General features: G+C 72.1%; 55 protein-coding genes, 1 tRNA gene and 3 pseudogenes (1 of these 59 running past the window's edge). 33 read left to right on the plus strand and 26 right to left on the minus strand.

The window, feature by feature from the left end:
• Positions 1–185: 185 nt before the first annotated feature.
• Positions 186–2,405 carry a HelD family protein gene (locus NMK34_RS10035; protein ID WP_318336311.1) on the minus strand — a complete coding sequence of 740 codons (2,220 nt, stop codon included), beginning with the start codon at positions 2,403–2,405 and terminating at the stop codon, positions 186–188.
• Between the two features lie 241 nt (positions 2,406–2,646).
• Entirely contained in the window at positions 2,647–3,765 is a 1,119-nt protein-coding gene (locus NMK34_RS10040; RefSeq protein WP_318333140.1) for a LolA family protein, read from the minus strand.
• 95 nt (positions 3,766–3,860) lie between these two features.
• Here NMK34_RS10040 and NMK34_RS10045 point away from each other — a divergent pair, with 95 nt between their 5' ends.
• A complete protein-coding gene (locus NMK34_RS10045; RefSeq protein WP_013284915.1) occupies positions 3,861–4,517 on the plus strand; it encodes a response regulator transcription factor in 657 nt (218 codons plus the stop codon).
• Positions 4,514–5,923: a HAMP domain-containing sensor histidine kinase gene (locus tag NMK34_RS10050; protein ID WP_318333141.1), complete on the plus strand. Its 1,410-nt coding sequence runs from the start codon at positions 4,514–4,516 to the stop codon at positions 5,921–5,923. The genes NMK34_RS10045 and NMK34_RS10050 overlap by 4 nt, the downstream gene beginning before the upstream one ends.
• A 4-nt stretch (positions 5,924–5,927) precedes the next feature.
• Here the strand turns inward: NMK34_RS10050 and NMK34_RS10055 are convergent, their stop codons facing one another.
• Both NMK34_RS10055 and NMK34_RS10060 read right to left on the minus strand, forming a co-directional pair.
• Entirely contained in the window at positions 5,928–7,496 is a 1,569-nt protein-coding gene (locus NMK34_RS10055) for a tetratricopeptide repeat protein (RefSeq protein WP_318333142.1), read from the minus strand.
• Positions 7,497–7,544: 48 nt separating this feature from the next.
• Positions 7,545–8,015: a MarR family winged helix-turn-helix transcriptional regulator gene (locus NMK34_RS10060; RefSeq protein ID WP_013284918.1), complete on the minus strand. Its 471-nt coding sequence runs from the start codon at positions 8,013–8,015 to the stop codon at positions 7,545–7,547.
• Positions 8,016–8,065: 50 nt separating this feature from the next.
• Between NMK34_RS10060 and NMK34_RS10065 the strand changes: the two genes are divergently transcribed.
• Both NMK34_RS10065 and NMK34_RS10070 read left to right on the plus strand, forming a co-directional pair.
• Positions 8,066–8,587, plus strand: coding sequence for a VOC family protein (locus NMK34_RS10065; protein WP_030501751.1), 522 nt, complete (start codon positions 8,066–8,068; stop codon positions 8,585–8,587).
• 47 nt (positions 8,588–8,634) lie between these two features.
• A complete protein-coding gene (locus tag NMK34_RS10070) occupies positions 8,635–9,537 on the plus strand; it encodes a hypothetical protein (RefSeq protein ID WP_318333143.1) in 903 nt (300 codons plus the stop codon).
• On the opposite strand, the gene NMK34_RS10075 is transcribed toward NMK34_RS10070, so the two are convergent.
• Complete coding sequence (locus tag NMK34_RS10075) at positions 9,503–10,021, minus strand: potassium channel family protein (protein ID WP_318333144.1); 519 nt, start codon at positions 10,019–10,021, stop codon at positions 9,503–9,505. The two genes, NMK34_RS10070 and NMK34_RS10075, sit on opposite strands and share 35 nt — an antisense overlap.
• A gap of 113 nt (positions 10,022–10,134) precedes the next feature.
• Positions 10,135–10,308 (minus strand): DUF4236 domain-containing protein, encoded by a 174-nt coding sequence (locus NMK34_RS10080; protein ID WP_064498970.1) that lies wholly within the window; start codon positions 10,306–10,308, stop codon positions 10,135–10,137.
• A gap of 264 nt (positions 10,309–10,572) precedes the next feature.
• On the opposite strand from NMK34_RS10080, the gene NMK34_RS30900 reads away from it, so the two are divergent.
• From NMK34_RS30900 to NMK34_RS10110, 7 genes are all read left to right on the plus strand, one after another.
• A complete protein-coding gene (locus NMK34_RS30900; protein WP_349881247.1) occupies positions 10,573–10,650 on the plus strand; it encodes a putative leader peptide in 78 nt (25 codons plus the stop codon).
• A gap of 135 nt (positions 10,651–10,785) precedes the next feature.
• Positions 10,786–11,814: an ABC transporter substrate-binding protein gene (locus NMK34_RS10085; protein WP_318333145.1), complete on the plus strand. Its 1,029-nt coding sequence runs from the start codon at positions 10,786–10,788 to the stop codon at positions 11,812–11,814.
• On the plus strand, positions 11,811–12,629 hold the full coding sequence (locus NMK34_RS10090; protein WP_318333146.1) for an ABC transporter ATP-binding protein: 819 nt from the start codon (positions 11,811–11,813) through the stop codon (positions 12,627–12,629). The genes NMK34_RS10085 and NMK34_RS10090 overlap by 4 nt, the downstream gene beginning before the upstream one ends.
• The gene (locus NMK34_RS10095; protein WP_318333147.1) at positions 12,622–13,470 is read left to right on the plus strand and encodes an ABC transporter permease; all 849 of its coding nucleotides are present in this window, start codon (positions 12,622–12,624) and stop codon (positions 13,468–13,470) included. Before NMK34_RS10090 ends, NMK34_RS10095 begins: the two co-directional genes overlap by 8 nt.
• 11 nt (positions 13,471–13,481) lie before the next feature.
• Entirely contained in the window at positions 13,482–14,816 is a 1,335-nt protein-coding gene (locus NMK34_RS10100; RefSeq protein ID WP_318333148.1) for an LLM class flavin-dependent oxidoreductase, read from the plus strand.
• A complete protein-coding gene (locus tag NMK34_RS10105) occupies positions 14,813–15,376 on the plus strand; it encodes a flavin reductase family protein (RefSeq protein ID WP_120570906.1) in 564 nt (187 codons plus the stop codon). The genes NMK34_RS10100 and NMK34_RS10105 overlap by 4 nt, the downstream gene beginning before the upstream one ends.
• The gene (locus tag NMK34_RS10110) at positions 15,373–15,984 is read left to right on the plus strand and encodes a malonic semialdehyde reductase (protein ID WP_318333149.1); all 612 of its coding nucleotides are present in this window, start codon (positions 15,373–15,375) and stop codon (positions 15,982–15,984) included. Before NMK34_RS10105 ends, NMK34_RS10110 begins: the two co-directional genes overlap by 4 nt.
• Position 15,985: 1 nt before the next feature.
• Here NMK34_RS10110 and NMK34_RS10115 read toward each other — a convergent pair whose 3' ends face one another.
• Entirely contained in the window at positions 15,986–16,441 is a 456-nt protein-coding gene (locus NMK34_RS10115; protein ID WP_013284925.1) for an RrF2 family transcriptional regulator, read from the minus strand.
• Positions 16,442–16,448: 7 nt separating this feature from the next.
• Complete coding sequence (locus NMK34_RS10120; protein ID WP_318333150.1) at positions 16,449–17,366, minus strand: AraC family transcriptional regulator; 918 nt, start codon at positions 17,364–17,366, stop codon at positions 16,449–16,451.
• A 191-nt stretch (positions 17,367–17,557) separates the two neighbouring features.
• Between NMK34_RS10120 and NMK34_RS10125 the strand changes: the two genes are divergently transcribed.
• Positions 17,558–18,334 (plus strand): glucose 1-dehydrogenase, encoded by a 777-nt coding sequence (locus NMK34_RS10125; protein WP_091427952.1) that lies wholly within the window; start codon positions 17,558–17,560, stop codon positions 18,332–18,334.
• Between the two features lie 74 nt (positions 18,335–18,408).
• Here NMK34_RS10125 and NMK34_RS10130 read toward each other — a convergent pair whose 3' ends face one another.
• Complete coding sequence (locus NMK34_RS10130) at positions 18,409–18,840, minus strand: SsgA family sporulation/cell division regulator (RefSeq protein WP_007457244.1); 432 nt, start codon at positions 18,838–18,840, stop codon at positions 18,409–18,411.
• A 273-nt stretch (positions 18,841–19,113) separates the two neighbouring features.
• On the opposite strand from NMK34_RS10130, the gene NMK34_RS10135 reads away from it, so the two are divergent.
• Together NMK34_RS10135 and NMK34_RS10140 are read left to right on the plus strand one after the other, a co-directional pair.
• Positions 19,114–19,653 (plus strand): TIGR02611 family protein, encoded by a 540-nt coding sequence (locus NMK34_RS10135; RefSeq protein ID WP_269701038.1) that lies wholly within the window; start codon positions 19,114–19,116, stop codon positions 19,651–19,653.
• 50 nt (positions 19,654–19,703) lie between these two features.
• A tRNA-Val gene (locus tag NMK34_RS10140) sits at positions 19,704–19,775 on the plus strand.
• Between the two features lie 78 nt (positions 19,776–19,853).
• On the opposite strand, the gene NMK34_RS10145 is transcribed toward NMK34_RS10140, so the two are convergent.
• The 4 genes from NMK34_RS10145 to NMK34_RS10160 form a co-directional block, all read right to left on the minus strand.
• Entirely contained in the window at positions 19,854–21,074 is a 1,221-nt protein-coding gene (locus NMK34_RS10145; RefSeq protein ID WP_318333151.1) for a tyrosine-type recombinase/integrase, read from the minus strand.
• A complete protein-coding gene (locus tag NMK34_RS10150; RefSeq protein ID WP_114919824.1) occupies positions 21,074–21,271 on the minus strand; it encodes an excisionase family DNA-binding protein in 198 nt (65 codons plus the stop codon). The genes NMK34_RS10145 and NMK34_RS10150 overlap by 1 nt, the downstream gene beginning before the upstream one ends.
• On the minus strand, positions 21,268–22,818 hold the full coding sequence (locus NMK34_RS10155; RefSeq protein ID WP_318336312.1) for a replication initiator: 1,551 nt from the start codon (positions 22,816–22,818) through the stop codon (positions 21,268–21,270). The genes NMK34_RS10150 and NMK34_RS10155 overlap by 4 nt, the downstream gene beginning before the upstream one ends.
• A gap of 521 nt (positions 22,819–23,339) precedes the next feature.
• Positions 23,340–23,672 (minus strand): hypothetical protein, encoded by a 333-nt coding sequence (locus NMK34_RS10160; protein WP_318333152.1) that lies wholly within the window; start codon positions 23,670–23,672, stop codon positions 23,340–23,342.
• 751 nt (positions 23,673–24,423) lie between these two features.
• Here NMK34_RS10160 and NMK34_RS30905 point away from each other — a divergent pair.
• Positions 24,424–24,804 carry a phosphotransferase gene (locus NMK34_RS30905; protein WP_412098946.1) on the plus strand — a complete coding sequence of 127 codons (381 nt, stop codon included), beginning with the start codon at positions 24,424–24,426 and terminating at the stop codon, positions 24,802–24,804.
• 31 nt (positions 24,805–24,835) lie between these two features.
• Positions 24,836–24,970, plus strand: a pseudogene (locus NMK34_RS10165) (IS5/IS1182 family transposase); the annotation flags it as partial.
• Positions 24,971–24,977: 7 nt separating this feature from the next.
• Here the strand turns inward: NMK34_RS10165 and NMK34_RS10170 are convergent.
• Positions 24,978–25,223 carry a hypothetical protein gene (locus NMK34_RS10170; RefSeq protein ID WP_318333153.1) on the minus strand — a complete coding sequence of 82 codons (246 nt, stop codon included), beginning with the start codon at positions 25,221–25,223 and terminating at the stop codon, positions 24,978–24,980.
• 95 nt (positions 25,224–25,318) lie between these two features.
• Here NMK34_RS10170 and NMK34_RS10175 point away from each other — a divergent pair, with 95 nt between their 5' ends.
• From NMK34_RS10175 to NMK34_RS10195, 5 genes and pseudogenes are all read left to right on the plus strand, one after another.
• Entirely contained in the window at positions 25,319–26,878 is a 1,560-nt protein-coding gene (locus NMK34_RS10175; RefSeq protein WP_318333154.1) for an acetolactate synthase large subunit, read from the plus strand.
• A gap of 787 nt (positions 26,879–27,665) precedes the next feature.
• A pseudogene (locus tag NMK34_RS10180) lies at positions 27,666–27,809 on the plus strand (IS5/IS1182 family transposase); the annotation flags it as partial.
• 463 nt (positions 27,810–28,272) lie between these two features.
• Positions 28,273–29,484 carry a helix-turn-helix transcriptional regulator gene (locus tag NMK34_RS10185; protein WP_318333155.1) on the plus strand — a complete coding sequence of 404 codons (1,212 nt, stop codon included), beginning with the start codon at positions 28,273–28,275 and terminating at the stop codon, positions 29,482–29,484.
• Between the two features lie 305 nt (positions 29,485–29,789).
• Complete coding sequence (locus NMK34_RS10190) at positions 29,790–29,969, plus strand: hypothetical protein (protein WP_071096076.1); 180 nt, start codon at positions 29,790–29,792, stop codon at positions 29,967–29,969.
• Positions 29,966–30,266: pseudogene (locus NMK34_RS10195) on the plus strand (hypothetical protein). Before NMK34_RS10190 ends, NMK34_RS10195 begins: the two are co-directional and overlap by 4 nt.
• 297 nt (positions 30,267–30,563) lie before the next feature.
• On the opposite strand, the gene wrbA reads toward NMK34_RS10195, so the two are convergent.
• Complete coding sequence (gene wrbA / locus NMK34_RS10200) at positions 30,564–31,205, minus strand: NAD(P)H:quinone oxidoreductase (RefSeq protein WP_318333157.1); 642 nt, start codon at positions 31,203–31,205, stop codon at positions 30,564–30,566.
• A gap of 48 nt (positions 31,206–31,253) precedes the next feature.
• Positions 31,254–34,529 carry a BTAD domain-containing putative transcriptional regulator gene (locus NMK34_RS10205; RefSeq protein WP_318333158.1) on the minus strand — a complete coding sequence of 1,092 codons (3,276 nt, stop codon included), beginning with the start codon at positions 34,527–34,529 and terminating at the stop codon, positions 31,254–31,256.
• Between the two features lie 225 nt (positions 34,530–34,754).
• Between NMK34_RS10205 and NMK34_RS10210 the strand changes: the two genes are divergently transcribed.
• On the plus strand, positions 34,755–35,918 hold the full coding sequence (locus NMK34_RS10210) for an MFS transporter (protein WP_318333159.1): 1,164 nt from the start codon (positions 34,755–34,757) through the stop codon (positions 35,916–35,918).
• 78 nt (positions 35,919–35,996) lie between these two features.
• Here the strand turns inward: NMK34_RS10210 and NMK34_RS10215 are convergent, their stop codons facing one another.
• Both NMK34_RS10215 and NMK34_RS10220 read right to left on the minus strand, forming a co-directional pair.
• Positions 35,997–36,638 carry an alpha/beta hydrolase gene (locus NMK34_RS10215; protein ID WP_318333160.1) on the minus strand — a complete coding sequence of 214 codons (642 nt, stop codon included), beginning with the start codon at positions 36,636–36,638 and terminating at the stop codon, positions 35,997–35,999.
• Entirely contained in the window at positions 36,638–37,084 is a 447-nt protein-coding gene (locus tag NMK34_RS10220) for an epoxide hydrolase N-terminal domain-containing protein (RefSeq protein ID WP_318333161.1), read from the minus strand. Before NMK34_RS10220 ends, NMK34_RS10215 begins: the two co-directional genes overlap by 1 nt.
• A 248-nt stretch (positions 37,085–37,332) precedes the next feature.
• Between NMK34_RS10220 and ygiD the strand changes: the two genes are divergently transcribed.
• Positions 37,333–38,178, plus strand: a complete 846-nt coding sequence (gene ygiD, locus NMK34_RS10225) for a 4,5-DOPA dioxygenase extradiol (protein ID WP_318333162.1) — start codon at positions 37,333–37,335, stop codon at positions 38,176–38,178.
• Positions 38,179–38,205: 27 nt separating this feature from the next.
• Positions 38,206–39,033, plus strand: a complete 828-nt coding sequence (locus NMK34_RS10230; protein ID WP_318333163.1) for an ABC transporter permease — start codon at positions 38,206–38,208, stop codon at positions 39,031–39,033.
• Positions 39,034–39,246: 213 nt separating this feature from the next.
• Here the strand turns inward: NMK34_RS10230 and NMK34_RS10235 are convergent, their stop codons facing one another.
• Positions 39,247–39,990 (minus strand): alpha/beta hydrolase, encoded by a 744-nt coding sequence (locus tag NMK34_RS10235; protein ID WP_318333164.1) that lies wholly within the window; start codon positions 39,988–39,990, stop codon positions 39,247–39,249.
• 58 nt (positions 39,991–40,048) lie between these two features.
• Here NMK34_RS10235 and NMK34_RS10240 point away from each other — a divergent pair, with 58 nt between their 5' ends.
• A complete protein-coding gene (locus tag NMK34_RS10240) occupies positions 40,049–41,008 on the plus strand; it encodes a YafY family protein (protein WP_318333165.1) in 960 nt (319 codons plus the stop codon).
• Between the two features lie 6 nt (positions 41,009–41,014).
• On the opposite strand, the gene NMK34_RS10245 is transcribed toward NMK34_RS10240, so the two are convergent.
• On the minus strand, positions 41,015–41,392 hold the full coding sequence (locus NMK34_RS10245) for a nuclear transport factor 2 family protein (RefSeq protein ID WP_318333166.1): 378 nt from the start codon (positions 41,390–41,392) through the stop codon (positions 41,015–41,017).
• An 80-nt stretch (positions 41,393–41,472) separates the two neighbouring features.
• Here NMK34_RS10245 and NMK34_RS10250 point away from each other — a divergent pair, with 80 nt between their 5' ends.
• Positions 41,473–42,240, plus strand: a complete 768-nt coding sequence (locus tag NMK34_RS10250; protein WP_318333167.1) for a helix-turn-helix transcriptional regulator — start codon at positions 41,473–41,475, stop codon at positions 42,238–42,240.
• A 7-nt stretch (positions 42,241–42,247) separates the two neighbouring features.
• Here NMK34_RS10250 and NMK34_RS10255 read toward each other — a convergent pair whose 3' ends face one another.
• From NMK34_RS10255 to NMK34_RS10265, 3 genes are all read right to left on the minus strand, one after another.
• Positions 42,248–43,396 (minus strand): FUSC family protein, encoded by a 1,149-nt coding sequence (locus NMK34_RS10255; protein ID WP_318333168.1) that lies wholly within the window; start codon positions 43,394–43,396, stop codon positions 42,248–42,250.
• 133 nt (positions 43,397–43,529) lie between these two features.
• Entirely contained in the window at positions 43,530–44,168 is a 639-nt protein-coding gene (locus tag NMK34_RS10260; protein WP_318333169.1) for a response regulator transcription factor, read from the minus strand.
• Positions 44,165–45,385, minus strand: a complete 1,221-nt coding sequence (locus NMK34_RS10265) for a sensor histidine kinase (RefSeq protein ID WP_318333170.1) — start codon at positions 45,383–45,385, stop codon at positions 44,165–44,167. Before NMK34_RS10265 ends, NMK34_RS10260 begins: the two co-directional genes overlap by 4 nt.
• A gap of 172 nt (positions 45,386–45,557) precedes the next feature.
• Between NMK34_RS10265 and NMK34_RS10270 the strand changes: the two genes are divergently transcribed.
• From NMK34_RS10270 to NMK34_RS10280, 3 genes are all read left to right on the plus strand, one after another.
• On the plus strand, positions 45,558–46,649 hold the full coding sequence (locus NMK34_RS10270) for an ABC transporter permease (protein WP_318333171.1): 1,092 nt from the start codon (positions 45,558–45,560) through the stop codon (positions 46,647–46,649).
• Complete coding sequence (locus NMK34_RS10275; protein WP_318333172.1) at positions 46,646–47,329, plus strand: ABC transporter ATP-binding protein; 684 nt, start codon at positions 46,646–46,648, stop codon at positions 47,327–47,329. The genes NMK34_RS10270 and NMK34_RS10275 overlap by 4 nt, the downstream gene beginning before the upstream one ends.
• A gap of 193 nt (positions 47,330–47,522) precedes the next feature.
• Entirely contained in the window at positions 47,523–48,215 is a 693-nt protein-coding gene (locus tag NMK34_RS10280; RefSeq protein WP_318333173.1) for an XRE family transcriptional regulator, read from the plus strand.
• A 40-nt stretch (positions 48,216–48,255) separates the two neighbouring features.
• Here NMK34_RS10280 and NMK34_RS10285 read toward each other — a convergent pair whose 3' ends face one another.
• Positions 48,256–48,819 carry a hypothetical protein gene (locus NMK34_RS10285; RefSeq protein ID WP_318333174.1) on the minus strand — a complete coding sequence of 188 codons (564 nt, stop codon included), beginning with the start codon at positions 48,817–48,819 and terminating at the stop codon, positions 48,256–48,258.
• Positions 48,820–49,091: 272 nt separating this feature from the next.
• Here NMK34_RS10285 and NMK34_RS10290 point away from each other — a divergent pair, with 272 nt between their 5' ends.
• On the plus strand, positions 49,092–49,841 hold the full coding sequence (locus tag NMK34_RS10290) for an ABC transporter ATP-binding protein (RefSeq protein ID WP_318333175.1): 750 nt from the start codon (positions 49,092–49,094) through the stop codon (positions 49,839–49,841).
• Positions 49,838–52,309 carry an ABC transporter permease gene (locus NMK34_RS10295; RefSeq protein ID WP_318333176.1) on the plus strand — a complete coding sequence of 824 codons (2,472 nt, stop codon included), beginning with the start codon at positions 49,838–49,840 and terminating at the stop codon, positions 52,307–52,309. Before NMK34_RS10290 ends, NMK34_RS10295 begins: the two co-directional genes overlap by 4 nt.
• A gap of 6 nt (positions 52,310–52,315) precedes the next feature.
• Here the strand turns inward: NMK34_RS10295 and NMK34_RS10300 are convergent, their stop codons facing one another.
• Positions 52,316–53,080 carry an aminoglycoside adenylyltransferase domain-containing protein gene (locus tag NMK34_RS10300; RefSeq protein ID WP_318333177.1) on the minus strand — a complete coding sequence of 255 codons (765 nt, stop codon included), beginning with the start codon at positions 53,078–53,080 and terminating at the stop codon, positions 52,316–52,318.
• A 67-nt stretch (positions 53,081–53,147) separates the two neighbouring features.
• Positions 53,148–53,357 (minus strand): hypothetical protein, encoded by a 210-nt coding sequence (locus NMK34_RS10305; RefSeq protein WP_318333178.1) that lies wholly within the window; start codon positions 53,355–53,357, stop codon positions 53,148–53,150.
• A gap of 127 nt (positions 53,358–53,484) precedes the next feature.
• Here NMK34_RS10305 and mraY point away from each other — a divergent pair, with 127 nt between their 5' ends.
• Together mraY and NMK34_RS10315 are read left to right on the plus strand one after the other, a co-directional pair.
• Entirely contained in the window at positions 53,485–54,588 is a 1,104-nt protein-coding gene (gene mraY / locus NMK34_RS10310; protein WP_318333179.1) for a phospho-N-acetylmuramoyl-pentapeptide-transferase, read from the plus strand.
• Between the two features lie 110 nt (positions 54,589–54,698).
• Positions 54,699–54,981, plus strand: partial view of a PadR family transcriptional regulator gene (locus NMK34_RS10315; protein ID WP_135239087.1) — the 5' portion only. The gene runs 101 nt beyond the window's last position; the window shows 283 of its 384 coding nt (coding positions 1–283); its start codon is at positions 54,699–54,701; the stop codon falls past the right edge of the window.

The raw sequence follows: 54,981 nt of genomic DNA on the forward strand, positions 1-54,981 counted from the left end.
GGGGGCGCGAGGAGCGCGGGAGGGTGCGCCCGGCGGGATGTCGGGCAGCACGTGCCCGGGCCGGTCGATCATGAAGTTGACGGCAGTTGAGGAGATCGACATCGCCGTCAACTTCATGATCGACGGGGCAGAGGGCGGGCAGAGGGCGGGCAGAGGGCGGGCGGAGGGCGGGCGGGACAAGGGAGTCAGGGGGTGCGGAGGATGCCCAGGCGCTGGGTGGCTCTGGTCAGGGCCACGTAGAGGTCGCTGTGGCCCCTCGGGGACTCGGAGACGATGCGGGCCGGGTCGACCACCAGCACCGAGTCGAACTCCAGGCCCTTTGCCTGCTCGGTGGTCAGCACCACGATCCGGTTCGCCAGCTCCGGCTGCTCGCCCACCGTCGCCTCCGGCAGCGCCGCCACCACCGCGCCGCCCAGCTCGGCCACGCGGCCGGTCGGCACCAGCACGCCGAGCCGCCCGTCACCTAGCGACGCGGCCTCCCGGGCCGTCGCGTCGACCAGCTCCGTCACGAGGCGGTCCGCCGGTACGGTCCGGTCCCAGGGCGGTACGCCGGTGGCGCGTACCGAGCGGGGTGGCCGCAGCGCCCTGTCGATCTCGGCGAGCACGTCGGCGGCGACCGCCATGATCTCGGCCGGGGTGCGGTAGCTGACAGTCAGCTCCTCCAGCCGCCACCGGTCCGCCACGTACGGCGCCAGGGCCTCGCCCCACGACGGTGTGCCCGCGAGCGCCCCGGTCTGCGCCACGTCGCCGACGATCGTCATGGACCGGCTCGGGCAGCGGCGCATCAGCAGCCGCCACGCCATCGGCGACAGCTCCTGCGCCTCGTCGACGATCACGTGCCCGAACGCCCAGGTCCGGTCGGCGGCGGCGCGCTGTGCGGTGGTGAGCCGGTCGGACTCCTCCTGCCGCTCGGAGAGCCGGTCGGCGTCGATCAGGTCGGTGACGCCGAGGATCTCACCGCCGTCGGCCTCGTCCTCGACGTCGATGGAACGGGAGCCGCGCCAGATCTCGAGCACGCCCTCGGCGTACTCGCGTTCCAGCGCCCGGATGCGTTCGCGGCGCGCGACGGCGGCGCGCTCGTCCTCGCCGAGCAGTTCGGCGGCCTCGTCCAGCAGCGGCACGTCGGCGGGCGTCCAGCCGCCCGGCTCGCGATGCAGCGCGGCCCGCTCGGCGTCGGTGAGCATCGGCGCGGCGGTGGCGATCCGCTCCGGCGAGGCGTACAGGTCGGCGAGCAGGCGCTGCGGGGTCAGCACCGGCCACAGCTCGTCCAGGGCGGCCCGGATCTCCGGCTCCTCACGCAGCTCGCGGCGGATCTCCGCGCGGTCGGCCTCGGAGAGCAGGTTCTCCCCGCCCAGCGGGTCGGCGCCGATCCGATCGGCCACCTGGTCGGCGAGCGCGTGCACGATCTCCACGTCGAACAGGGCGCGGGCCAGGTTGTGCGGGCGTCCGGTGCGGCGTACCCGGTCGCGGGCATGCCGCACGGTCTCCGGGTCGAGCGTCAGCACCTCCCGTTGCGGCAGCTCGATGGTGACCGGCTCGTCGGGCACCCACTGCCGGTCGCGGACCGCGGCGGCGAGCACGTCGGCCAGCACCGCGCGGCCCTTCAGCGCCGCGGTGGTGGCCGGCTCCGCGCGGCGGGCGTGTACGCCGGGGAACAGGTCTGCCTGGGTACGCAGCAGCACGCCGGTCTCGGCCAGCGTGGGCAGCACCTGGGAGATGTAGCGCAGGAACGTGGCGTTCGGGCCGACCAGCAGTACGCCCCGGGTGGAGAGCTGCTGGCGGTGGGTGTAGAGCAGGTACGCGGCCCGGTGCAGCGCCACCGCGGTCTTGCCGGTGCCGGGCCCGCCCTGCACCACCATCACGCCCGGCAGGTCGGCGCGGATGATCCGGTCCTGCTCGGCCTGGATGGTCTCGACGATGTCGCGCATCCTCCCGGTGCGCCCGGCGTTGAGCGCGGCGAGCAGCGACGCCTCGCCGGTCAGCTCCTCGTGCGCGGTGGGGGAGGCGGCGGCGATGTCCAGCACCTCGTCGTTGAGCCCGGTCACCTTGCGGTCGCGGGTGCGCAGGTGGCGCCGGCGGCGGACGCCCTGCGGGTTGGCGGCGGTGGCCAGGTAGAACGGCCGGGCGGCGGGGGCGCGCCAGTCCATCAGCAGCGGGTCGTAGTCGCCGGACGAGTCGAAGATCCCGATCCGGCCGATGTAGCGGACCGCGCCGTCGTCGCCGTCGAGGCGGCCGAAGCACAGGCCGCTCTCCACCGCGGAGAACTGCTCGACCTGGTCGGCGTACATCGCGACTGTCGAGTCGCGCTGCGAGCGGGCCTGCTGCGTGCCACCGGTGTGGCGCAACTCCTCGTCGAGCCGCCGGGCGGCCTGTTCCCGCATGCCGTCCAGCCGGTCGTACAGCATCGAGACGTATTCCTGTTCCCGGCCGATCTCGTCGTCCTGGCGCAGGTCAGCCGACACGTCGGAGTGCGTTGACAATCCGGCTCCTCATTGACTAAAATTGCCTCAGGAATGGCATTCAGAAGCCATTCCTTTTTTGTGCCTGAACTGAGAAAGATAGCGCGTCGGCGGCCACCCGACCAAGCCCGGACACGACTCGGGGCCCGGCCGGCGTCAGCCGACCGAGCCCCGGGCACGGCGATTCTCAGCCCTTCGCGGCCTCGTAGAGCCGCTCCGGCGTGACCAGGCCGGCGATCACCCGGCCGTCGTCGGTCAGCAGCACGCTGAACAGCTTGCCGCTGAGCAGCCGGCCGCTGCCCCAGTCGCCGCTGACCTTCGGCAGGTCACCGAGCACGCCGGCCAGCATCTGGGCATCCGGCGCGTCCGCGCCGGGCTTCGCGCCGCCGCCGGTCGCCGCGTCGCCGATCTTGGCGACCACCACCGTGGTCCAGCCGGTGCCGACGGTACGGACATCCGGCTTCTCGGCGTCCTTCTTCTCGAACTTCTCGAACCGCTTACCCGCCGGTCCGGGCCGCTCGCCGTCGGTCGCCTCGGTGACCTTCACGCCGGGCGGCGGGTTGAACCGGAACTGGTCGGCCTCCGGCGTGCGGAAGTCGACCTGGGTGAACGCCACCTGGAACGCCGGCTCGTCCTGCCCGTCGGCGAGCACCTGCAGGCGCAGCGGCACGTGCTCCTTCGCGTCCAGCGCGATCCGGACCTGGTGGACCAGTGACGCCTTGTCGCGCGGCGTGAGCACCAGCTCGTACGCGTCCCGCCCGGCGACGGTGGCGGTGCGGCCGACGGTGACCGCGGTGGTCGGGTCGATCGCCTCCAGCGCCCGGTCCGCGGCGTCGGCCGGGGTGGCCGGCACGGTGGCCCGGTCCGGTGCGTCGGCCGGCAACGTCCGGTGCGTGGCGGTGTTCTCCCGGCTGTTCCAGGTCCAGACGTCGCGGCCGTTGCGCAGGATGTCCTGCTCGCCGAGCGTGTCGACGAGCGCGAGCCGCTGCCGGTCCTCGCCGCCGTACCAGACGCGCAGCGTGTGCGTACCGGAGACCAGGCCGGCCAGGTCGTTGCCGGTGGCCTGGCCGGCGAGCGCGGCGATCGGCGGCAGGCCCAGGTCGGCGCGCTGCACCACGGTGCCGGAGAGCCCGTCCAGGCGGGACGTGCGCAGGTCTTCCAGGAGCTGGGCGGCGCTGCGCGGCGGTAGTGCCGGGTCGGCGCCGGCGGCGAACGTGCCGACGGCGGCGCCACCGCCGATCACGGCGACCCCCGCGGTCACCGGGACCAGCCAGCGCAGCACGGCGCGGTTCTTCATCACTGACATAGTGTGCACCTCCTGCGCTCCATGCTGCGCGAGCGTCGCTGTGACCACGCTGAGGAGATCCCCTACGGGTGAGCCCGTGGTGGCACCCTGGACCGGTGCGGTTGCTGGTGGTGGAGGACGAGACGCGGCTCGCGGCGGCGCTGCGCCGGGGCCTGTCGGCGGAGGGTTTCGTGGTCGACGTGGCTGCTACCGGCCCGGACGGGCTGGACGCGGCCCGGCACGGCGAGTACGACGCGATGATCCTCGACGTGATGCTGCCCGGCCTGTCCGGGTATGAGGTGGTGCGCCGGCTGCGCGCCGAGCAGCGCTGGCTGCCGGTGCTGATGCTGTCGGCCAAGGACGGCGAGTACGACCAGGCCGACGGCCTGGACTGTGGCGCCGACGACTACCTGACCAAGCCCTTCTCGTACGTGGTGCTGCTGGCCCGCCTGCGGGCGTTGCTGCGCCGCGGCGCGCCCCGGCGGCCGACCGTGCTCACCGTCGGCGACCTGCGCCTGGACCCGGCCCGCCGCCGGGTCACCCGCGCCGACACCGAGGTGGTGCTGACCAGCCGCGAGTACGCGCTGCTGGACTACCTGATGCGCCGCCCCGGCGAGGTGGTCTCCAAGACCGAGCTGCTGGACCACGTCTGGGACGCCTCGGTCGACACCGCACCGAACGCGGTGGAGGTCTACGTCGGCTACCTGCGCCGCAAGATCGGCCGGGAGCGGCTGGAGACGGTACGCGGCGCCGGTTACCGGCTGGCCACATGAGCCGGTGGATACGCGGCCCGCTGCCGCGACTGGGCCTGCGGGCCCGGCTGCTCGCGCTGGGCGTGCTGGGGCTGGCGGTCGGGTTCGCGTTCGGCGGGACGCTGCTGCTGGGCGCGCTGGGCTGGACGCTGCAACGCTCGGTCGACGAGGAGGCGCTGCGTACCGCCGACGCGGTCGCGTTGCTGACCGCCGAGGACGCGCTGCCGGACCCGCTGCCTGTCGCGGGCGGTCAGTTGCGGGTGCAGGTGGTCGACGCGCAGGGCCGGATCCGGGCCGCCTCGATCGACGCGGACCGCCTGGTGCCGATGCTCGGCCCGGACGAGTTGCGTCCCGGGCAGCGGCAGCGGCAGCGGCTGGTGGTGGACGGGCGGCGTGTCGGCATGCCCGGCCCGGTCCGGGTGGTCACGGTGCCGGCCGGCACCGCGCAGGAGCCGCGGACGGTGCTTGTGGCCAAGTCGCTCACCGACGTGCGGCACAGCCTGCACGTGGTCCGCAACCTGCTGCTCGTCGGCTTCCCGCTGCTGGTGGCGGGGCTCGGCGTGGTGGCCTGGCGGGTGGTGGGCGCGACGCTGCGGCCGGTCGAGCAGTTGCGCGGCGGCGCCGCCGAGATCACCGGGCGGGCCGGGGCGGAACGGCTGCCGGTACCGGCCGGGCAGGACGAGATCCACCGGCTCGCGGTCACGCTCAACGACATGCTGGACCGGCTCGCCGCGTCCCGGGACCGGCAGCGGGCGTTCGTCGCCGACGCCGCGCACGAGCTGCGCAGCCCGCTGACGAACATGCGGACCGAGCTGGAGGTGGCCCGGCGTCTCGGTGACGACACCGACTGGCCGGCGGTCGCCGACGACCTGCTCGCCGACACCGAGCGGCTGAGCCGCCTGGTGGACGACCTGCTGCTGCTTGCCCGCCTCGACGAGCAGGACGCCCGGCCGTCCCCGGTCGGCCCGGTGGAGCTGGGGGAGCTGCTGCGGACGGTGGCTGCCCGCTATCCGTCGCCGCCGGTGCGGCTGACGCCGCCGGACGCGCCCCGGTGGGTCGAGGGGGACGCGGGGGAGCTGCGCCGGGTGCTGGTGAACCTGGTGGACAACGCGCTGCGGCACGCGTCCTCGGCCGTGGACCTGGCGGTGAGCGGGCCGGACGGGGCGTACCACCTGGTCACGGTGACCGACGACGGGCCGGGCGTCCCGGCGGCGGACCGGGAGCGGGTGTTCGCCCGGTTCACCCGGCTCGACGACGCGCGGGCCCGCGACGCGGGCGGCGCGGGCCTGGGCCTGGCCATCGTGCGCGAGCTGGTGCGCCGGGCCGGCGGCACGGTGGAGCTGGCCGACGCGACGCCCGGCGCCGCCGCGCCGGGGCTGCGGGCGACGGTACGGCTGCCCGCGCTGGCCGAGCCCGAGCCGGAGTGAGCGGTCAGCGGCGTTTCGTGCAGACCGGCCCGGTGCGGGCGACGCTGTCGGTGGACCAGACGAGCGCCACGGTGAAGCAGTAGTCGGTGGTGCGGTCGAGCCCGTAGGCGATGTAGTCGGCCGACCCGGCGGGCAGCGTCGCGAACGTGCCCTGCGGCTGCCCGGCCCGGCCCCCGGCGACCACCACCGGCCCTTCCGCGCCGGCCGGGTACGTCCAGCTCAGCACGATGCTGTCGCGCCGGTCGGTGAGGGTGAGCTTCCCGGGCGGCGTGCCGGGCTTGGCGGCGGCGGGAGTGGACGGCGCGGGAGCGGCGGAGGTCGCCGGCGGCGCGCTGGTGGCCGGCGGCGGGGTGCCGCGGCCGTCGTCGACCCGGGACACGCCGGCGATCACCGCGATGGTGCCGAGCAGCAGCGCCACCGTCACGCCGAGCACCACGAGCGGCAGCCAGGGCCGGGCGCGCCGCTCGGCCGCGGGTGGCCGGGGCACGTGCACCGGCAGGTAGCGCGACGGCGGCTCGGGCGGGGGCGGCGGCACGCGGCGTACCCCGTCGGGCTGGTCGTCGGCGAGCCCGACCACAGTGGGCGGCAGCGGGTCCGCGCCCGGTCGCCACGGCTGTTCGGCCGGGTCGTCGGGCGGCCACGGGTAGTCGTCGAACCCGTCGGCCTCCGGCGCGGTGCGCGGCGTGGGCACGTGCGCGGTCTCGGCGGCCCGTCCGGGCGGGTGGTAGAGCGGCGTCTCGACCGGTTCGTCGAGCGCGGGCGGACTGTAGGGCGGCAGGTCGTGCGGCCCTTCGGCCTGCGGGGGAACCCGGGCGGCGGGCACCACCGGCGTGGTCCGCGCGGGCGGCGGCTCGGGAGCGGGGGCGGGCGCGGGCGCGGGGCAGACGTGGTCCGGGTCGGCGGCGGCGCGGGCCAGCGCCGCCACCTGGGCGGCGAGCGGGTCGTCGAAGTCCAGGTGCAGCCGGCACAGCTCCTCGGCGAGCGTCAGGTGCTCGTGCGAGTCGGCGTACCGGCCGCAGTCGCGTTCCATCGCGCCGAGTTTCGCCAGCATCTTGATGCCGCTGGGGTGGCCGTCGCCGTACACCTCCCGGTGCAGCTCCCAGGCGTCCTGCAACCGGTCGCGGGCCACCTCGCACTGGCCGCGCGCGTACTCCACGGTGGCCAGGTCGGCGTGTGCGGCCAGCACCTGCTGCGACTCCGGGCCGTCGCGGGCGGTCAGCTCGATGATGACGTCGGAGTAGAGCCGAGCGGCCCGGGCGTCGCTGCCGACCCGGTGCAGCACCGCGGCCAGCGTCGCGGCGGCGGTGACGGTGCGCTCGTCGGAGCGGCCGTACAGCCGGGTGGCGGCCGCGTACGCGAACGCGGCCCAGCCGCGGGCGGAGTGCGGCTCGCCGAGCGCGACGAGCACCTTGGCCTGGAGCCCGGCCGCCTCGGCCAGCTCGGGGGAGGCGTTGCCGGGGCGGGGATCGGCGTCGCTGAGCGCGTCGGCGAGCAGCCGGTGCGCGCCGTCGAGGTCGCCTTCGGACACCAGATGGTGCGCCTGGACGGTCAGGTCAGCGAAGCCGGAGGACACGCCCCATCGTGCTCGTCCGGCGACGGTATGTACAAGACCCGGAGTGGATCAGTTTGGTCCCGAATCCGTCAGGTGGTCGGCGAGCGTCTCGCTGATCCGGCGGAGCTGGTCGACCTGGGCCGGGCTGAGCGCGTCGAACAGGTGCCGGCGTACCCCCTCGACGTGGCCGGGCGCGGCGGCGGCCAGGGTGGCGAAGCCCTCGTCGGTGAGTACGGCGACCTGCCCGCGCCGGTCGGTGGGGCAGTCCTCCCGGCGGATCCAGCCGGACGCCTCCAGCCGGGCGGCGGCGTGCGACAGCCGGCTGCGCGAGGAGCCGGTCAGCTCGGCCAGCTCGCTCATCCGCAGCCGCCGGCCGGGGGCCTCGGAGAGGCGGACAAGGATCTCGTAGTACGCGTGCGGCATGCCCGCGTCGTGTTGCAGCTCGCGGTCGAGTGTCTCCATCAGCGCCCGGGAGGCGGTCAGGAAGGCCCGCCAGGTCCGCTGCTCGTCGGGGTCCAGCCACCGGGTCATGACGCCCATCATAGCGCCGATAGTTGAACGCTCAACAAAACCGGGGTACGGTCGGTGGCATGGGCATCCACCGACTCAACCACGCCGTCCTCTACGTCAGTGACCTGGAGCGCAGCGTCGCCTTCTACCGCGACGTGCTGGGCTTCCGCCGGGTCCCGATGACGCCCGAGGGCTTCCGCGGCGCCGCCTTCCTCCAGGCGCCCGACTCCACCAACGACCACGACCTCGGGCTGTTCGAGATCGGCGCGGCGGCCGGGGCGTCCCAGGCCGGCCGGGCCACCGTCGGGCTCTACCACCTGGCCTGGGAGCTGGACACGCTCGACGAGCTGGGCGCGACCGCCGAGCGGCTCTCCGCCGCCGGAGCGCTGGTCGGCGCGTCCGACCACGGCACCACCAAGAGCCTCTACGGCCGCGACCCGGACGGCCTGGAGTTCGAGATCGTCTGGATCGTCCCGGCCGACCTGCTGGACGACGCCGCGCTCGCCGCGCGTACCCGCATCGGGCGGCTCGACCTCGACCGCGAGCGGCAGCGCTACGGCGGGCAGACGCGCGGCGGCGTGGGCATCTCCGTCCCGGTCTGAGCGGGTTCACGGCCGGGCCCGCCGCGCCGTGCGGTAGAAACGGCACCATGTCCACCGACGCCGTTCTGCGCGAGCTGCTCGTCCGCCGGCTCGACCACTGGCTCCCCGCCGCGCTGCACCGGGCGCGGCGGGCCACGCTCGCGCTCGCGTACGCCGGAGGTGACGCCGCCGGCGCGGAGGAGGCGTTGCGGGTGGTGGCCGAGTTCGCCGACCGGCTGCGCGGGCGGCGGCTGACCGTGCTGGTCGTGGCCGACGACGGCACCGACCTGCCGGTACGCCTCGGCGCCGCCGAGGCCGCGCTGCCCGCCGACGTCGCCGTGCACCTCGTGCCCGGCGGCCCGGACCGGCTGCCGGTGGCGCTCAAGGCGGCCGGTGCGGCAGGTGCGCCGCTGCTCGTCGTGGCCGACGGCGCCGACCCGGACCCGGCCCTGCTCGCCGCCGCCGCGTCCGGGCGCCCGGCCGAACTGCTGCTCGTCACCGCGCCCGGCCGGTCGCTGCGCCCGGCGCTCACCGACGCCGGGTTCCCGCTCGTCACCGAGGTCGAGCTGGTGCCCGACGGGGACGGCCCGGCGCGGCTGCTCGGCTACGGCACCGGCTCCGACCACGGGCTGGAGGCGGTCAAGGAGGCGCTCTGGGCGGTCGACGAGTACGCCGGCGTGCGCTACCGCGACCCGGCCGACCCGCAGGGCCGGCTGCTCGACATCTCGCTCGACCCCGAGCCCGGTCCGCTGCGCCGGGAACTGCTGGCCGAGCTGGCCCGCTCCGGCCCGCGTACGGTCACTGAGCTGCGCCGCTTCGCCACCACCTCGACCGTCTACCGGGCCGCCGACGTCAACCGGGCGCTGACCTCGCTGCTCGCCTCGGGCGCGGTGACCCGCGACCCGGAGCACGGCCGGCTCGGCGGGGACGTGACGATCAGCGCCGTCCCGACCGCTGGGTCATCTGCTTGACCACTATCGACGCCCCGGTGGCGACCACACCGATGCTGAACACCATCTGCGCGCACACCGCCACCCGGGCGATCTGACCCTGGGCGTGCACGTCGCCGTAGCCGACTGTGGTGAGCGTCGCGAGCGCGAAGTAGAGCGCGTCGACGCGGGTCCGCAGGCCGACGAACTCCCCGGGCCGGGTGTTCGCCACCACGTAGTCGCCGAGCGCGAAGACCAGCAGCCCGGCGATCAGCGCGACCGCGAGCCGGGTCAGCGCCCGGTCCTCGTCCCGGCCGGTCGGCTGGTCCCGGACGAGCTGGCGGCGGACCTGGCCGGTGACCAGGAACGCGATCACCCCCACCAGGACCGCCGTGCCGATCGAGCGCAGGGCCAGCCGCAAGCCGTTCGGATCGGCCTCGACCGGCACCAGGAAGTAGCCGACCAGCATGAGGGCGCAGGCCGCGACGGCCCGCCGTCGCAACCGCCGCAGGAACACGTCCGCCATGCCGCGATTCTCCGGTCACCGGGACGCCGCGACGGGCGGAACCGCGATCCCGGTCCGCAAGCGACGAGCGGGGTACCGGCGAATCGCCGGCACCCCGCTCGTCGCCTGGAAGGTCAGGCCTTGTCCTGCTTCCACGACAGCGGCCCCGGAAGGTCCACGCGGTGGGCGCGGGTGTTCGAGTTCCAGGACCAGCGGCCGATCTTGATGCTCCACGACGAGAAGCCGTTCTGGGTGAAGTGGAGGATCAGCGGCCCGTACTTCTTACGCTTGCGGAACTGGACGCCCATCGGGGGTGCCTCCTTCGTCTCCCTGCCTCTGCAGTCGTCTGCATGCCTTCGCGGCATCGAACATGCCCGGATCGACGATTCGCGAAACCCTGCCCGGTCCGCTCTGGACGGTGGGACTGCCGCCCGGCAAAATCTCTATCCAACGGGTAGGTGTTAAGGAGTCGTAAATGCTGGTGGAGGCGGCTCGTAACAAAGCCAGCGACGAAAGTCTCACTGGATGGAAGGGCATTGACCGGCGCGGAGAACGGTCGGCAGCATGAGGGCATGTCGCAGCGGGACGAGCTTCTCCTCACCGCTCGCGTGCACGTCGACCTGGTCCGGCACGCGAGCGCGCTCTGTTGAGCCGAGCGCTCGTCGTTCCCTCTCCGCCCGTCCGTTCCCGCAGCCGGCGCACCGTGGCCCGGCGCGGTGCGGCGTGCTCCCCGGCCCCGCGCGGGCCCCCTCCACCGCATCGTGGACAGATCAGGAGACTCCGCCATGCCCTCGACCCGATCACCGCGGCGTGCCCTCACCGCCGCCGTCGCCCTGCTCGCCCTCACCACCGCCACCGCGTGCGGCGCCGACGCCGCCGGCGGCCCACAGACCAAGGAACTGCGCTACCAGGGTTCGGTGGGCCAGGTGACCCTCCCCGAACTCGCCGCCGACCTCGGCTACCTCGGTGACGTCAGGCTCAACTGGATCGGCAACGTCACCGGCGGCCCGGCCGACATCCAGGCCACCGCGACCGGCCAGAGCGACTTCGGCGGCGCGTTCAACGGCGCGATCGTCAAGCTCCAGGCCGCGAACGCCCCGATCACCGCCGTGGTCAGCTACTACGGCTCCGACGCGCAGACGTTCCAGGGCTACTACGTGCTCGACGGCAGCCCGATCCGCGGCCCGCGCGACCTGATCGGCAAGCGGGTCGGCATGAACACGCTCGGCGCGCACGCCGAGGCCGTCCTGCGTACCTGGCTGGCCCGGGGCGGCCTCACCGCCGCCGAGATCGGCAAGGTCGAGCTGGTCGCGCTGCCGCCGGTCAACACCGAGCAGTCGCTGCGCGCCCGGCAGATCGACGTCGCAGTGCTCGGCGGCGTGATCCGCGACAAGGCCGTCGCCAACGGCGGCATCCGTACGATCTTCACCGACTACGAACTGCTCGGCGCGTTCAGCGCCGGCAGCTACGTCTTCCGCGACGACTTCCTCACCCGTAACCCGGACACCGTCCGGACGTTCGTCACCGCAGTGGGCAAGGCGATCGAGTGGGCGCGCACGCAACCGCGCGAGACGGTGGTGGCCCGGCTCAAGGCGATCATCAGCAAGCGCGGGCGCAACGAGGACACCACGCTCGTCGACTACTGGAAGTCCAGCGGCGTGGCCGAACCCGGCGGCGTCATCACCGACCGGGAGTTCGCCACCTGGATCGACTGGCTGGCCGACACCGGCGAGCTGAAGGGCGAGCGGCCGAAGCCGTCCGACCTCTACACCAACAGGTTCAACGCGGCCGCGACCCCCGGCGGTGGCGCATGAGCACCGACAAGATCCTCTTCGACCGGGTGCGCAAGGTCTTCCCGGGGCGGCGTGGCGGCGGCGGCGCGGTCACCGCGCTCGACGGGCTCACCCTCGGGGTACGCCCCGGCGAGTTCCTCGTCGTCGTCGGCCCCAGCGGCTGCGGCAAGTCCACGCTGCTCGACCTGCTCGGCGGGCTGGCCACCCCGACCGGCGGGCAGGTGCTCGTCGACGGCCGCCCGGTCACCGGGCCCGGCCTGGACCGGGGCATCGTCTTCCAGCAGTACGCGCTGCTGCCCTGGCGCACCGCCGCCGGCAACGTCGCGTTCGGACTGGAGGCCAAGGGCCTGCCCCGCGCCGAACGCGCCGACCTGGTCGCGCACCACCTCGACCTGGTCGGGCTCACCGGCTTCGCCGACCGCTACCCGCACGAGCTGTCCGGCGGCATGAAGCAACGCGTCGCCATCGCCCGCAGCCTCGCGTACGACCCGGACGTGCTGCTCATGGACGAGCCGTTCGCCGCGCTCGACGCGCAGACCCGCGACTCGCTCCAGGACGAGCTGGTGCGGATCTGGCAGGCCACCGGCAAGACGGTCGTGTTCATCACCCACGGCATCGACGAGGCGGTGCACCTCGGCCAGCGGGTCGCCGTGATGACGTCGCGGCCCGGCCGGATCAAGCAGGTCATCGACATCGAGTTGGGCGACCGGGACGCCGAGGAGGACGTCCGGTCCACCGACGCGTTCCGCCACCACCGGCACCAGATCTGGACGCTGCTGCGCGACGAGGTACGCGCCGCGCAGTCCGCCGTACGCGAGGAGGCCCGCGTTGGTTGACGTCGCCGCACCGCCGGTCCGATCGGTGGCGCCTCCCGCCCCGGTGGCCGTGCCCGCTCGGCCCCGCCGCCTGCTCGGCCTCGGCGGCCGGGTGCTGCACCGCAGCGCCGCGCTGCTGGCGCTCGCCGCGATCTGGGAGACGGTGCCCCGCGCCGGGCTGGTCGACCGGGTCTTCCTGCCCCCGCTGTCCGAGGTGCTCGCCGCCTGGTGGGAGCTGCTGCGCACCGGGCAGCTCGCCGACCACGTCGGCGCCAGCCTCACCCGCTCGCTGACCGGGCTGGCCCTCGCCGTGGTCACCGCCATCCCGCTCGGCCTGCTGATCGGCTGGTACCGGCCGCTCGCGGACCTGCTCAGCCCGCTGCTGGAGGTGTTCCGCAACACCGCCGCGCTCGCGCTGCTGCCGGTCTTCGTGCTCATCCTCGGACTCGGTGAGACGTCGAAGATCGCCCTGGTGGTCTACGCCTGCTCCTGGCCGATCCTGCTCAACACCATCGCCGGCGTGAAGGGCGTCGACCCGCTGCTGATCCGCTCGGCCCGCTCGATGGGGCTGAACCACCTGCGGCTGTTCCAGAAGGTGATCCTGCCGGCGTCCGTGCCGACCGTGTTCACCGGCGTCCGGCTCGCCGGGGCGTACTCGATCCTGGTGCTCGTCGCCGCCGAGATGGTCGGCGCGAAGGCCGGGCTCGGCTACCTCGTCAACTACGCGCAGTACAACTTCGCGATCCCCGACATGTACGCCGGGATCATCACCATCTCCGCCATCGGGCTGGTGGTCAACCAGCTCCTCGTCGCCGGGGAACGTCGCTTCTCCACCTGGCGCGCCGACGTCACCACCGCCTGAGAGGAACCGCCATGTCCCGGACCCTGCACCTCAACGCCTTCCTGATGGGTGTCGGCCACCACGAGGCGGCCTGGCGGCACCCGCGCGCCGACCCGAGCCGCCTCGCCGACGTACGCCACTTCCAGGAACTGGCCCGCATCGCCGAGCGGGGCACGCTCGACTCGGTGTTCCTCGCCGACGGGCTCGCCGTCGGCCCGGCCGTGCGGCACAACATCCAGGCCGTCTTCGAACCGATCACGCTGCTCGCCGCGATCGCCACCGCGACCGAGCACATCGGCCTGATCGCCACCGCCTCCACCACGTACACCGAACCGTTCAACCTGGCCCGCGCGTTCGCCTCGCTCGACCACCTCAGCGGCGGCCGGGCCGGCTGGAACATCGTCACCTCCGCCCAGGCCCGGGAGGCCCGCAACTTCAACCTCGACGACCACCCCGCCCACGCCGACCGCTACCGGCGGGCCGCCGAGTACGTCGACGTGGCGATCAAGCTCTGGGACAGCTGGGAGGACGACGCGCTGGTCCTGGACACCGCCGCGGGTGTGTTCGCGGACACCGGCCGGGTGCACGAGATCGACCACGCCGGCGAGCGGTTCCGGGTCCGCGGGCCGCTGAACACGCCCCGCCCGCCGCAGGGCCGGCCGCTGCTGGTGCAGGCCGGCTCGTCCACCGACGGCATCGCGTTCGCCGCCCGGTACGCCGAGGCCGTGTTCACCGCCCAGCAGACGCTCGCCGACGGGCAGGCGTTCTACGCGGCGCTCAAGCGGGCCACCGCCGACGCCGGCCGCGACCCGGAACTGGTGAAGGTGCTACCCGGTATCGCGCCGGTCATCGGGGGTACCGAGAAGGAAGCCCGTGCCCTCGCCGACGAACTGGAGGCCCTGATCGTGCCCGAGCACGCGCTCGCCCAGCTCTCCGGCATGACCGGGCTCGACCTGACCGGACTGCCGCTGGACGGCCCGCTGCCCGACCTGCCGGACGCCGGCGCCGTGCAGTCCCACCAGAGCCGCTACCAGCTCGTCGTCGACCTGGCCCGGCGGGAACTGCTCACCCTGCGGCAGCTCATCGGCCGGCTCGGCGGCGGACGCGGGCACCGCGTCGTGGTCGGCACCCCGGAACAGATCGCCGACCAGATCGAGCTCTGGTTCACCCAGGGCGCCGCCGACGGCTTCAACGTCATGCCACCGCTGCTACCCGATGGACTGGAGGCCTTCGTGGACCACGTCGTACCACTGCTGCGCCGGCGCGGGCTGTTCCGTTCCGCGTACACCGGGCGCACCCTGCGCGAGCACTACGGCCTGCCCCGCCCGGCCAGCGCCTACGCGACCCGTGAGCTGGTGGCGTCGTGACCACCGTGGACCGGCCCGGCGCCGCCACCGTCGAGCTGCGCCCGGTCGACGTCGACTCGTTCCGCGGCCTGCTGCGCCGCCAGGCGTCCACCGTCACCGTGGTCACCACCCCCGGCCTGCGTGGCAACCGGATGCGGCCGGACCTGCCGCCGGCCGGCTTCACCGCCACCTCGTTTACCTCGGTGTCGCTCGACCCGCCACTGGTCTCGGTCTGCCTCGGCCGCGCCTCGTCGAGCTGGCCCACCGTCGAACAGGCCGAACACGTCGCGGTGCACCTGCTCGCCTCCGGCCAGCAGGAGATCGCGCAGATCTTCGCCACCAGCGGCATCGACCGGTTCACCGCCCACCCGGGCTGGACCACCGGGCCGTTCGGCGTGCCGCTGATCGGCGACGCGCTCGCCGTGCTGCTGTGCCGGGTGGTCCGCCGGATCGAGGCGGGCGACCACACCATCCTGCTCGGCGAGCCGCTCGCGCTCGGCGCGGGCGAGGACGGCGACCCGCTGCTGCACCACCGGGGCCGCTACACCACCACGCTCGGCGACTGGCCCGAGGCGTGGTGACCACCGCCGCCGACGAGCTGATCGCGCTCGACCGGGCCGCCCAGGACCTGCTGTTCCGGGCGGCCCGCACGGCCAACGCGTTCACCGACGAGCCGGTCACCGACGAGCACGTCCGCGCCGTCCACGACCTGGTCCGGTACGGCCCGACAGCGATGAACGCCCAGCCGCTGCGGGTGCTGCTGCTGCGCTCGGCGGCGGCCCGGGCGCGGCTGCTGCCGTACGTCAGCGCCGGCAACCGGGACAAGACGGCCTCCGCGCCGCTGACCGCGGTGCTCGCCGCCGACGTGGACTGGCACGACCGGCTGCCCGAGCTGTTCCCGCACCGCCCCGGCGCGCGGGACTGGTTCACCGGCGACCCGGCCGGCCGGGAGGCGCAGGCCCGGTTCAACGCCGCGCTCCAGATCGGCTACCTGCTGTTCGGCGTACGCGCCGCCGGGCTGGCCGCCGGACCGATGGCCGGGTTCGACGCGGCAGGCGTGGAACGCGAGTTCTTCCCCGGCGGGCGGCACCGGGTGCTGCTGCTGATGAACATCGGCCGCCCCGCGCCGGACGCCTGGCGGGAACGGCTGCCCCGCCTGCCCTACGAGGAGGTGGTCGACACCCTGTGAGTCAGCGCGGCTCCCACGCGTCCGGCTGGGCGGTCAGCTTGCGTACGTGCGCCGGCAGCCGGCCGCTGACCAGCTCGTCCAGGCTCACCTCGTCGACCACCCGGCGCACCGAGGCACGCACCGCCACCCAGAGGCGGGGCAGGTTCTCCGCCGCCCCCTCGTACCGGGTCTCCTCGGGGCGCAGCCCGCGTACCCCGGCGAGCGGACCGTCGACGGCGCGCAACACGTGCCCGATGGTGATCTCGCGCGGCGGCCGGGCCAGCGTGTAGCCGCCCTCGGCGCCACGCTGGGCCCGGACGACCCCGGCCCGGCGCAGATCGGCGAGGACCGCCTCGAGGAACTTGCGCGGCATGTCCTGCTCCGCCGCGATGGCCTGGGTGGACAGCAGGGTCGGGTACGCGGTGGCCAGGCTCAGGGCTGCCCGGACCGCGTAGTCGCCGCGCGCGGAGATCTGCACAGTGCCATCATGCCTGGCCGCCGGGCACGGGGGAGTCGGCGGGCGGCCGGGGTCGCACCAGACGGACGGGCAGCGGGCGTTCGCGCTCGGCCCGGAACGTCCCCGGGCTCACCCCGACCTCCCGGGTGAAGAAGCGGCCGAAGTTCGTCGGCTCGGGAAAACCCAGCTCCCGGCCGATCGCGGCGATCGACTCATCGGTGGCGGCGAGCAGCCGGCGCGCCTGCAACGCCACCCGCTCGTCGATCACCTGTTTGGCGCTGCGGCCGGTCACCGCCAGGCAGGCCCGGGTCAGGGTACGCACCGAGCAGCCGAGGTCGGCGGCGTAGTCCTCCACCCGGCGGGTGTGCCGGTAGCCGCGTTCCACCTCGCGGCACAGCCGCCGGAACGTCTCCGTCTCGGCCCGCGGCGTCGCGCCGTCGCCCGGATGCGGCAGCAGACTCAGCCGCAGCAGCAGGACGGCGAGCTGGTGACGCAGCAGCGCCGCCGCGGCCGGCACCAGCGCGTGCCGGTCGGCGTCCACGGCGAGCTGGCTCACCTCGCTGATCACCGCGTCCTCGTCCTCGCCGGCGAGCTGGCGGTGGGCCGGCACCGCGTCCGGGTCGACGTCGAGGCCGCGCAGCGCGTCCGGCCGCCAGCTCACCACAGTCGCGTCGAGCTGGGCGCCGACGAACCGCAGCGCCTGGCCGGGATGCGCGCGCAGCAGCGTGCCCGGACGGCAGGGGACCGGCCGGAAGTCCAGCTCGGCGGTGCCGTGGCCGTGGGTGACCAGGATCAGCAGATCACGGTCGAGCAGGACCGGGCGGGGCCAGCCGGGCTCGGTGGCGAGGTCGCCGAGCACACCGGTGACGATCTCGTCGGCGCCGGGGCGGAGCTGCGGCAGGCCGGTGCGGGTGGCCGGGGAGGGCTGACCGGTAGTGACCATCATCCCGACGGTAACCGGAGCGCCCGCACGTTGCATCTCGACGGTTTCACCCGCTCGGGCCGCACTTGTCGGCAGCCGAGCCGGACGGTTAGGTTACCGATCGGTAAGACCCCCGGGCCGGCGTGCGTTGCGCACCCCGGCCGACGCGGCCCCGGCCGACCGGCCCGCGGCCGGGCGACGGCGATGGGATGGGCATGACGGATCTGTTCTCGGTCGACGGCAAGACGGTCCTGGTCACCGGCGGCTCACGCGGGATCGGGCTGATGATCGCGCGGGGCTTCGTCCGGGCCGGCGCCAAGGTGATCATCTCGTCGCGCAAGGCGGACGTGTGCGAGTCGGTCGCCAAGGAGCTGTCCGCCGAGGGCCACTGCGAGGCGATCCCCGCCGACCTGGGCAGCGACGCGGGCGCGCTGGCGCTCGCCGAGGCCGTGCGGGAGCGCCACGACCGGCTCCACGTGCTCGTCAACAACGCCGGCGCCACCTGGGGCGCGCCGCTGGAGGAGTACCCGGAGGGCGCCTTCGACAAGCTCTGGGCCGTGAACGTCAAGGCGGTCTTCCGGCTCACCACCGCGCTGCTGCCGCAACTGCGCGCCGCGGCCGGCGCCGACGACCCGGCCCGCGTGATCAACATCGGGTCGATCGACGGCATCCGGGTGCCGTGGATGGAGGTGTACGCGTACTCCGCCACCAAGGCGGCCGTGCACATGCTCACCCGTGGCCTCGCCCACCAACTCGCCGGCGAGCAGATCACCGTCAACGCGATCGCGCCCGGACCGTTCGAGAGCAAGATGATGGCGTTCGCGCTCGACGACCCCGAGTCGCGCGCCGCCATCGAGCAGCAGGTGCCGCTGGGCCGGATCGGGCGACCCGAGGACATGGCGGGCACCGCGATCTACCTGGCGTCGCGGGCGGGCGCGTACCTGACCGGAGCGGTCATCCCGGTCGACGGCGGAATCACCACGCGCGGCTGACGCGTACCCCGGGTTGGAGACGGCCCGGGGCCGCGCGGACTCGGCAGATCCGCGCGGCCCCGGGTGTCGCCGTGTCAGCGACCGGCCAGTAGCCGGTTCACCGCGGTGTCGACGTCCAGGTGCTCGGCCTCGCGGCCGCGCGGGACGACGACGTAGGTCCGGCGCAGGAAGCGCACCAGCACGCTGCGCGGAACCTCGAACAGGGCGTTGCCGTCCGGCGACGACAGCGCCAGCGCGACGAAGTCGCCGCGCGGGGTGGCCCACGGCCAGACCCGCACATCACCGATGCCGGCCGGCTCGTCGAGCCCGGTGACCAGCAGTTCGCGAGCGAACGACCAGCTCACCGCCTCGCCGCCGGCGGACTCGGCATGGAACAGGACATGGACCGCATACGGGTCAGCAGGGTCGTAACGCAGACTGGCACGCACCGGCAAGGCGGTGGCGTCAGGCGCGACGAGCCTTAGCGACGTCTCGACCTCTACGGTCGTCGGTCGGATGACACTCATGGACGTTCTCCCCCCGGCACCGCTGCGGAACGCGCGTGTCCCGCTTTTCCCATACTCAGGTGCTGCTCCTGGCTACGCTCCGCCATACGCTGACTTCACCCAGTGGTGGGAAGGGGTTCCGAAAGCCCCCGGGACCGCGTGGCCCCGCGTAGAATTTCCGGTTCCGCCCACTCCGTCGTTCCGCCCGGCAACGGGTGGTTCAGTCGTCGACTTACTCCGGTAACGTCCAGTCGTGAGCAGGGGTGACGGTCCCGCGCGACACTGGGGGTGGAAATGGTCACGAGGGGCTCCTCGGTGACGTCGCGGACCACGGCCGAATCGCCGAAAGGTGCGGCCCGAGCAGCCGAAAGTCGGGGGTACGAGGTGCCGGTGGAAGGGCGGTCGCAAGGCGCTCTCATGGAGCAGCGCCGGCGGCGACGGGGCTGGCGCGGGCGCCTGCACACCACGCTCGACCTCATCCGCGCCAACCCCACCGGCCGCGTCGCCCTGAAGATCTTCATCGGCATCCTCGGCGCCATCGTCGTCACCGTCGGCATCGCGCTGATCCCGCTACCAGGCCCCGGCTGGCTGCTGGTCATCGCCGGCCTCGGCGTCTGGGCGGTCGAGTTCCACTGGGCGCGACGGCTGCTCGCGTTCACCCGCCGGCACGTCAACTCCTGGACGCAATGGGTGAAGAGGCAGTCGCTGGGCGTGCGGTTCGTGCTCGGGGCGGTCGGGCTCGCGTTCGTGTCCGTGGTGGTGTGGCTCTCGCTCAAGTACAGCTTCGGCATCGACGTGGTGGCGGAGGCGCTGCACTACCTCGCGACGCACTGAGGCCCGGTTTTTGGTCCGGGCGGGTGATCGGGTAGAGTCATGCGCGCTGAGGGCGATTAGCTCAGCGGGAGAGCGCTTCGTTCACACCGAAGAGGTCACTGGTTCGATCCCAGTATCGCCCACGCAGGTCAAAGGCCACTTCCCGGCTTCGGGAGGTGGCCTTTCTGCTTGCGTACAGCAGCTTTGTACAGCAGTTCTCGTCAGCGGCTCAGGGATTCGCCGAGGCGCTTGAGTGCGTCTCTCGTCTTTGTCGATGTGACCTGCGTGTAGATCTCCATCGTTACCGAGAAGCGGGCGTGCCTGAGCACCTGCATGGCGACTCTGGGGTGGACGTCGAGGTCGGCCAGCAGTGTGGCGCAGGTACGTCTGGCGTCGTGGACCGTGATCGGCTTGACGCCTGCTTTCTCGCACCTCGTCTGCCAGGAGCGTTGGAAGTTGCGCGGCTCGATCGGTGTGCCGTAGCGGGTGGTGAAGACGAGTCCGCTTTCGTGCCACGCCTTGCCGGCGGCTGCTCTCGCCTCGTCGCGTTGCTCGCTCCGCAGTTTCAGGGCCGTGAGGCAGATGTCGGGCAGGGGGAGGGTGGCGTCGGATGCCTGGGTCTTGGTGTCGCGGTGCAGGAGCTGTCCGTGTACGCGTTGGAGCTGGCGGCCGATGGTCAGTTCCCCGGCGTCGAGGTCGACGTCCTTCCAGGTGAGTCCGAGCGCTTCGCCCTTGCGGAGACCGGTGACGAGGACCAGGGCGTAGGCGGCGTAGAGCGGGTCGTCGTCGGCTTTCGCGGACTCCAGGAACTTCCGTGCCTCGTCGCTCGACCAGGACCTACCCCGCCGACGGCGGACCGTGGCCAGGGTGACCGGCACGGCGGGATTCTTGGTGATCAGGTCTTCGGCCTGGGCGTGGGTGAGGGCGGCCCGCAGCGCGGCCCGGATGTCGCTGACCGTCCGCGTCGACGGGACTGCTTGGCAGCAGCGGCCGACCGCGCAGCAGCGGCGCTTGTGCTTCGGGCGGGCGGCGTCCTTGCCTTGTGCGCAGCACTGGCAGGTGCGGGCGACCTGGTTGATCCAGGTCTGCACGTCGCGGGACTGGAGTCGGTCGAGCCGCTTCGCTCCGAGGCCGGGGGAGATGTAGAGGCGGACGAAGGTTTCGTAGGTGGCGTAGGTCAGGGGTGCCCGGTTCGGCTGGATGATCTCGGTCAGCCAGTAGGTGAGGAAGGTGCCGACCGTCGGCACGCTCGTTGCTACTGGTCCCTGCTTCGCCTGCTGGTGCAGTTTGATCCACTTGTCGTGGACGGCTTCGCGGGTCTTGCCGTAGACGTACTTGCGGGTGCGCCGGCCGTCGGCCTTGGTGACCCAGACGTACGCGGCGAAGCCGTTGCGGTACGGGAAGATCGAGCCTTCGCCGTTGGCTCGGGCGCGTCCGGGCATCAGGCGGCCTCCTGGCGTTCGACCTGTTCGCGGATGTAGTCGTCGACCCATTCGGGGAGGATGCGGCGGTACTTGCCGTCCTTGATGGAGCGCAGCTCGCCGGTGGCGATCTTCATCTTGATCTTGGAGATGCCGAAGCCGAGCAGCACGGCGACCTCAGCGGGGGAGTACCAGCGCGGGGTGAGGTCTCGGCTCATGCGGCCACCCAAGTTTCGTGGGCGAGTTCTTCCCGGCCGATGCGTCTGCTCTCGCGTCGCTGCCGCGCGGCGGTGTTGGCGAGCAGGGCGTCACCTTCGGTGAGCCAGCCGGAGCCGAGGTAGGTGAGGGTGCCGACGCTGATCGTGTCGGCCGGTTCGTCGTCCTCTTCGCGGCGGTAGGTGGTGCGGGTGGCGCGGAGCTGGCCGAAGGTGACGGAGTAGCGGCGGGCTTTGGTGAGGAAGTGGCCGCCGGAGCCGAGCATGTGCGCCCAGCGCCGCAGTCCGGTGTAAGGGTTCGGTTTGGTGTCAAGGCTGTCTTGACGGTGGTCGCCGGTTGCGGCGCCGCCGGTCATGTCGGTGGGGGTGGGCCTGCCGAGGTGCCAGCAGGCGTCGATGAGGCGGGCGACGTGGTCGCCTCCGGGGTCGGCGTAGTCGTCGATCGTGGCCGTGGTGAGTCGGGTGGAGGAGTGGCCGGTGGCTTCGGTGGCCTTGGTGGCGTACTTGGCGAGGTAGGCGGCCACCTTGGCATCGGTCAGCTCGCCGTCGCTGCTGTTGATGCGTTTGACGTCGACCTGCTCGCCCCAGGTGACCAGCCAGCCTTGCGGCTGGTCGGGGTGCGGGGGTGTGGTGACGGTGATCTGCCGGGCGGCGGCGTGGATCGCGTCTTCCAGGTCGTCGACGGTGATGCCGTCCGGTGGCGGTACGAGGGCGTCCGGGTCGTCGGGGTCAACGCCGTCCAGGCGCAGCAGGACGTGGAAGTGCACCGCTGCACGGCGTTGCATTTCGGCGACCTTGCCGTGGGACACCCGCACGGGCGGCACCCAGCGGACCTTGCCGGAGGCGGTGACGATGCCGAGCTTCGGAATGCCGCGTCGACGGCACGTTGCGCCGACGTGGCGTTCGGCGGCCTGTTTGGTGCGTCGCCACAGCTCGCCGGAGAAGTGGTTCCAGACGACCTGGTGGGCGTGGTCGTTGCAGTCGAGGCACAACGGCTGGCCGAGCCGCGGATCGTCGGCGTCGTGGCGGGCGAAGCACGCTATGGGCTGCCCGTGCGGGCAGGTTCCGGCGTTGCTGCGGGCGCGGCAGGGCGCGGGGCGGCAGTCGCAGCGCTGCCGGGTGCGGCAGGTGTGGCGCGGGACGTGGCGGTGGTGGACCGGGCTGAAGGACGGGGCGGTGAAGGTGGCGAAGACGACCGGGTGTCGGCCGACCGAGGCGGGGATGCCCTTGCCGCCGGTCGGGCCGCGACAGACGACTTGGTAGGCGTCGCCCTGGTAGACCCAGGCGCAGTCGGGGCACGCCGATTCGCGGCGGTTGCCGCACGCCTTGTAGAGCGTCCGGTCGGGCAGCTCGTCGGTGTGCTGCTCGCTCAGGACTCGGCCGGTGTTCCGGTCGACGGCGGCGATCGTGCCGCTGAGGCGGACCGGGCGAGCACAGCCGCCGGCAGGGCGGGTGTGCTCCAGCCAGCCGGAGAACTCCGGCGTAGCGGCGCGGTGCAGGACCTGGGCGTCACGACCGGCGGCAAGGCCGGGGCGGTAGGCGGTGAAGATGGCTGTCTCCTCTTGCGGGGGTGGCAGGGACGGGAGACGAAGCACCACCAGCCGTGGACGCCTGTCCGCTGGTGGTGTTCGTCGTGTCTCCTGGCACCGCCGAGAGGGCGGCTCACGCCGGAGGGCGGAATCGTGGCGATGCCACTTCCCGCCGATGGGTCATGTCCTTCCACGCTCGAGGACTCGGTGATCAAGTGCCGGCACGGGTAGGGAGCCTGGGATATCGGCATCCGGCGGGTTGCCGCAGGCTGCCCCCACCCGTGGAGGTGCGCGAATCCGGGCCATCGTGGACGGCAGGAGGACCGTGCCGGGCCGCTCAGCGGATTCGGAAAGCCGGCATAGCGCCGGTGCGATCGAGAGCCGGCGGGGGCGTGGCCCGCATCAGCGGCAGTAAGGCCGCTCGGCATCTCCGTCGTCGAGTCCAGCGATCCGGCGGGAAGGCCGCGCCAGCGTCCTCGACGAGCGCCAGAGTAGCACCGGGTACCGACACGTCAACGTAACGCGAAACTGACGTCGAGCAATCAGGTTCGGTTTGCCTGCAGAGCGATGCGGTTGACGACCGCTTGCTGAACCGGACCGGTGTACTCAGTGAGGGTGAAGCGGCGATGCCGATCCGTGGGTTGCACGGTGACGGCGAGAACGCTTCCGTCTTCGAATCGCAGCGTGAAGACCGGATCGAGTTCGCAGAGGAACGCAAACGCCTCGCGGTCCTCGTCGCTTGCGCTGACGAGGCGGCCGTCGGCCTCCCAGTCGCCGGTGACGGCGGCAATCACGATGGCCACCTTGACGCTGCCGAGGACGGTGGATGAGTTCGCCCACCAGTCCAGCCAGCACCGGCCCTCGAAGCGTTCCATGCCGTCATCTTTGCAGGGCGGCGGCGAAACGGTGGGGTGTCCTATGCGACCCGGACCCCGTTTTCGTGCGTGGCCGGGCTGACTGCCGGCTTGTGTGGGAGGACTTTCTGTACGTCTATCAAGGCGGCCCGCAACGGGCCGCACGCGCCGCCGCCTGGGCGCGCGTCCGTCGCTCCGCTGGCGCTCCGACTCCGGCCACGCAACACGCCCGGCGGCTGGCGCGGATAGCGGGAAGCCCGGAGGGGCCGCCGCATGACGACAGCAACGTTGACCGGGTGAGAGGTTGGGACGGCAGCCGGCCGGGCCGCGCGGCCACGAGCCCGCGCGGCGTAGGGGAGCGCACGCCGGCCGCGTGGGCGAGCTGTGGCGGCTGCGGGGTTGCGGTTATTGCGCCTCCGGCGGGGGCGCTCCGGCTCCAGGATGGCCGGGGCCCCATCGGCGGGTCACGGTCCGTGGGTGGTTGCGGTGGGCCATCCCGCCTGCCATCGACCCGGGCGAGCCGAGCAGGCCACCGCCCGACCCGCCAGCGTCCATCGGGCGTCAAGGTCCGCTTGACGTGGCGGGCCGGGCGGTGGCCCGCTCCCCGGAGGGCGGGTCGATGGCAGACGGGATGGCGAGGTGGGCACGCGGTGAGGTCAGAAGTTCGTAGCCAGTTGCGGTGAATGGTGTTTGACTCGTGCTGGTGATCGATAATGGGAAGCTGCGTGCGTGTCTCGCGGCCTATTGGGGACTGGCGGACGCGGCGGTTCAGGTGCACAACGGCGGAATGAACTCGGCGACGTGGTTCGTCTCCGAGGGCGGTGAACGGTGGGTAGCCAAGGCGGTTGCGCCGGGATCGCGCCGTTCCTTCATGGGCGGCCTTGAGGTCGCGGCTCACGTCGAGGCGGCAGGCGTTCCGGCGGGCACCCCGGTAGTGACGAGGCACGGAAGCGTCGTCGCCGATGTCGACGGAGTGCCACTCGGGTTGTTGAACTGGGTCGCAGGCAACGGGCTGCTTGGCAGGAGCCCGGACGAGCAACGGCTGATCGGGGCAACCCTGGCGCGAGTGCACGCAGCGCTTAGTGAGCGTTTGAGAAGCCGGTTCAGGTGCTGGTTGCCTGGGCCGGTTTCGTGTTGCGGGCCAGGCGGGTGACCATGACGTGGATCATGGCCCAGGTGACGAAGGCGAACGCGCGATCGCCACCCTCAAGACCTGGAAAATCCTGGTCAAGCTGCGCTGCTGCCCACGCCGAGCGACCGCGATCGTGCAGGCCATCCTCGTCCTGCACCGCGTCGAAGCCGACCGCCACGCAGGATGAAAATGGCTCAATAGATAAGGAAACCGTTGGGGGCGCGCTCCCGCATCAGGCTCAGCACATCGGTCCAGGGGGCACCGCGAGCCACCAAGGCGTTGAACGCAGTTGGGTCGTACGGCGGGACCGCTTCCTCGTACTGCCGCCGGAAGTCCTCGAATGGGCGGTCGACGCTGATGTCGAACCGGCGGGCCTGGTAGAGGCGTTCGGCAACGTGGTCCGGTCTCGTCGCCTCGACGTTCCTCTCTGCCTGGTTCAATGCTGCTCGAAGGTAACACCCAAAACGTCTTTTAGGGTTTTTAACTGGTTAGTCGGTTATTGTGCCGCAATGGGTTCAGGCGAGAGGGGTGCGGCGTGAACGGTGCGGAAGCACTGATGCGGACGTTGGTAGACGGCGGGGTGGAAGTGGTCTTCACGAACCCCGGCACCACTGAGTTGCACCTGGTAGGAGCGCTTGACTCGGTGCCGCAGCTACGTGGGGTGCTCGCCCTCTTCGAGGGTGTGGTGACCGGCGCGGCCGACGGTTATGCCCGCATCGCCGGCAAGCCGGCGGCAACGCTGCTGCACCTCGGCCCGGGTTTCGCCTACGGGCTGACCAACCTGCACAACAGCCGACGAGCCAACTCACCGGTGGTGAACATCGTCGGCGACCACCCGACCTACCACAACGCCGTCGACCCACCCCTGGCCTCCGACATCGCCGCCCTGGGCGGTTGGCTGCGCGGTCCCGTGCGCCGCCCGGAGAACCCCGCGGGCGCGGGGACCGACGCCGCCGCGGCCCTGGCCGACGCGGTGGAGCCACCAGGACAGATCGCGACCGTCATCATGCCGGCGGACGTCTCGTGGTCCGACGGCGCAGCGGTGGGCGTTCCTGCCGCCGCACAGCCCGCGCCCGCGGTCGCTGCCGACGTCATCAACCAGGTCGCGCAGCTCATCCGTGGCGGCGACACCGCTGCCCTGGTGATCGGAGGACCCGCGCTGCGGGAGGCCGGTCTCTGCGCGGCGAGCCGTATCGCCGCCGCCACAGGCGTGCGCGTCCTGCAGGAGCTCTACTCCAACCGGGTCGAGCATGGGGCAGGTCTACCCACGTTCCCCCGGCTGGGCTTCTATCCCGACCAGGCCCTCGAACAGCTGGCCGGGGTACACCATGTCATCACCGCAGGCGCGAAAGCGCCCGTGGCCTTCTTCGCCTACTCCGACAAGCCCAGCTGCCTCGTTCCCCCGGACGCGACGACCCATGTGCTCGCCGAGGTGGGCCAAGACGCCGAAGCCGCGCTCACGCAACTAGCCGACCTGGTCGCCCCCGAGACGACAGCCCGCGTCACCGAACCCCGACGCCCGCAACTGCCCACCGGCCCTCTCACCCTACAGAGTTGGTGCGACGTCGTCGCCGCGCTGCTACCCGAACGAGCGATCGTCATCGACGAGAGCGTCAGCTCGGGCACCGCGCTCGCCCACGCCACCGCCGGCGCTCCCCGCCACGACGTACTCATGCAGACCGGCGGCGCCATGGGCGACGGAATGCCGCTCGCCGTCGGCGCCGCCGTCGCCGCCCCCGACCGACCGGTGGTGGCCCTGATCGCCGACGGCTGCGCCATGTACACGCCCACCGCGCTCTGGACTCAGGCACGTGAGCAACTGAACGTCACCACCGTGATACTCGACAACCACTCGTACGCGATCCTGCGCCAGGAATGGAACTACTACAGCCGGCGTCCCGGCACCGGCGACCCGGACACCAACCCGCAGTTCGACCTGACCAATCCCGCGATCGACTTCGTGCGCCTGGCGGAGTCCTTCGGGGTACCCGCCACCCGCGCCACGACCGCCGAGGAACTCACCGAACAACTGGCCAACGCCCTCGCCGAACCCGGCCCACACCTCATCCAGGCTGTGATCCCGCCCGCTGCCTGACCACCGGACGAACTCTCGACCGCCGCGTCGGCGATCCAACGTTTCGCGCGCAGCCCGTACCGACTGTCCAGGCCGCCTCGAACGCGGGTCGCTGGGGTCGCGGGGCACGCGGACCGAGCGAGACGCACCGTCGCGAGAGCTCCGCACACCGTCCTGCTATGGCATTGGCGGCGTCGGGGTCACCGGCGCGGCGGTTGCTGCTCACGTGCATAGCCCTCCGGTAGGCGGCCAGCGCTCCTCTTGCCGCCATATCGCCGAGTCGATGCAGGCGTCCTGCCTGGCGCAGAACCGGGAATTCCAACACTTCCGATATCTGACGTTGCCAGCAGGCGGTGGCCTCTTCGGCGGCCCGAAGTATCAGCGCCTGCGGCTAGGGTCCGTGGCGGGGGGTTTGCGCTCAGGCCGAGGCGGATGCCGATGGACTGGCCGTCTGGTATGACATCAGAGTTGGCCCTGCACGTGCTGGCCGTCGACGGTGCCGTCGGCTGGTCATATCCACGCCGGATGAGGGACGAGGAGGCTGCGGAGCTTGTCATCGATCGCTTGCTCCGAGCGTTGGCTGCGCAACTGGACGCGTCGGGGAGTCCGGCTCTGGCGGCCGGTGCGGTCGAGGCGCTCGTCGACTTGAGCAGAGCCCAGGCCGATGTCATCTTCGGCCAGGGGGGTCATCTGGTTCACTACGGCGCGGACACCGAACCGCTGAAGACTCTTATCGGTGCGATCGCGGCCATCCAACGCGATGAGGTTCCGGCAGATGCTGTGGTCAAGCCGGGTGACAAAGTGCGACTACCGCCAACGCCACGCCGTGGAGTGCGGCATCAACCAGCTCAAACAACACCGCGCCATGGCCACCCGCTACGACAAACTCGCCGTGCGCTACGAAGCCACCCTGACCATCGCCGCCATCAACCAGTACCTCCGAGCCTTATGAAACACGGGCTAGTGGGGTGCGTGGCCGCCTTTTCTACCTGACGATGGTGGCTGGGGGCGTGGTGGCGGCCGCGGTCGGACTCATGGTCGCTCTGGGTTACGTAGAGCAGCCAGGACCCTTCAACGAGGCGTTGTTGGGGGCGATCGGCGGCGGGATGACGGGGGCGGGTTTCCGGCGCTGGAGGAAGTACCGCTCGCCGGGCCTGGGGCACACCCGGGGCACAAGACGGCGTGAAGCCTTGGCGACCAGCGACCAATGATGTGAGGCCGCGACGTGGCGCGGCCAGCGCGTCGAGCAAGCCAGCGCAGGTGAAGTGGACGCACGTCTAGGTTGGAGCCAACACGAGGGCTCCAGGCAGCGTGCCGGTGTGTTCGGGGTTATGCGGCCGCAAGCAGGTCGGTAGCGTTGGTGCCACGGCGGCCAAGAGGCCGGTGGCGCATCCCGCGCTATGAGGAGGTTCGGGATGGAATCCTTGCCGGAGCTGACCTTCGGGCAGCGGCTGAAGGTCTACCGGGAGCGGTCCGGGAAGACCCGCGCGGTGCTGGGTGGGCTGGTGGGGCGTAGCGCCGAGTGGGTCAAGGCGGTGGAGACCGATCGGATTCTGCCTCCGCGCATTCACATGCTGGATCGCATCGCGCGTGCGCTGAAGGTCGACGTTTCGGCCCTGGCCGGCGAGTTGAGCGACCGGTCCGCTGTGGTGAACGGTCCGGAGCATCCGGCGCTGGCGTCGGTGCGGGACGCCGTGAACCGTGTCGTGCTCGCCGACGATGCTGAGCCGGAGTCGTTGGCCGGTTTGCGTGAGCGGCTTGCGATGGCGTGGCGAGCGCGTCATCAGGCGTCCGATCACCGGACGGTGCTGGGTGGGCTGCTGCCGAGACTTCTGCACGACGTGCAGCGGGCCGCGCTGGTGTACGAGGGCGTCGAGCGTCGGCAGGCGCAGTCGCTGCTGGCGGAGACGTTCGGGTTGACGCAGATGTTCCTTGCGTACCAGCCGGCTGCCGAGTTGTTGTGGCGGGTTGCGGACCGGGCGATGGTGGCGGCGCAGGATTCCGGTGACCCGGAGGCGTTGGCCCTCGCGGCATGGTTCCTGTGCCAGGTGCATCGGGACGCCGGGGACTGGGACACCGCCATGGTGGTGACCCAGGATGTCCTGTCGGCTCTGGAGCCGAGGGCAGCCGACGCGGGCACGAATCTGCTGGCGTTGTGGGGTGCGCTCAACTTCGAGGCCGCCTACACCGCCGCGCGTGCCGGCGAGGAAGGCCGGGCCTGGCGGTACTGGGATCGGGCGGACCGGGTGGCGCAGCGTCTGCCCGAGGATTTCTATCAGCCGCAGACGTCGTTCTCCCGGGTCATCATGGGCGCCCACGCGGTGACGGCGGCGGTGGAGTTGCAGAAGTCCGGTGAGGCGGTACGGCAGGCGCGCCGCCACGACTCGGCGGCCATCCCGTCGAGGCCGCGCCGGGCACGCCATCTCATCGAGGTGGCGCGGGCGCACTACGGCAAGGACGACAAGGAAGCGGCCGTGACGACGCTGCGGAAGGCGTACGAGTCGGCCCCCGAGACGATCCGCTTCAACGGGTACGCCCGCCACATCACGTTGGACCTGCTCGACGGCCCACGCTCCACCCGTGACGACGCCCGTGACCTCGCGGTCAAGGTCGGGCTGCTCTCCTGATCCAGGGGTAGGAACCCTACCCGTTCCGCTCCGCGACCCACCGTAGCGTCCTGCTCACGGGATGCGGCGGGCGGTGCGGCTATCGCCTGGTCGCCGCGTCCCCCTCAGAACCGAGGGAGGGTGCGTGCGGCGCGTCTCGTATGACGAATACCTTTCTGCCACCGCGCTGACTCTTGCTCGCAGGCACCGGCCGGTGTGGTCGTGGCGGCTCTGGCGGCGCATCTGCCGCTGTGGTCCGACCTGCCCTGCCGCGCCCGGCACCGGATACCGATCAATCGGGGCCACTGGCCGTCGGAGGGTGAGCAGTGACCAGCGAGCAGGAACAGGCGATCGTCGCGGTTCACGTACGAGGGCTCGACGGCATGTGTGCCGGGTGCCGGGCGTGGTGGGCGCGGCTGACTCCGTACCCCTGTTGGCAGGTGGAATGGGCGACGAGCCGGCAGGCGCGGGCGACCACCGCGCGGTTCCTGGAGGGTGTGCGGTGACCACCCACGGCCCGGTCATGCCGGTCTGGAGCTGCGGTGGCTGCGACCTGCCCTGGCCGTGCCCGACCCGCAAGCGCGAGCTGCGCGCGGAGTACGAGGATGCTCCGGTGTCGCTGGCCCTCTACCTCGGCAGCTATCTCGTCCAGGCCACCGAGGACATGCCCTCGACGCCGGCCGGCGTGCTGCACCGCCGTTTCCTCGGCTGGACCAGGGCGGCCGACCAGCCCATGCCAGCAGTGATGTACAGCAACCGTGCCAGCCGAACCGAGCCGGGCAGCGCGTGATCAGACCGTCTGACCTCATATCAAGCTGATCCGATCGGCTCGCTGGAATGCGCTGGATCGAGTCGGGATTCCAGGGGCGCGAGGTCGGCGACCCGTGGGGTGACCGGCGAGACGAGCGGTGGTTCGTCGGGCCGGAGGAGACCGGGCCGACCTGCTGGCCGCGCTGCGCGCGCAGGGCCGGCACACGCGGGCAGGCGGCCCGACCGGCGAGTAGACAAGCCACCGGCACCCCGTTGAGCGATGTTCGACATGACCTGTCGTGCCTACCGACGAATCCGCCCGGGTGTTGTCCTGCTCCCGCCGCCGGGCCTCACCCGAGCCGGCTGTCCGCGCGGGCGGCGGCGACAGCGGCTGCCATCCGGGTCAGGCGTGCGCCCTGGAAGCAGGCCGTCTCGAGGACAGCTTTGACGTACTCGGGATCCCGGCCGGCGCGGCTCTCCACCAGGCTGACGCCGTACGGGTTTCCGCCGGCGGCGTGAGCGGTGTCGTAGTTCAGGTAGCCCGTGGGCAGGATGATCGACCCCCAGTGGTGGAAGGTCTGGTAGAGGCTGAGCAGGGTCGCCTCCTGGCCGCCGTGTTCCTCATAGGTGGCCGTGAAGCCGGTCGCCGGCTTGTCGGCCAGTTCCTCCGCCTGCCACGGGACGGTCGTGGTGTCGAGAAACTGGCGCAGCTGGGAGCAGATGTTCCCGAAACGGGTCGGCGTGCCGAAGGCGTACCCGTTGGCCCACCGGAGGTCGTCCAGGGTGGCGACCGGGATGTCGGCAGTGGCGTCGAGGTGGGCTCGCCACTGCGGCTTGGCATCGATGACGTGCTCCGGCGCCAACTCTGCCACCCGGCGCAGGCGGACCTCCGCGCCGGCGTCCGCGGCTCCGTCGACAAAAGCCTGCGCGAGCCGGTGCACGGTGCCGGTGGCGGAGTAGTAGATGACGGCGATCCTGGCATCGGTCTGCATGGTGCCTCCTGGTTCGGCTCGGTTCTCGGTCAACCGTGCCGAGCAGGCTTACCGTTCGCTGACGATCCCCTTACCGACGCCGCTGAACGGCTGTTCGTCGAGGTCGAGCTGCGCGCCGCGGCTCATCTCGGCAGTGAGTTCGTCGCTGCCGAGCGCCTCCCGGAGGCGGACGGTGATGCGCTGGACGTCGTGTTGCTCGCCGGGAGGCAGCGGCGCTCCGGCGGCCTCGCGCAGCGTCCGTGCCGCGGCGAGCAGCCGCGCGGCGGGGCGGCTGCCACCGCCGAGGCTGATCGCCCCGGCCAGGCCCTCGAGAGCCAGGGCGATCGCCCGTTGATCCCCGGTGGCGCGCGCCGCGTCGAGCGACTCACGGTGATGGCGCTCGGCGAGGACGGCATCACCGCGGTGCTCCGCGATGAACCCCAACTCGGCCAGCGCGAGCGCGCAGCCCGGCAGGAAGCCGGCGCGGCGGTTCCAGTCGAGCAGATCCCGCTGCTGGGTCTCGGCGGCGTCGAGGTCGCCCCGCCGTCGCGCGATCATTGCCAGGCCCGTGCCGGCGAAGGCGACGGCGGAGGGGCTCGACTGTTCCCGGGCCACCTGTAGCGCGCGGTCGTGACTGACGGCGGCCTCGTCGAGGTCGCCTCTCAACATGGCGAGCCGGCCGATGCATGCGAGCTGCCGGGACACCGACGTCCACAGCCGCAGGTGTTCGGCGATGCGCAGCGCCTCCCGATAGCGCGTGGCGGCGCGATCGTAGTCGCCGTGGATCTCGGCCAGGGTTCCCAACAGGCTCGTCGGATGCACCTGTCCCCAGCGGTCGCCCACCTGCTCGAACAGCGACCGGCTGGTCTCGCAGTCACGCTGCGCGGCGGGCAGGTCGCTGCGGAGTACGAGCGCGAGGTCCGCCCGGATGGCGCAGGCGGCGGCGATGCCCCACCGGTCCCCGCCGTCGCGGAACGCCGCCAGCGCCGCGTCGACCAGGACGGCGGCCTCGCCCGGATCACCGGAGCCGAGCATCATGGAGGCGAACAACCACTGCGCGAACGCCTTCTCCGGCCCCTCGGTGTCCTGGTAGCTCTCCAGGATCCGCTGCCGGGGAGCGGCCGGATCGCCGTCCCGGGTGGCGAGAGCGGCAAGCCACATCTCCGCATGTCGCCGCAGGCCGTCCGGCGCGACGTCGTCCTCGCTCCTCGGGACGATGTCCAACGCCGTTCGCAATGACCGGCTCACCTCCCCGAACCGACCCCGGAGCAGGCGGTACCAGGACAACGAGGTGGCGAGCGCCAAGCCCACGCGGGCCTGACCGTCGGTGGCGGCGACGTCGAGTGCCGCCCGGAGGTTTGCGTTCTCGGCGTCGAGCTCGCGTAGCGCGCGACTCTGATCGTGACCACGTAGCCGTCCGGCGGCCTGCTCGGCGAGACGGGCGAAACACGTGGCGTAACGGCGACGAGTCGCGGGCAGTTCGGCGGCGCGGTCGAGCTGTTCCAGACCGTAGGCAGCCACCGTCTCCGGCAGCCGAAAGCGTCGCTGACCCTCGCCGTGCCGCACCATGACCAGCGATCGGTCGATCAGGCGTGCCAGCACATCGAGGATCTCGTCCGATGCCACCTGCCCGCCCCCGCACACCTGCTCGGCGGCGGCCAGGGTGGCGCCGTCGGCGAAGACCGCAAGCCGGCGCAGCACCGCGCGTTCGGGAGGCGACAGCAACTCCCAACTCCAGTCGATCACGGCGCGAAGCCCCTGCTGACGCGGGGGCGCGGTGCGCCGGCCGGATGACAGCAGCCGGAAGCGGTCGTCGAGCCGTGCCGCCAGCTCGCCCGGGTCGAGAACGGCCAGGCGGGACGCGGCCAGTTCCAGCGCCAGCGGTACGCCGTCGAGACGCCGGCAGACGACGGCGACCGCATCCGCGTTCCGCTGATCGACGGTGAACCCCGGCTCGGTGGCGCGGGCGCGGGCTACGAAGAGCCGAACCGCCGGAGCCTCGGCGACCTGCCGCGCGCCGGCTCCGGGGTCCGGCAGGCCCAGCGGCGGCACCGGAAAGACGACTTCGCCGGGGATCCCGAGCGGCTCGCGGCTCGTCGCCAGGATGCGCAGGTCGGCCGCGGCGCCGAGAAGTTTCTCGGTCAGTTGAGCGACCGGCGCCACCACGTGTTCGCAGTTGTCGAGCAGCAACAGCATTCGCCGGCCTCGCAGCGCGGCGACCAGCCGGTCCATCGGCTCGCGCGGTGATCGATCACCGGGCGGCCCGGGCGGGCCGTCGTCCCGGATCTCGAGCGTCGCCGCCACCATGTCGACGATCTCGGCGCAGGTCGCGTGGTCGCCGCAGTACGGCTGGCCGGCCAGCTCGACGAGCCATACCCCAGCGGGGAACGTGTCACCCAGCGCACGAGCGGCCTCGATCGCCAACCTGCTCTTCCCCACCCCACCCAGACCGGTCAGGGTCACCAGCCGCTCGTTCGTCAGCCGCTCCCGCACCGCCTCGACGGCCGCGTCGCGCCCGATCAGCCCGCCGTACGGACCAGGCGACAGAGGCGCCGGCAGATTGGTCCGGGCCGGAGTCGACGCCGGTGCCGGCGGCTGGAGAGCGGGATCCTGGCGCAGGATCGCCCCGTGCAGCTCGACCAACTCCCTGCCGGGATCGATGCCGAGTTCGTCGCGCGCCTGCCGACGGAACTGCTCGTAGGCGAACAGCGCCTCATGCTGGCGTCCCGAGCCGTACAGGGCGCGCAGGTGCGCGGCCCGTAGTCGCTCACGCCACGGGTGGCGTGCGACCAGGTCGGTCAGTTCCCCGGCGAGCAGGTGGTGCTCACCGAGATCGAGCCGGGCTTCGGCCAGCTCCTCCAGCGCGGTCAGGCGCTGGTCGTTGAGCCGCTCGACCGCTTGGCGGACGAATCGCTCGTCGCTGAAGTCGGCGTACGGGGAACCGCGCCACAGCGACAGGGCCTCCGTCAGCGTCGCCGCCCGCACAGCCGGCTCCCGCTGCGCGCCCGAACGTACCAACAGAGCGGCGAAGCGACCGGCGTCGACAGATTCCGACGGCGTCCGCAGCCGGTAGCCGGCTTCACCGGACTCGACCAGCGCACGGCCACCCGCCTCGCCCGCCCCCAGTGCGCGGCGCAGCTGCGACACCTTGGTCTGGAGCGCCCCGAGCGCGTTGCCGGGTGCCTCGTCACCCCAGAGATCCTCGATCAGCCGGTCGGCGGTCACCGGGCGCCCCTCGTGAACCAGCAGGTCAGCCAGCAGACCACGCACTTTGAGGCCGGGCACGGTGACAGGTGTGCCGTCCGACGTCCACACCGCGACGTCGCCCAGCACTCCGAACCTCATCGCTTCACACTAGCCAGCCGGCTGTCCCGCCCCGCGAACGTCCGCCGACCGACGGTCTGCTCACCGGGAAGCGGCGCGGGGTCACCGACGCGTACGTCAGACGGCCGTCAGCCGGTGGTAAGGAGCCCCGGGCACGCTGAACCGAGCCGACACCGGAGGAACGACATGGATCAGCTACAGCGGCGCCGAGCCGCTTCCCGCCACAGGTTGCTCGCACCAGGGCGGGTGGCCACACCCTGGCTCGCCCTGCTGGCCGGTCCGCTGTCGTTCGGGATTGCCGCACCGGCACTGCTGCTCGACGACCTGGCGCGCGCAACGGGTAGCGGGGAACAGGCCGCGACCGCCGGTGTGACCGCCTTCGGCTGGGGGATCGCGTTGGGGACGCCGCTGCTGGCGGCGCTGCTCGCCCGTCGCGGCGTACAAGCGGTCCTGACCGTCGCGTCCGCGCTGGTGGCCGCGGGGACGCTCATCCTCGTGCTGATCCCGAGCGTGCCGGCGATGGTGGCCGGTGCGGCGGTGCAGGGACTGGGGTCTGCCGGACTCACCGTGACCGCGATGAAACTGGCCGACTCGGCCCGGCAGATGGGCGTGGTCGCCGCGTCGCTGGCGGTCGTCGGGGCCACCGGTCCGCTGACCGGGGCACTGATCGCCGACCTCTCGTCGTGGCAGGTGGCGCTGGCGTTGCCGCTGCTGGCGGTGCTCGCCGTGCCCGCGGCTCGCCGCGGCACCACCTCAGCGGACGCGGTGCCGGCGCCATTCGATTTCTTCGGGATGACCATCCTGGCCATGCTGGTCACCGCTGCCGTCCTCATTCCGCACCGGCCGCTGGTGGCCGGCCCGGCCACCGTCGTACTGCTGCCTCTGCTGGTGTTCTGGATGAAGGTCCGTCCGGACGGCTTCCTGCCTGCTGCGGTGGCACGGAACGGCCGGTTCCTCGCGGCGTGCGCGCTGGCCTTCGCGCTGGGAGTGGGGAACTTCGCCCTGCTCTACGCCGCGCCGGAACTGCTGCGACAGCACGCGGGATGGGCAGGCACCCGGAGCGGGATCGTGCTGCTGGCGCCGTACCTGATCGGCGGCATCGGCTCCGGGTTCCTGGTCGCGGCATCCGTGCGAGTGTCACGCCGCGTCGCGGCCGCCACGTTGCTCGTCACCGGCGCCGCCGCGCTACTGCTGGCGGCGGTCACCACCGCCGTACCGCTGCTGCTCGCGGCGATGACGCTCGGCTCCCTGGCCGCCGCGACCGGCCAAGGCGTACTCGCCCTGCACGCGGCCGGCGTCGTATCCGCCTCCCACCGGGCCGAAGCACTCGGTCTGTTCAACCTCGCCTACCTGCTCAGCGTCGCGATCGGACCAGTGGTTGCCGTGACGCTCTCGCACCCGACCGCTTGAGGGCCCCGACGCGCAGTTCACCGTCGGCCGCCTCGGCGTCGTGGCCTGCGTGGCGCGGCGTTCGGTTGGGCTTCTGGATCAGCGCAGCGCGTTGAAGAAGGCGCGCAGGTCGGCAGCGAGCAGGTCGGGCTCTTCCTGGGCGAGGAAGTGGCCGCCGACGCTGGGCTCGCGCCAGTGGGTGAGGTTGGCGTAGGTGCGTTCGGCGAACGATCGGGGCAGGCCGGCGTCCTCCACGCTGACAGTGATGCCGGCGGGCACGTCGACCATCGGCAGATGCGGGGCCAGGTGGTCGTCACGGTAGGGCCGGAAGGACGTGCCGATGCAGTTGGTGACCCAGTACAGCATCACGGTGGTCAGCAGCTCGTCGAAGTCGAACCGGCGGGAGATGTCGCCGCCGCAGTCGCTCCAGCGCTGGTACTTCTCGACGATCCACGCGGCCAGGCCGGACGGCGAGTCGCTCAGCGCGGCCGCAAGGGTGTCGGGCCGTGTCTCCTGGAGGAATCCGTAGCCCCAGTCGTCCTGGGCCTTCGCGTCGAGCTTGGCGACGAACGCCTCCTCGGCCGGGCTGAGGTCGTCCCTGCGGTCCGCTGGCGGGAACTTGATGTGCTGCGAGAAGACCCCGATGACCCGATCTGCGTGGCGGGCGCCGAGCCACGTCGTCACGCCGGAGCCGATGTCGCCACCGTAGGCGCCGAAGCGGTCGTAGCCCAGACGGGTCATCAGCTCGGCCCACACGTCCGCGACGGCCGCCTCGGTCGTCGGGCCTCGGCGAGCGGTCCGGAGAAGACGAAGCCGGACAGGCTCGGTATGACGAGGTCGAAGTCGGCGAGCCGGGACACCAGGGGCAGCATCTCCGTGTACGTGCCGGGCCAGCCGTGGGTGAGGATCAGCGCCGTGGCGTCGGGCGATGCCGAGCGGACATGAACGAAGTGGACCGGCGTGCCCCGGATCGTGGTGACGAACTGGGGGTACCGGTTGAGGGCACGCTCGACCGCACGCCAGTCGAATCCGTCGAGCCAGTACCGCACCAGATCTGCCAGGTATCCAGGGTCGGTGCCGGCGGCCCACGGCTCTCCTGGTGCGGCCGGCGCGAGCCTCGTCCGCGAAAGCCGAGCCCGCAGGTCGTCCAGGACGGCTTCGGGTACGTCGATGTGGAAGGGCGTCACCCGATCATGCTCCCATCGCCAGGAGTCACTGGGCAGCCGCCCGAACGGGCAGGCTGCCGCACGGCGATCGGCAGCCACGATCCGGGAGACTCGATCACCGATCCCCGGAGGAGCGTGATTCCGGCCGGAACCGCTGCCAGGTGGCACTATCGTGACCCTCAGGTCCGGCAGGCCGCGCCGTACGAACCGGTCCTCCAGGGAGGGAAGTTCACGTGCCTTCAGACGTACATCCGGGCTTGGATGTCTTGATGCCTGCGGCGTTCCTGGGCCACGGCAACCCGATGAACGCCCTCGAGGTCAACCGGTACACCTCCGCATGGAAAGCCTTCGGCGCGGCGGTGCCGCGTCCCCGCGCGATCCTGGTCGTCAGTGCCCATTGGTACATCAACGCCACGGCGGTCACCGCGATGCCCCGGCCGAGGACCATTCACGACTTCTACGGGTTCCCTCAGGAGCTGTTCGAGGTGCAGTACCCGGCGCCGGGGCTGCCCGAGCTGGCTGAGGAGGTCAGCGACGTCGTCCATCCGACCTGGGTCGGGGCGGACGTCGACAGCTGGGGCATCGACCACGGCACGTGGTCGGTGCTGCTGCACGCCTTTCCGGACGCGACGATTCCCGTCGTCCAGCTCAGCATCAACGCCGACAAGCCGATGGACTACCACCTTCAACTCGGCGCCCGGCTCGCTCCACTGCGCCGACGCGGCGTGCTGATCGTGGCGAGCGGCAACGTCGTGCACAACCTGCGCGGCATGGACTGGGCGCTGGCCGACGACGGCTTCGACTGGGCGCGACGCTTCGACGAGGACGCCAAGGCCCGGATGTTGACCGACCCGGGCGAGTACGCGACCCTCGACGCTCACGGGGACTTCCGTCGTGCGGTACCGACGCCGGATCACTTCATCCCCGCGTTGTATCTCGCCGGTCTGGCCGCCGCCACGGACACCCCCGACACCGAGGTCCTCGTCGACGGCTACGCCTACGGCTCGTTGTCCATGACGGCCTACACCCTGGGCATGTCCTGTCCACCGGCTGCCGGCCGGGGCGGATCCCCGCAGCCACCGCCCGGGCTGCCACCGGACGGCTCCAACATCTGAGCAAGCGCCGGCTGGTCGAATGCTCCCATGGATCAAGGTGCAGTCGCGGTGGGTCCGGCGCTCGCCGCCGTACTCGTCGCTCTTGTGCTCGTCGCCGTGGCAACGGTGCGGGCCGGTCGGCTCGGCCACGCCCGTGGCATCGCCACGGCGGCGCTTCGCGCGGTGGTGCAGTTGTGCGCCGTGGCGCTGCTCATCACTGCCGTCCTGCGGTCGTGGTGGGCCAGCATCGGGTTCATCACGCTGATGATCCTGGTCGCGGCGGCGACCTCCGCGCGCCGGGTCAGCTCGCTTCGCCTCGGCTGGCCGGTGCTGGCGCCGATCGCGGCCGGCGCGCTCCCGGCCTGCGCCCTCGTCGTGGCCTCCGGCACGGTGCCGCTGACCGAGGTCGCGGTCGTTCCGATCGCCGGGATCCTCATCGGCGGGGCGATGACCGCTACCTCCCTGGCGGGCCGCCGCGCGTTGGACGAGCTTCGCGACCGCCACGGCGAGTACGAGGCGGCCCTGGCGTTGGGCCTCGTGCCGCGGGATGCGGCGCTGGAGATCTGCCGGCCCGGCGCGGGGCAGGCACTGATGCCCGCGCTGGACCAGACACGCACCGTGGGCCTGGTCACCCTCCCCGGCGCCTTCGTCGGCGTGCTGCTCGGCGGCGGCACACCCGTCGAGGCCGGGGCAGCCCAGCTACTGGTCCTGGTCGCGCTCCTGGCCGTCGAGGCGATCGCCGTCGCGGTGACCGTCGAACTGGTCGCCAACGGACTGCTTCGCCGACCGGGCCCGGCCGTCCAGGTCCCGCTTCGACGTCCGACCGCCCGGCCGGGAAAGAACCCGAAGACGGGATGGAGCAGCGACGCGAGCTGATCCGGGTGACGCCGATTGCGGGAGTGGTTCGGTCAATCCTTGTGGGCCCGCTCGGCCGCGGCACGGTCGCTCGCCACGATGAGGTCGAGCAGTTTCCTTGCCCAGCCCGGCCGGGACCCGGACGCGACCGCGCCGGTCGACATCGGACCTGTCCGATGGTTCCCCCGTGCCGGTGCCCGGGTGACCTGGGTGCGGTCGCCCGGGCACCGCGGGCTATGCCGTCGGCCTGGCTTCGTGCAGGATCCGGGCCAGCTCGGCCGGCCGGCTGAGCATCGGCCAGTGCCAGGTCGGCAGTTCCTCGTACCGCCACGAATCGCTGGCCATGTGCCGGCACAGCGGCATGGTGGCGGCCATCTCGCGTGCCTGCTCGGCGGTGAAGCTCGACAGCACGCCGAGGCGGGGCAGCTTCTCCCACGCCCCGGTGAGCCGCACCGGGGTGATGGCAGTCGCCCACGGCTGGGCCACCGACCGCTCGCCGAGCAACGCGACGACCGATTCATCCACGTCTGCTGCTCCCGCCGCCAGCTCGGCCCACGGCGGGGGCGGCAGCCGCCAGCCGTCGCCGTGTTCGGCGACCAGCGCCGCGTTGCGTTCACGCTCCGGCGGCGGGCTGAAGTCCTCGTTCGCCGCCCCGTCGGGCAGCGGGCCGGTGTCGACGAAGACCAGTTGGGCGAAGCGGTCGGTCATGCGGTCGGCAACGGCTGTCGTCACGACCGCGCCGGCGTAGCTGTGCCCGACGAGGACCACGTCGTTAAGGTCCTCGTAGCTCAGCAGGTTGACCACGTCGGTGACGTGGACGTCGAGGTCGGTGTCCGGGCGGGCCAGGTGGGCGCGCTCGCCCAGGCCGGTCAGGCTCAGCGGGTACACCTCGTGGCCGTGCGCGCGCAGGGCGGCGGTGACGGGGCGCCAGGCCCATGCGCCGAGCCAGAACCCGGGAACCAGTACGAATGTCGTCATGCGAGACACGCTACGATCAATACCGGACAGGTTCCGCCCGGATTGGAAGTGGGGATCAGTGACCCGGCCGACCGCGCGCGTACTGGCGTTGCTGGAGATCCTCCAAGCCGGCGGCGGCTTCACCGTCGCCGACCTGGCCGGCCGGCTGGGCGTCGACGAGCGCACGGTCCGCCGATACGCCGCGCATCTCGCCGACCTGGGCATCCCGGTCGAGGTCCGGCGCGGTCGCTACGGCGGATACCGGCTCGCGCCCGGATACAAGCTGCCGCCACTCATGCTCACCGACGAGGAGGCGGTCGCCGTCATGCTCGGGCTCGTCGCCGCCGGCCGGGCCGGGCTGGTCACCGCCGAAGGCGCGGCCGCCGAGAGCGCGACCGCGAAGATCCGCCGGGTGCTGCCGGCCCTTCTCGCCCGGCGGATCGATTCGCTGCTGGAGACCGTGGACTTCACCGCACGGGTCCGCAAGACCGCCCCGCCCGGCATCGAGGTGCTGCTGGTGCTCGCCGAAGCGGCCCGACATCAGCAACCGGTGAGCATCACCTACACCACCTGGCGCGGCGAGTCCGGCGAGCGCCGGCTCGACCCGTACGGGCTGGTCTTCCACGCCGGCCGGTGGTACGTCACCGGCCACGACCACCACCGCCGGGCCGTACGGACGTTCCGGCTCGACCGCATCGGGACCGCCCACCCCACCCCGGGCAGGTTCGACACCCCGGCCGGCTTCGATCCCACCACGCAGGTACTCACCGGTCTGGCGGCAGTGCCGTACGCGCACGACATCTCCGTGGTGCTGCACACAAGCCTGGAGCAGGCGCAGCGACGGATCCCGCAGTCGGTCGGCACGCTCACCGAGGTTCCCGGCGGAGTGCGCCTCACCGCCCGGGCAGAACGGCTCGACGGCGCGGCACAGATGCTCGCCGGACTCGGCTGGTCGTTCACGATCGACCGGCCGGAGAAACTCAAGGACGAGGTACGGGCCCTGGCTGCCCGACTGCTCGCCGACGCCGACGCTCGGTAGAGGTGGTCAGACCCACCACGCGAGGTTGGCGGTCACCTGGGCCACCGGCTCGATGATCTCCCACGCCTCGGCGATCAGCCCGTCGTCGATCCGCCAGATGTCGACGACCGCGATCTCCGGTCCTGCGCCGGGAAGCCAGCGCCGCGAGTACATCACGACGTGATCGCCGTCGGCCAGCACCTGATGGATCTCGACCTGCATGCCGGCGAGCGGTACCAGCGCGGCGCGAACGGCGGCGAGCCACTCCACCTTTGTCGAGGTGGTTGAACCCGGCCTGTGGTGGACGAAGTCGTCACTCAGGAACCGGGCGAGCGCATCGACGTCGCCCGTCTCGATCAGTCCTGCCAGCGCCCGTTGGACGATGCTCTTGTTCGCCATGGTCATGGATGCAGTGTTCGCGTGACCGCTCCGGCTGTCGATGAACTCGGATTTCATGGCGTCCGGCGCGACGATGAGTACGCTCCATGACCGTGCACACGGTCGGGGAACTCCTGCGGCAGTGGCGGCAGCGCCGGGGACTCAGCCAACTGGATCTCGCGATAGCTGCGGAGGTCTCGGCTCGTCACGTCAGTCTGGTCGAGACCGGTAAGTCCAAGCCGAGCCCCGACATGATCCTGCGACTCGCGGATCAGCTCCACGTGCCGCTGCGTGATCGCAACCGGCTGCTGCTCGCCGGGGGCTTCGCACCCCGGTACGCCGAGCGGTCGCTCGACCACAACGCGCTGTCAGCCGTCCACGACGCTGTCCGGAGGGTGCTCCGCGCGCACGAGCCCTACCCGGCGGTGGTCTTCGATCGCCGGTGGAACATCGTGATGACCAACCGCGCCGTCGAGCCGTTCTTCGCGCAGGTGGCTCCTGACCTGCTGCGGCCGCCGGTCAACCTGGTACGGCTGGGACTGGATCCGCGCGGTCTCGCGCGCATGGTCGTCAATCTGGCCGACGTGCGCGCGGTGTTCCGCAGCCGGATCTCACGCCAGCTCGCCACTGCTCCCGACCCTGAGCTCACCGCACTCTACGAAGAGCTGCTGGCGCCCGAACCGGAGGATACGCCGGGTCAGCGGATCGAAGCGGACGTCGTGATACCGATGATCCTTCGCGTCGGCGGACGGGAGCTGCGGCTGTTCTCGACCATCACCACCTTCGGCACCCCGATGGACATCACGATCGACGAGATCGCGATCGAGTCCTACTACCCGGCCGATGCGGAGAGCGCCGCCTACTTCACGACGTAGCGTCCTGTCAGCCGCTGGCAAGTCGGCTCCGATGGCCGACGGCAGCCGGGTGTCCTGCCCGGCTCAGGCCGAGCGCCTCGTCCACCCGGTCCAGCACCGCCACGTCGTCGTGGCCGACGCCGCGCAGCAGGTCGATCGCTGTCGCCCGGATCTGCCCGACGATCATGGTGACCGGCAGCGGTGGATCGGTCCGCAGCAGGCCCGCGGCGATCCGGACCGCCTCCAGCGCCGCCGCGTCGGCCCGTCGCGCGTGCCGGTCGGCGTCGGCGCCGGTGAGGTCGTGGGCCATGGCCTCACCAGCCGACCGTACGGCGGAGGTCAGCGCGCCGATCGCGGCGGCCAGCTCCGGCGGCGTGGCGGTGTGCCGGCGGGTCAGGGTCACGCCGGCCCGGGCCAGCACCCGGATGTTGCGGGCGGCGTAGTCGAGCTGCCGCAGTGTGGCCTCCACCTCGGCGAGCTTGCCCAGGTGCCGGCGGCGCAGTCCCAGCCGCAGCGTCTCGCCGGTGGCGAGCACCGCGGCCTGCATCTCGGCGACGCAGTCGTCCACCTGCCGCGCCCGGTCCAGCGCGGCGCGGGCGGCGTCCTCGTCGCAGCCCTTCAGTGCCGCGTTGACCTGGTCGAGCAGGTCGGCCAGGTCGGTGTAGCTGCGCCGGGCCTGGGCCACCAGCGGTGCCAGCGGATCGCGGGCGGCCATCAGCTGGCTGGCGGCGAGCGCCACGGCGCCGCCGATGAGTGCGTCGACGAAGCGGAACGGCATCAGCGTCCCGTTCGGCGCGGAGACCACGACCAGGTACATGGCCGAGACGCTGGCCTGCACGACCAGGGCACGGCGGGCCCCGATCACCACGAGCGTCGTGGTGGTGAGCAGCAGCACCAGCAGGACCGTCTCGGTGCCCGGGCCCAGCGCGTACACCAGCAGCTCCGCGACGAGCACGGCGGCTGCCACGGCGAGCAGGATCTCGACGGTCTGCCGCAGTCGTCGCCCGCGGGACTCGCCGAGCACGACGAGCGCGGCGGTCGGCGCGAAGAACGGGTCCGGGTGACGGATCACCAGCGCCGCCACGATCCAGGCGACCACAGCGGCGGCGGTCAGCTCGACCACTGTCATCCCGTCGCTGCGTAACCGCGTGGCGGCGTCGCGTACCCAGGTCCGCACCGGTCGTCCCCCTCTCGCCGGGCGGACCGGGACCGGCCGCCGATCGATCTTCCGCGAGGAGGCCCACTACCCCGGCTGTGACCTGCTCAATCGCCGACGCCGGTAGCCGGCGTGGCCGACGACCCGCCCGGGGTCAGCGGCGGATGAGGCCGAGTTCGGTGGCGGTGGCGACGGCGGCGGTACGCGACTCGACGCCGAGCTTGGCGTAGATGCGGGCCAGGTGGGACTTGACGGTGCCCTCGGTCAGGTGGAGCCGGGTGCCGATGCTGTGGTTCGACAGGCCGTCGGCGACCAGGGCGATGACCTCGGTCTCGCGTCGGGTCAGGGCCGTGCCCGGCGTCCGCAGGCGGTTCATCAGGCGGTGCGCGACGGTGGGCGCCAGCGTGGTGCGCCCGGCGGCGGCGGTGCGGACGGCGGCGGCCAGATCCTCGGGTGGGGCGTCCTTGAGGAGGTAGCCGGTGGCGCCGGCCTCGATGGCGGGCAGGGTGTCGGCGTCGGAGTCGTACGTGGTGACGATCAGCACACGCGGCCCATCCGGGCGGGCGGTGATCCGGGCGGTGGCTTCGGCACCGCCCATGCCCTTCCCGAACTGCAGGTCCATCAGCACGACGTCGATGTCGCCTGCGGCGGCGCGGGTGACTGCCTCCTCGGCGGTGGCGGCTTCGGCCACCACGACCAGGCCGGGTTCGGTTTCCAGCACGGCGCGCAGCCCGGCCCGTACGACCGGGTGGTCGTCGGCCAGGAGGAGGCGGATGGGAACGTCGTCGGTCACGGGCGGCCCTCGGGCTCGGTGCTGGTGGGCGGGGTGAGGGGAAGCTCGGCGGTCACGGCGGTGCCCCGGCCGGGCGCGGATGCGACGGCCAGGGTGCCGCCGAGGGCGGCCATGCGGGCACGCATGGCCGCCAGGCCGAAGCCGCCGCCGTCGATGTCGGGAGCGGGCAGGTCTTCCGGGTCGAAGCCGCGCCCGTCGTCGGCGACGTGAAGGACGATGCGGTCGCCGAGATGACTGAGCGTGATCTCGGCGGTGGCCGCCTGGGCGTGGCGGAGCGTGTTCGCGACTGTGGACTGGGCGATACGCAGGAGCGCCACCTCGTGGGCGGTCGGCAGCGACACGGGGTCGCCGACGAGGTGGAAGCGGGCGGTGAGGCGGTGGCGGGCGCTGGTGGTGGTGCACAGGCGTTCCAGAGCGCCGGCCAGGGTGGTGCCTTCCAGGGCGGGCGGGGTGAGCGCGGCGACGAAGCGGCGGGCCTCGGCGAGGTTGTCCACGGCGACCTGACGGGCCGCGTCGACGTGACCGGAGGCGGCACCGGGCCGGCCGGGCAGGGCGCGCTCGGCGGCGCGCAACAGCAGCTGGATGCTCGACAGGCCCTGAGCGAGGGTGTCGTGGATCTCGCGGGCCAGACGCTCGCGCTCGGCGAGTACGCCGGCGGTGTGCTCGGCCCGGGCCAGCTCCGCCCGGGTGGCGGTGAGTTCCTCGATCAGCTGCCTGCGCTGCTCGCTCTCCCGATACAGGGCCTGGTACCCCCACACCACCCCGACGGCGACGGCGGCGCCGAGCGCAGGACCGATCACCGTGGCCGGGGTGAACGAGCCGGTGTGGGCGCCGAACCCGGCGACGGCCGCCACGGCGGTGACGATCACGGCGGCCAGACCGGCCCGGCGCGGCAACAGGTGGAGCTGGAGGAAGTACAGCGGGAACGCCACCCAGATCGCGTCGGGGGTCAGGCCCAGCAACACCAGCCACACGGCGCCGACGGCGGCCAGCCACCACGCGGCGGCCCGCCGCGAGCGCCGGATGCGGGGGAGGAGCGGCCCGATGGCGTACGCCAGACCGCACGCCACCGCCACCGCCACGATCGATCCGGCGTGGGGCCGGTCGTCGGCCACCGCCCGGCCCGCGGCCAGGACGAGCAGGCCGATGATCAGCAGGTGCAGGCACCAGGCCAGGGCTCGGGTGGTCGGGGTCAGGGCAGGGGCAGCGGTGCTCACAGTGCGTCCCACGTTACCGACGCCGGCGGCCCCGGGGCCTCTATCGAAAGTTAGAACCCGGGCGCCGTCCTTCGGCCCGCGAAGTGCCGCCCTACGCCAGACGCGGACACCGGCGCCGGCCGCGATGGTGGAGTCGTACCGCTTCCACCGCCGGAAAGGACAGGCCGCTGCCGTGTTCGTCGCCTGGAGAGACCTGAAGTTCGCCAAGGGGCGCTTCGCCCTGATGGGAACCGTCATCGTGTTGATCACCCTGCTGGTCGGGCTGCTGTCCGGGTTGACGGCCGGACTGGGCCGGCAGAACATCTCCGCCATCACCGGCCTGCCCGCCGACAGGATCGCCTTCCAGGCCCCCGGCGAGGGCCAGGACGTGTCGTACTCCAACTCCACGGTCACCGAGAAGCAGTGGCAGCAGTGGGCCGAGGCCCCCGGAGTGACCGGCGCCGAACCGCTGGGCATCACCACGACCAGGGCCACCGCCGGAAACCGGAGCGCCGGGGTCTCCGCCTTCGGCGTCCGGCCCGGCTCCCGCCTGGCCCCCGACAGCGGCCGGATCGACGACCAATCGGCGGTGCTGTCCACCAGGGCCGCCGACGACCTCGGTGTGCAGGCCGGCGACTCCGTCACCCTCGCCGGGCAGCGACTCACAGTGGCGGCCGTACGCGGCGACGCCTCCTTCAGCCACACCCCCGTGGTGTGGATCAGCCTGGGCGTGTGGCAGAAGAGCGCGCCTCCGACCGGCACCGGTGACGGCGGCCCGACGGCCACCGTCGTCGCCCTGACCACCACCTCGGACGCCGATCCGGGAGCCACCGACCGGCAGGCGGGCACCAGGACGGTCTCGGTCTCCGACTCGCTGTCCGCGATCGGCTCCTACACCTCCGAGAACGGCTCGCTGCAGCTGATGCGCGGCTTCCTGTTCGCCATCTCCGCCCTCGTCATCGGGGCCTTCTTCACCGTCTGGACCATCCAGCGCAGCGGCGACGTCGCAGTGCTCAAGGCGCTCGGCGCCCCCACCGCCAACCTCCTCAAGGACGCCCTCGGACAGGCCGTCGTCCTGCTCGTCGGCGGCACCCTGCTCGGCACCGGCATCGCCGCCGCGCTCGGCGCCCTCGTCGCCGGGTCCACGGTGCCGTTCCTCCTCACCCCGGTGACCGTCCTCCTTCCCGCGGCCGTGATCGTCGTCCTCGGCGCCCTCGGAGCCGCTCTGGCCATCCGCCGCATCACCTCCGTCGACCCGCTGACCGCCCTGGGGAGCGCCCGATGAGCCTTAACCTGACCGACATCACCCTCACCTACCCCGACGGCGAGGGCCGCCTGACCGCCCTCGACCGCGTCACCCTGGACGTACCCAAGGGCAGCCTGACCGCCGTGATCGGCCCCTCCGGCTCCGGCAAGTCCAGCCTCCTCGCGGTCGCCGCGACCCTCATCACCCCCGACTCCGGCACCGTCACCATCGACGGCACCGCCACCACCGGGATGCCGCGGGGCGAACTCGCCGACCTGCGCCGTCACAAGATCGGCGTCGTCTTCCAGCAGCCCAACCTGCTGCCCTCCCTCACCGCCGCCGAGCAGCTCCAGGTGATGGCCCAGATCGACGGCCGCCCACCGGCCAGAGCCCGTACCCGCGCCGTGGAACTCCTCGACGCGGTCGGCCTCGCCGGCCAGGCCGACCGCCGGCCGCACCAGCTCTCCGGCGGCCAGCGCCAGCGCGTCAACATCGCCCGCGCGCTGATGAACGACCCCACCGTCCTGCTCGTCGACGAACCCACCAGCGCGCTCGACCACGAACGCGGCGCCGCCGTCATCGAACTGATCACCCGCCTCACCCACCAGCAGACCACCGCCACCGTCCTGGTCACCCACGACCGCACGAACCTCACCGCCGTCGACCAGATCGCCGAAGTCCACGACGGCCGACTCCACCTTCCGGCACAAGCCCGCTGAGGTACGGCCGATGGGAGGGACTGATGTGTCTCCGAACGGGTGGGAGCTGACTGGGCTGTCCGGACCGTAGGCTGGGACTGTGCGGACACTGCCGACGTTCGCGGTCCAGGTGAGGCGACTGGCCGAGCTGCGAGGCATCGGCGTCAGCTCCCTGGCCCGTCGGGCGGCCGTTCCGGAGCCGCTGATCACGGCGGTGCTCGACGGCACCGAACCGGGCCCGTCACTGCTGCGCCGGCTTGCCCCCGCACTCGGCCTGCACGCCGGCGATCTGTTCGTCATCGCGGGCCGGCCCGTGCCTCACGACCTCGCTCCGCTGGACCCAGCCGCTGCCGACGGCATCGCTTCGCTGTCCTGGTCCCTGACGTATCTGCCGCGGGCCGTACGGGAACTGCACCAGCTTGTGCGGTCGTTGCCCCAGCAGCCCCGCCCGGAGCCGTCCTCGGCACCGCGGTATCAGCAGTACCCGAACAATCCCGGCGGCCTGATGCTGCGCCTGCTGCACAACCGCAACCTGAACTGGTTGGGCTCCGCCAAGTACCTGTTCGGCATCGGCTGCCGCGACATGCTGTCGGCGTCGACGATCGGCATGATCGGCCGCGGCACGAAGACCTTGACCCCGGACCTGCTCGTCGGGTTCGCCGCATTCCTCGACATCTCGCCCGACGACCTCGGCGCGCTGACCGGCATCGACCTGGCCGACGACCGTCCGCCGGTCCATCCGGACGCAACCGAGGTCGCCCAGCTGATCTGGAACGCCCGCCGCCTGACCGTCGGCCAACTCCAGGAGGTCCGCGATCGAGCACACGCCATCCGCCACGGACGCGCCGACGAACTCAGCCCTGACCGGCGATGCGCCTGCCCCGGACGTCCCTCGCCGGCGACCTGAAACGCGCGGCAGCGCCTGCGGGCGTGGGTCAATCCGTCGCCTATGCGCAGTAGTCGCAGCGGCCCGACGCGGGCAATTCGGTGTGGCAGGTCGGGCAGCGCGGTCGAGGCGCAGGCTCCGTAGCAGCCCTGCGAGCTGCCCGGCGCTCGGCCACCTCCTTGGTCAGCTCAGGTCGGCCGCCATCGGCAGGCAGGCCGACAGCGTCGTAAGCTCGGTAACACAGCAGGCGATGCCCGGCGGCGTAAACCTCGATATCTTCGCCCGGAAGGTCCACAACGGACTTCGGTGCCCTGGCATATCCCCCACCTATCGTCCCGTCCTGACGGACACACAGCGACGTAAGCGGCGGCTCACCGGCGGCTTTCGCCAAGATGGCAACCTCTTCCAGGAGTTTCCCGATCCAGTTGGTCAGCAGCATGCGCGTGCGGATGCCTGACCGCTCCTGCACGAGGTCGCCGAGCTCCTTGTACTTGATGACGTCGTTGTACCGGCGTGCCCTCGTGACCAACTCCTCGTGGGCGAGCGGTACCCACGTTCTGAGCGCTTCCACGAACGCTACGGGGGAGTTGTCCGCGACGCGATAGGTGCCTGGCTTCGTCGTCACACCCTGACCCTATGGCTCTCGGCAGTCGAAGTCGAAGGTCGCCGCGAGGAGTCCGGTCACGAGCATGAGCAAACGGTCGAGCCGCGCGGGCTCAGTGCCTATTCGGCACGCCGGCCACGGTGCCTGCTGCGGCATGGAGGAATCGTCGGGGTCGGAGGTGGTGCCTGCTGTACCCGCACTGGGCAGCCCGCTGGATGGTCGCTGTTCCCCCAGCTCAATAGCGTTTCTGGTGCGCGCAGTTGCTGCCGAAGACACGGAGAGAGGCCACCAGAATGGGACAGACCGTCGAACCGGCGGTACACGTCGAACGACTCAGCCGCGTGTACGGCACCGGCCGCAACCAGGTGACCGCGCTCGCGGGCGTCGACGTCGGCTTCGGCCGGGGCACCTTCACCGCGGTGATGGGGCCGTCGGGCTCCGGCAAGAGCACGCTGCTGCAGATCGCGGCCGGGCTCGACCGCCCCACGAACGGCCGGGTGGTCGTCGGCGGCACCGACCTGTCCGGGCTGTCCGAGACGCGCCTGACCGAGCTGCGTCGTACCCGGATCGGGTTCGTCTTCCAGGCGTTCAACCTGATCGGCGCACTCACCGTCGAGGAGAACATCGTGCTGCCCCTGCGTCTGGCCGGCGTGCGCCCGGACCGGGCCTGGCTGACCCACGTGGTCGAGCGGGTCGGCCTCGCCGACCGGCTGCACCACCGGCCGGCGGCGCTGTCCGGCGGCCAGCAGCAGCGGGTGGCGATCGCCCGGGCGCTTGCCACCCGCCCCGAGGTGATCTTCTCGGACGAGCCCACCGGCGCCCTCGACTCGAGGACCGCGGCGGAGGTGCTCACCCTGTTGCGCGCGGTCGTGGACGAGCACGGGCAGACGGTGGTGATGGTGACCCACGACCCGATCGCGGCGTCGTACGCGGATCGGGTGCTGGTGCTGGCGGACGGTGCGATGGTCGCGGACCTCCCGCAGCTCGGCGCCGTCCGGATCGCCGAGCACCTGGCGTCGCTGGACGGGCGGATCCTCCGATGACCGGCCTGGCCGCGCGCCTGCTGCGGCACCGCACCGGCCCTGCCGCCGCGACCCTGCTGGCCCTGATCGTCGGCGTGCTGATCCTGGTGGCGATGGGCTCGCTCGTCGAATCAGGGCTGCGGTTCCGCCCGGAGCCGCGGCTGTGGGCGAGCGCCGACGTGGTCGTCGTCAACCGCACGATCAGCCACACGTCCCGGGAGTTCGACGGCGAGACCACCACGAGCACCGTGGCGCTGCCCGAGGGCGGCACTGTGGACGCGGACCTGGTGGACCGGATCCGCCGGGTGCCGGGCGTCACTGCCGTCACCGGCGACGACAGGGTGCTGATCGGCTCACCCGCCGCCGTGGGACACGGTTGGGAGACGTACGTCTTCACCGGTCGTCCCCTCGCCGCCGGCACCGCGCCCCGGACCGACGAGGAGGTGGTGGCCGACACCCGGCTGGGCGTGGCACCCGGCAACCGGATCGCGCTGGTCGTCGGCGGGATCGGCCGCTCGTACCGGGTGAGCGGGACCGCCGAGACCGGCGCGGTGGCGGTGTTCTTCACCGACGCGCAGGCCGCGCGCCTGTCCGCCCACCCGGGCCGGGTGGACGCGATCGGCGTACGGATGGCACCCGGCGCCGGCCCCGGCGCGGTGCGCGAGATCGCGACGGCGGCCGGCGCCACGACGTACGCCGGGAAGGACCGCGGGAACGCCGAGCAGTCGGATAACCAGGCCGCCCGGAGCTTGCTGGTCGGGGCCGGGTCGGCCTTCGGGGGGTACGTCGTCCTGCTGATCGTGTTCGTGGTGGCCGGCACCATCGGGCTGTCCGTCCGGCACCGCCGGCGTGACCTGGCGTTGCTGCGCGCGGTCGCCGCCACACCGGGGCAGGTGCGCCGCATGCTGGTCGCCGAGGCCACGCTGCTCGCCCTGGCCGGCTCCGCGATCGGCGGCCCGGCCGGCCTGCTGGCGGCCCGCTGGGTGCACGGCGAACTGGTCGGGCGCGGGTTCGTGCCGGCCGGCTTCCCGATGGCGGGCGGTCTGTTCGTGGTGCCCGCCGCCATCGGTACGGCGGTCCTCGTCGCGGTGGTCGCCGCACTGATCGCCGCACGCCGGGTCACCGCCATCAAGCCGATCGAGGCGCTCGGCGAGATCGCCGTCGAATCCCGGCGCAACGGCCCGGTACGCCTGATCGCCGGCGTGCTGACGCTGATGGCGGCCGGCACCTCCGGGGCGTTCACGCTCGGCGCCGCCGGGTGGGCCGGGGCGCTGGCCGGCGCGGTCGGCATGCTCTACCTGTTCGTCATCGCGGTGGCGCTGCTCGCACCGCACATCAACGCGTACGCGGCACGCCTGCTCACCCCGGTGCTGCCACGCATATGGCGGGCCGGCGGCTACCTGGCCGCGGCCAACCTGCGGGCGAACGCGCAGGGCATGGCGACCGTCCTGACCGCACTCGTGCTGTCCGTCGGGTTCGGCGGCTCGGTCTGGTTCCTGCAGGACAACCTGGAACGGCAGACCGCCACGCAGAGCAGCGCGGGATCCCTCGCCGAGCGGGTGCTCACCGCTCCGGGCGGACTGCCGGCGGACGCGGCGCGGGAGATCCGCGAGCTGGACGGGGTGCAGGCAGCCACCGGGGTACGCCGCACCCAGGTCGTGGTGCGGGCACTCGGCGGCATCGAGCCGGTCGGCGCGCAATCAGTCGACCCGGCGGGCGTCACCTCGACCATGGACCTCGCCGTGCGCAAGGGCACCCTGGCCGACCTGCGCGCCGGCACCGTCGCCCTGTCCACGACGCAGGCGTCCTCGTCCGGCTGGGACGTCGGCGACAAGGCGGAACTCTGGCTGGGCGACGGCACCCCGGTCACGTTGGACGTCATCGCGATCTACGACCGTGGCCTCGGCTTCGGCGACGTCACAGTGGCGGCCGGGACGGTCGCCGGGCACACGGCGGCGAACACCGTCGACGAGGTGCTGGTCCGCGGCGGTCCGTACGCCGGCACCGCGTTGGCCACGTGGGCGTCGGCACGGCCCGGCACCGAGGTTCTCGACGCCGCCACCCGTACGCGCCTGCTCAGCACCGATCTGGCGCTCGGCGCCTGGCTGAACCGGCTGCTGATCGGCGTGATGGTCGGGTACGCGGCGCTGGCGGCGGCCACCACGATGGTGATGGCGGCACTGGCCCGCCGCCGCGAGCTGGCGTTGCTGCAACTCGTCGGGGTCACCCGGCGTCAGATTCGCGGGATGGTCCGGGCCGAACAGGCCGGGCTGCTCGGCACCGCGGTGCTGATCGGCGCGGCGATCGCGGTGCTGACGCTGGCCGCGATCGTCAACGGACTGACCGGCAGCCCGATCCCGTACGTTCCGCCGCTCGGGTGGGCGGCGGTGCTCGGCGGTACGACACTGCTGGCGTTGGTGAGCACGGTGTGGCCGGTCCGGCGGCTGCTCAGCGCCCCGCCGATCGACAACATCGGCCTGAAGGAGTAGGCGGTGTCACCGCCTATCGGGTTCCGCGGCCAGGATGGCGGCGCTGACCTCGTGCACGAACGCCTTGACCTCGTCGACCCGGCCGGGATCGCTGTCCTGGCCGGAGTCGTACCACCAGTCGCGCGCCCAGACGATCAGGTCCGCCCATCGCGGGAGGGCGGCGATCGTCTGCTCGGCGGCCTGCCGCTTGGACAGTTGCCGCCCGTCGCACAGGCGCTTGTAGGCCCGGCAGAGCGTGAGCACCGCGTACGACTGGGCTCCGGGTGGGGTCATCTCGAGCACCCAGGCCGGCCAGTCGCGGACGTGGTCCCGCAGGGCGGCGCGGACGAGGCCGGGTTCGACGGCGGGCAGCAGCTCGCCGGCCGGCGGTCCCAGCAGCGTACGGCCGTAGTCGTGCACGGCGGCCCAGGTCACGACGCGGTGGGTGGTGGCGGGCAGCAGGTGCAACGACTCCCCGGGACTGATCCGGGCGATCACGTGGTCCCGGCCGGGAACGGCGCGTAACGCGTCCAGTGACACGTATTCCACCTCGATCCGGCCGGCCCACAGCGCGTGCCGCCGGTCGAGGTTCGCGTGCAGGTCGGCGAGGACGTCGAGGAGCTTCTCGTCCGGGTCGCTCGCGAGCACCGCGAGCAGGTCGAGGTCGCTGCGGTTCACGTCGAAGTCGCCTGCCACGAGCGACCCGTGCAGGTACAGGCCGAGAAGGTCATCCGCCAGCGTGCGGCGCCACGCCTCGCGGAGGTCGGACAGAACCGTTTCGGGTGGGACCACCAGGTGATCCTGCACGGTGGGTCGCGGCGGGGCCACCGATAAAACCGGCCCGCACCGCCGGTGGCGCCTACGTGCTCGGCAGGTTGCGGTGCCGCTCGGCGAGACCCGACGCGGCCTGCCGCTGCGCGTCGTGCCGGTGCCGGTCCGCGCCGGCCTGGCGGACGGCGGTCGAGTCCTCGTCCGACGGGCGTCTCGTCCGGTCGCGCCGGGCGACGAAGACGACGAGCGCGAGCACCACCACCACGATCACCGCGAGTGACACCAGCATCGTTCTCATGCCGTCGACGCTACGGCGTACGCGTCAGCCTCGGCGTGGCGACGGTCAGGGGCTGCTCCGTCCGCCGCCGGATGGCAAGCTCACGTCTCGTGACCGCTGAAAATCCGGAGCTCGTGGAGGCCCGTCCGTGAGGGCCGTCATCGTCGCGGCCGCCGTCGCGTTCGTCATCTCCCTGTTCGGTACGCCGGTGGCGGTTCGCGTCTTCACCGCGCTGAAGGCCGGTCAGCCGATCCGGTCCATCGGGCTCGCCAGCAACGAGCACAAGGTGGGCACTCCCACGATGGGCGGCGTCGTCTTCATCGTGGCGACGGTCCTCGCGTACGTCGCCGGGCACCTCGCCCTGACCACCCTGCCCGAACGGCAGATCGCGCAGGAGGGGCCGACCATGACGGCCCTGGTGCTGCTCGGGTTGTTCGTCTTCTGCGGCGCGGTCGGCTTCTTCGACGACTTCCTCAAGGTGCGCCGGCGCAACTCCGACGGGCTGTCCGCCAAGGGCAAGCTGCTCGGCCAGGCGCTCGTCGGCGGCGGCTTCGGTGTGGCCGCGCTGTACGTGCCGAGCACCAACGGCCAGACCGTGGCCAGCGAGCACATCTCGCTCATCCGCGACATCAGCTGGCTGGACGTCGGCAAGGTCGGCGCGGTCATGGTCTTCATCTTCGTGATCACGGCGATGTCCAACGGCGTGAACCTCACCGACGGCCTCGACGGCCTGGCCACCGGCGCGTCGATCCTGGTGCTCGGCGCGTACTCGCTGATCGGGTTCTGGCAGTACCGGCACTGGTGCGCCGACGACGGGTACGCCCGCGTGAACGAGTACTGCTACCAGGTCCGCGATCCGCTGGAGATCGCCATGATCGCGGCCGCGGCGGCCGGCGCCTGCGTGGGGTTCCTGTGGTGGAACACGTCACCGGCGCGGATCTTCATGGGTGATGTGGGCGCGCTCGGGCTGGGCGGCCTGATCGGCGGGCTCGCGGTGGTGACCCGTACGACGCTGCTCTCGATCCTGATCGCCGGGCTGTTCGTCATCATCACCACGACCTGGGTGATCCAGATCGTCTCGTTCCGGACCACCGGCAGGCGGGTCTTCCGGATGGTGCCGTTGCACCACCACTTCGAACTGGCCGGATGGAGCGAGTCCACCATCGTGGTCCGCTTCTGGATCGTGGCCGGTGTCTGCGTCGCGGCCGGCCTGGGCCTGTTCTACTCGGACTTCCTGGCGACCGTGGGATAGCGGCAGAGCGACAGAAGACGCCGGTGCGGGGGGACCGCCTGTCGGTGTCGCGCCTGCCACTGTGCACATTCACCTTGGACGTATACTCAACTAGGTTGTATATTCGGCTCATGGGATCGGCATCGCGTCCCGCGCTACGGGAACCGTCGTACTTCGTCCTCGCCGCCCTGCTCGGCGGGCCGCTCCACGGTTACGCCGTGATCAAGCGGGTGACCGAGCTGTCCGGCGGGCGGGTGACCCTCGCCGCCGGATCGCTGTACTCGGTGATCGACCGGTTGCTCGGCGAGGGCCTCGTCACCGCCGACGGTGAGGAGATCGTCAACGGGCGTGCCCGTCGCTACTACCGGCTCACCGACGAGGGCTGTCGCGTACTCACCGAAGAGGCCGACCGGC

Origin of the sequence: Micromonospora sp. BRA006-A, from assembly GCF_033433935.1 — a bacterium.
Classification (GTDB): Bacteria; Actinomycetota; Actinomycetes; order Mycobacteriales; family Micromonosporaceae; genus Micromonospora; species Micromonospora aurantiaca.

Coding starts and splice junctions, on each gene's coding strand:
- NMK34_RS10035 (WP_318336311.1), bottom strand. CDS start 2,405: ATGCTGTACGACCGGCTGGACGGCATGCGGGAACAGGCCGCCCGGCGG.
- NMK34_RS10040 (WP_318333140.1), bottom strand. CDS start 3,765: ATGTCAGTGATGAAGAACCGCGCCGTGCTGCGCTGGCTGGTCCCGGTG.
- NMK34_RS10050 (WP_318333141.1), top strand. CDS start 4,514: ATGAGCCGGTGGATACGCGGCCCGCTGCCGCGACTGGGCCTGCGGGCC.
- NMK34_RS10060 (WP_013284918.1), bottom strand. CDS start 8,015: ATGGGCGTCATGACCCGGTGGCTGGACCCCGACGAGCAGCGGACCTGG.
- NMK34_RS10065 (WP_030501751.1), top strand. CDS start 8,066: ATGGGCATCCACCGACTCAACCACGCCGTCCTCTACGTCAGTGACCTG.
- NMK34_RS10070 (WP_318333143.1), top strand. CDS start 8,635: ATGTCCACCGACGCCGTTCTGCGCGAGCTGCTCGTCCGCCGGCTCGAC.
- NMK34_RS10075 (WP_318333144.1), bottom strand. CDS start 10,021: ATGGCGGACGTGTTCCTGCGGCGGTTGCGACGGCGGGCCGTCGCGGCC.
- NMK34_RS10080 (WP_064498970.1), bottom strand. CDS start 10,308: ATGGGCGTCCAGTTCCGCAAGCGTAAGAAGTACGGGCCGCTGATCCTC.
- NMK34_RS30900 (WP_349881247.1), top strand. CDS start 10,573: ATGTCGCAGCGGGACGAGCTTCTCCTCACCGCTCGCGTGCACGTCGAC.
- NMK34_RS10085 (WP_318333145.1), top strand. CDS start 10,786: ATGCCCTCGACCCGATCACCGCGGCGTGCCCTCACCGCCGCCGTCGCC.
- NMK34_RS10090 (WP_318333146.1), top strand. CDS start 11,811: ATGAGCACCGACAAGATCCTCTTCGACCGGGTGCGCAAGGTCTTCCCG.
- NMK34_RS10100 (WP_318333148.1), top strand. CDS start 13,482: ATGTCCCGGACCCTGCACCTCAACGCCTTCCTGATGGGTGTCGGCCAC.
- NMK34_RS10120 (WP_318333150.1), bottom strand. CDS start 17,366: ATGATGGTCACTACCGGTCAGCCCTCCCCGGCCACCCGCACCGGCCTG.
- NMK34_RS10125 (WP_091427952.1), top strand. CDS start 17,558: ATGACGGATCTGTTCTCGGTCGACGGCAAGACGGTCCTGGTCACCGGC.
- NMK34_RS10130 (WP_007457244.1), bottom strand. CDS start 18,840: ATGAGTGTCATCCGACCGACGACCGTAGAGGTCGAGACGTCGCTAAGG.
- NMK34_RS10135 (WP_269701038.1), top strand. CDS start 19,114: ATGGTCACGAGGGGCTCCTCGGTGACGTCGCGGACCACGGCCGAATCG.
- NMK34_RS10145 (WP_318333151.1), bottom strand. CDS start 21,074: ATGCCCGGACGCGCCCGAGCCAACGGCGAAGGCTCGATCTTCCCGTAC.
- NMK34_RS10150 (WP_114919824.1), bottom strand. CDS start 21,271: ATGAGCCGAGACCTCACCCCGCGCTGGTACTCCCCCGCTGAGGTCGCC.
- NMK34_RS10160 (WP_318333152.1), bottom strand. CDS start 23,672: ATGGAACGCTTCGAGGGCCGGTGCTGGCTGGACTGGTGGGCGAACTCA.
- NMK34_RS10185 (WP_318333155.1), top strand. CDS start 28,273: ATGGAATCCTTGCCGGAGCTGACCTTCGGGCAGCGGCTGAAGGTCTAC.
- wrbA (WP_318333157.1), bottom strand. CDS start 31,205: ATGCAGACCGATGCCAGGATCGCCGTCATCTACTACTCCGCCACCGGC.
- NMK34_RS10205 (WP_318333158.1), bottom strand. CDS start 34,529: ATGAGGTTCGGAGTGCTGGGCGACGTCGCGGTGTGGACGTCGGACGGC.
- NMK34_RS10215 (WP_318333160.1), bottom strand. CDS start 36,638: ATGACCCGTCTGGGCTACGACCGCTTCGGCGCCTACGGTGGCGACATC.
- ygiD (WP_318333162.1), top strand. CDS start 37,333: ATGCCTGCGGCGTTCCTGGGCCACGGCAACCCGATGAACGCCCTCGAG.
- NMK34_RS10230 (WP_318333163.1), top strand. CDS start 38,206: ATGGATCAAGGTGCAGTCGCGGTGGGTCCGGCGCTCGCCGCCGTACTC.
- NMK34_RS10235 (WP_318333164.1), bottom strand. CDS start 39,990: ATGACGACATTCGTACTGGTTCCCGGGTTCTGGCTCGGCGCATGGGCC.
- NMK34_RS10245 (WP_318333166.1), bottom strand. CDS start 41,392: ATGACCATGGCGAACAAGAGCATCGTCCAACGGGCGCTGGCAGGACTG.
- NMK34_RS10250 (WP_318333167.1), top strand. CDS start 41,473: ATGACCGTGCACACGGTCGGGGAACTCCTGCGGCAGTGGCGGCAGCGC.
- NMK34_RS10275 (WP_318333172.1), top strand. CDS start 46,646: ATGAGCCTTAACCTGACCGACATCACCCTCACCTACCCCGACGGCGAG.
- NMK34_RS10290 (WP_318333175.1), top strand. CDS start 49,092: ATGGGACAGACCGTCGAACCGGCGGTACACGTCGAACGACTCAGCCGC.
- NMK34_RS10295 (WP_318333176.1), top strand. CDS start 49,838: ATGACCGGCCTGGCCGCGCGCCTGCTGCGGCACCGCACCGGCCCTGCC.
- NMK34_RS10305 (WP_318333178.1), bottom strand. CDS start 53,357: ATGAGAACGATGCTGGTGTCACTCGCGGTGATCGTGGTGGTGGTGCTC.